Origin of the sequence: Streptomyces sp. NBC_00984, assembly GCF_045162475.1 — a bacterium.
Taxonomy (GTDB): Bacteria; Actinomycetota; Actinomycetes; order Streptomycetales; family Streptomycetaceae; genus Streptomyces.
Genome location: NZ_CP108736.1, coordinates 56,647 through 112,370 on the forward strand (window position 1 = coordinate 56,647; position 55,724 = coordinate 112,370).

55 protein-coding genes and 7 pseudogenes (1 of these 62 running past the window's edge) are annotated in these 55,724 nt (G+C 68.5%); 28 read left to right on the plus strand and 34 right to left on the minus strand.

What is annotated here, in order from left to right; translation table 11 throughout:
• Positions 1-15: 15 nt before the first annotated feature.
• The gene (locus OG520_RS44355; protein WP_266773653.1) at positions 16-258 is read right to left on the minus strand and encodes a hypothetical protein; all 243 of its coding nucleotides are present in this window, start codon (positions 256-258) and stop codon (positions 16-18) included.
• A gap of 303 nt (positions 259-561) precedes the next feature.
• Between OG520_RS44355 and OG520_RS44360 the strand changes: the two genes are divergently transcribed.
• Both OG520_RS44360 and OG520_RS44365 read left to right on the plus strand, forming a co-directional pair.
• Positions 562-1,989: an NAD(P)/FAD-dependent oxidoreductase gene (locus OG520_RS44360; RefSeq protein ID WP_331737188.1), complete on the plus strand. Its 1,428-nt coding sequence runs from the start codon at positions 562-564 to the stop codon at positions 1,987-1,989.
• 140 nt (positions 1,990-2,129) lie between these two features.
• Complete coding sequence (locus OG520_RS44365) at positions 2,130-2,432, plus strand: hypothetical protein (RefSeq protein WP_406016794.1); 303 nt, start codon at positions 2,130-2,132, stop codon at positions 2,430-2,432.
• Positions 2,433-2,465: 33 nt separating this feature from the next.
• Here OG520_RS44365 and OG520_RS44370 read toward each other — a convergent pair whose 3' ends face one another.
• Together OG520_RS44370 and OG520_RS44375 are read right to left on the minus strand one after the other, a co-directional pair.
• Complete coding sequence (locus OG520_RS44370) at positions 2,466-3,455, minus strand: Ku protein (protein WP_331737192.1); 990 nt, start codon at positions 3,453-3,455, stop codon at positions 2,466-2,468.
• Positions 3,456-3,653: 198 nt separating this feature from the next.
• Positions 3,654-3,803: a hypothetical protein gene (locus tag OG520_RS44375; protein ID WP_331737194.1), complete on the minus strand. Its 150-nt coding sequence runs from the start codon at positions 3,801-3,803 to the stop codon at positions 3,654-3,656.
• A gap of 195 nt (positions 3,804-3,998) precedes the next feature.
• Between OG520_RS44375 and OG520_RS44380 the strand changes: the two genes are divergently transcribed.
• Entirely contained in the window at positions 3,999-4,394 is a 396-nt protein-coding gene (locus OG520_RS44380; RefSeq protein ID WP_266773511.1) for a nuclear transport factor 2 family protein, read from the plus strand.
• Positions 4,395-4,617: 223 nt separating this feature from the next.
• On the opposite strand, the gene OG520_RS44385 is transcribed toward OG520_RS44380, so the two are convergent.
• Together OG520_RS44385 and OG520_RS44390 are read right to left on the minus strand one after the other, a co-directional pair.
• Complete coding sequence (locus tag OG520_RS44385) at positions 4,618-4,893, minus strand: hypothetical protein (RefSeq protein ID WP_406016795.1); 276 nt, start codon at positions 4,891-4,893, stop codon at positions 4,618-4,620.
• A gap of 103 nt (positions 4,894-4,996) precedes the next feature.
• Positions 4,997-5,454 (minus strand): annotated as a pseudogene (locus OG520_RS44390) (IS6 family transposase); the annotation flags it as partial.
• 288 nt (positions 5,455-5,742) lie between these two features.
• Between OG520_RS44390 and OG520_RS44395 the strand changes: the two are divergent.
• From OG520_RS44395 to OG520_RS44405, 3 genes are all read left to right on the plus strand, one after another.
• On the plus strand, positions 5,743-6,858 hold the full coding sequence (locus OG520_RS44395; protein WP_331737200.1) for a DUF6923 family protein: 1,116 nt from the start codon (positions 5,743-5,745) through the stop codon (positions 6,856-6,858).
• A gap of 416 nt (positions 6,859-7,274) precedes the next feature.
• Positions 7,275-7,913 (plus strand): class I SAM-dependent methyltransferase, encoded by a 639-nt coding sequence (locus tag OG520_RS44400; protein WP_331737202.1) that lies wholly within the window; start codon positions 7,275-7,277, stop codon positions 7,911-7,913.
• 72 nt (positions 7,914-7,985) lie between these two features.
• Entirely contained in the window at positions 7,986-8,498 is a 513-nt protein-coding gene (locus OG520_RS44405) for an NUDIX hydrolase (RefSeq protein WP_331737204.1), read from the plus strand.
• A 237-nt stretch (positions 8,499-8,735) separates the two neighbouring features.
• Here OG520_RS44405 and OG520_RS44410 read toward each other — a convergent pair whose 3' ends face one another.
• Positions 8,736-9,398 (minus strand): hypothetical protein, encoded by a 663-nt coding sequence (locus OG520_RS44410; protein ID WP_331737206.1) that lies wholly within the window; start codon positions 9,396-9,398, stop codon positions 8,736-8,738.
• A 95-nt stretch (positions 9,399-9,493) separates the two neighbouring features.
• Complete coding sequence (locus tag OG520_RS44415; protein WP_406016796.1) at positions 9,494-10,381, minus strand: NucA/NucB deoxyribonuclease domain-containing protein; 888 nt, start codon at positions 10,379-10,381, stop codon at positions 9,494-9,496.
• Between the two features lie 573 nt (positions 10,382-10,954).
• On the opposite strand from OG520_RS44415, the gene OG520_RS44420 reads away from it, so the two are divergent.
• The 4 genes from OG520_RS44420 to OG520_RS44435 all read left to right on the plus strand — a co-directional run bounded on the left by OG520_RS44420 (position 10,955) and on the right by OG520_RS44435 (position 14,476).
• The gene (locus OG520_RS44420; protein ID WP_266733989.1) at positions 10,955-12,034 is read left to right on the plus strand and encodes a site-specific integrase; all 1,080 of its coding nucleotides are present in this window, start codon (positions 10,955-10,957) and stop codon (positions 12,032-12,034) included.
• Entirely contained in the window at positions 12,031-12,363 is a 333-nt protein-coding gene (locus OG520_RS44425; RefSeq protein WP_266733991.1) for a helix-turn-helix transcriptional regulator, read from the plus strand. Before OG520_RS44420 ends, OG520_RS44425 begins: the two co-directional genes overlap by 4 nt.
• Positions 12,364-12,738: 375 nt before the next feature.
• Entirely contained in the window at positions 12,739-13,995 is a 1,257-nt protein-coding gene (locus tag OG520_RS44430) for a hypothetical protein (RefSeq protein WP_331737210.1), read from the plus strand.
• On the plus strand, positions 13,970-14,476 hold the full coding sequence (locus tag OG520_RS44435; RefSeq protein WP_266733995.1) for a GNAT family N-acetyltransferase: 507 nt from the start codon (positions 13,970-13,972) through the stop codon (positions 14,474-14,476). The genes OG520_RS44430 and OG520_RS44435 overlap by 26 nt, the downstream gene beginning before the upstream one ends.
• 217 nt (positions 14,477-14,693) lie before the next feature.
• On the opposite strand, the gene OG520_RS44440 is transcribed toward OG520_RS44435, so the two are convergent.
• Complete coding sequence (locus OG520_RS44440; RefSeq protein WP_331737212.1) at positions 14,694-15,728, minus strand: site-specific integrase; 1,035 nt, start codon at positions 15,726-15,728, stop codon at positions 14,694-14,696.
• Positions 15,729-15,783: 55 nt separating this feature from the next.
• Here OG520_RS44440 and OG520_RS44445 point away from each other — a divergent pair, with 55 nt between their 5' ends.
• On the plus strand, positions 15,784-16,785 hold the full coding sequence (locus tag OG520_RS44445) for a transposase (RefSeq protein WP_331737214.1): 1,002 nt from the start codon (positions 15,784-15,786) through the stop codon (positions 16,783-16,785).
• Positions 16,692-17,498 (plus strand): transposase, encoded by an 807-nt coding sequence (locus OG520_RS44450; protein ID WP_331737218.1) that lies wholly within the window; start codon positions 16,692-16,694, stop codon positions 17,496-17,498. The genes OG520_RS44445 and OG520_RS44450 overlap by 94 nt, the downstream gene beginning before the upstream one ends.
• Before the next feature lie 164 nt (positions 17,499-17,662).
• Here OG520_RS44450 and OG520_RS44455 read toward each other — a convergent pair whose 3' ends face one another.
• Positions 17,663-18,556 carry a LysR family transcriptional regulator gene (locus tag OG520_RS44455; protein WP_093538946.1) on the minus strand — a complete coding sequence of 298 codons (894 nt, stop codon included), beginning with the start codon at positions 18,554-18,556 and terminating at the stop codon, positions 17,663-17,665.
• A 171-nt stretch (positions 18,557-18,727) separates the two neighbouring features.
• Here OG520_RS44455 and OG520_RS44460 point away from each other — a divergent pair, with 171 nt between their 5' ends.
• The 4 genes and pseudogenes from OG520_RS44460 to OG520_RS44475 all read left to right on the plus strand — a co-directional run bounded on the left by OG520_RS44460 (position 18,728) and on the right by OG520_RS44475 (position 22,848).
• Positions 18,728-19,621 carry an oxidoreductase gene (locus tag OG520_RS44460; RefSeq protein WP_331737220.1) on the plus strand — a complete coding sequence of 298 codons (894 nt, stop codon included), beginning with the start codon at positions 18,728-18,730 and terminating at the stop codon, positions 19,619-19,621.
• Between the two features lie 391 nt (positions 19,622-20,012).
• Positions 20,013-20,369 carry a hypothetical protein gene (locus tag OG520_RS44465; protein WP_406016797.1) on the plus strand — a complete coding sequence of 119 codons (357 nt, stop codon included), beginning with the start codon at positions 20,013-20,015 and terminating at the stop codon, positions 20,367-20,369.
• Positions 20,370-20,913: 544 nt separating this feature from the next.
• A complete protein-coding gene (locus OG520_RS44470; RefSeq protein WP_331737222.1) occupies positions 20,914-21,873 on the plus strand; it encodes a Ku protein in 960 nt (319 codons plus the stop codon).
• A 23-nt stretch (positions 21,874-21,896) separates the two neighbouring features.
• Positions 21,897-22,848 (plus strand): annotated as a pseudogene (locus OG520_RS44475) (ATP-dependent DNA ligase).
• Between the two features lie 12 nt (positions 22,849-22,860).
• Here OG520_RS44475 and OG520_RS44480 read toward each other — a convergent pair.
• From OG520_RS44480 to OG520_RS44515, 8 genes are all read right to left on the minus strand, one after another.
• The gene (locus OG520_RS44480) at positions 22,861-23,229 is read right to left on the minus strand and encodes a DUF6233 domain-containing protein (RefSeq protein WP_331737223.1); all 369 of its coding nucleotides are present in this window, start codon (positions 23,227-23,229) and stop codon (positions 22,861-22,863) included.
• 237 nt (positions 23,230-23,466) lie between these two features.
• Entirely contained in the window at positions 23,467-23,649 is a 183-nt protein-coding gene (locus tag OG520_RS44485; protein WP_331737224.1) for a hypothetical protein, read from the minus strand.
• A gap of 369 nt (positions 23,650-24,018) precedes the next feature.
• Positions 24,019-25,038: a Gfo/Idh/MocA family oxidoreductase gene (locus tag OG520_RS44490; RefSeq protein ID WP_331737225.1), complete on the minus strand. Its 1,020-nt coding sequence runs from the start codon at positions 25,036-25,038 to the stop codon at positions 24,019-24,021.
• Positions 25,035-26,153, minus strand: a complete 1,119-nt coding sequence (locus tag OG520_RS44495; RefSeq protein WP_331737226.1) for a DegT/DnrJ/EryC1/StrS family aminotransferase — start codon at positions 26,151-26,153, stop codon at positions 25,035-25,037. The genes OG520_RS44490 and OG520_RS44495 overlap by 4 nt, the downstream gene beginning before the upstream one ends.
• A gap of 59 nt (positions 26,154-26,212) precedes the next feature.
• The gene (locus OG520_RS44500; protein WP_406016798.1) at positions 26,213-26,722 is read right to left on the minus strand and encodes an NUDIX domain-containing protein; all 510 of its coding nucleotides are present in this window, start codon (positions 26,720-26,722) and stop codon (positions 26,213-26,215) included.
• Between the two features lie 84 nt (positions 26,723-26,806).
• On the minus strand, positions 26,807-27,658 hold the full coding sequence (locus OG520_RS44505) for a phosphopantetheine-binding protein (RefSeq protein ID WP_331737229.1): 852 nt from the start codon (positions 27,656-27,658) through the stop codon (positions 26,807-26,809).
• On the minus strand, positions 27,655-29,055 hold the full coding sequence (locus OG520_RS44510) for an FAD-binding oxidoreductase (protein WP_331737231.1): 1,401 nt from the start codon (positions 29,053-29,055) through the stop codon (positions 27,655-27,657). Before OG520_RS44510 ends, OG520_RS44505 begins: the two co-directional genes overlap by 4 nt.
• Entirely contained in the window at positions 29,048-30,013 is a 966-nt protein-coding gene (locus tag OG520_RS44515; RefSeq protein ID WP_331737233.1) for a TauD/TfdA family dioxygenase, read from the minus strand. Before OG520_RS44515 ends, OG520_RS44510 begins: the two co-directional genes overlap by 8 nt.
• 282 nt (positions 30,014-30,295) lie before the next feature.
• Between OG520_RS44515 and OG520_RS44520 the strand changes: the two genes are divergently transcribed.
• Positions 30,296-31,714, plus strand: coding sequence for a transcriptional regulator (locus OG520_RS44520; protein ID WP_331737234.1), 1,419 nt, complete (start codon positions 30,296-30,298; stop codon positions 31,712-31,714).
• Between the two features lie 70 nt (positions 31,715-31,784).
• Here OG520_RS44520 and OG520_RS44525 read toward each other — a convergent pair whose 3' ends face one another.
• The 3 genes from OG520_RS44525 to OG520_RS44535 form a co-directional block, all read right to left on the minus strand.
• Complete coding sequence (locus OG520_RS44525) at positions 31,785-32,048, minus strand: hypothetical protein (protein WP_331737235.1); 264 nt, start codon at positions 32,046-32,048, stop codon at positions 31,785-31,787.
• The gene (locus OG520_RS44530; protein WP_331737236.1) at positions 32,045-32,350 is read right to left on the minus strand and encodes a DUF6247 family protein; all 306 of its coding nucleotides are present in this window, start codon (positions 32,348-32,350) and stop codon (positions 32,045-32,047) included. The genes OG520_RS44525 and OG520_RS44530 overlap by 4 nt, the downstream gene beginning before the upstream one ends.
• A 191-nt stretch (positions 32,351-32,541) precedes the next feature.
• A complete protein-coding gene (locus OG520_RS44535) occupies positions 32,542-33,114 on the minus strand; it encodes a transcriptional regulator (RefSeq protein ID WP_331737237.1) in 573 nt (190 codons plus the stop codon).
• 502 nt (positions 33,115-33,616) lie between these two features.
• Here OG520_RS44535 and OG520_RS44540 point away from each other — a divergent pair.
• A pseudogene (locus OG520_RS44540) lies at positions 33,617-34,207 on the plus strand (transposase); the annotation flags it as partial.
• A 37-nt stretch (positions 34,208-34,244) separates the two neighbouring features.
• On the opposite strand, the gene OG520_RS44545 reads toward OG520_RS44540, so the two are convergent.
• Complete coding sequence (locus OG520_RS44545) at positions 34,245-35,822, minus strand: ISL3 family transposase (RefSeq protein ID WP_331737238.1); 1,578 nt, start codon at positions 35,820-35,822, stop codon at positions 34,245-34,247.
• Positions 35,823-35,905: 83 nt separating this feature from the next.
• Between OG520_RS44545 and OG520_RS44550 the strand changes: the two are divergent.
• Together OG520_RS44550 and OG520_RS44555 are read left to right on the plus strand one after the other, a co-directional pair.
• Positions 35,906-36,616 (plus strand): annotated as a pseudogene (locus tag OG520_RS44550) (IS256 family transposase); the annotation flags it as partial.
• Positions 36,617-37,061: 445 nt separating this feature from the next.
• Positions 37,062-37,271: a DUF5958 family protein gene (locus OG520_RS44555; RefSeq protein ID WP_331737241.1), complete on the plus strand. Its 210-nt coding sequence runs from the start codon at positions 37,062-37,064 to the stop codon at positions 37,269-37,271.
• Here the strand turns inward: OG520_RS44555 and OG520_RS44560 are convergent.
• Both OG520_RS44560 and OG520_RS44565 read right to left on the minus strand, forming a co-directional pair.
• Positions 37,266-38,273 (minus strand): IS3 family transposase, encoded by a 1,008-nt coding sequence (locus tag OG520_RS44560; RefSeq protein ID WP_331737242.1) that lies wholly within the window; start codon positions 38,271-38,273, stop codon positions 37,266-37,268. The two genes, OG520_RS44555 and OG520_RS44560, sit on opposite strands and share 6 nt — an antisense overlap.
• A 17-nt stretch (positions 38,274-38,290) precedes the next feature.
• Entirely contained in the window at positions 38,291-38,683 is a 393-nt protein-coding gene (locus OG520_RS44565; RefSeq protein WP_331737243.1) for a transposase, read from the minus strand.
• Here OG520_RS44565 and OG520_RS44570 point away from each other — a divergent pair.
• Positions 38,682-38,993, plus strand: coding sequence for a DUF5958 family protein (locus OG520_RS44570; RefSeq protein WP_331737521.1), 312 nt, complete (start codon positions 38,682-38,684; stop codon positions 38,991-38,993). The two genes, OG520_RS44565 and OG520_RS44570, sit on opposite strands and share 2 nt — an antisense overlap.
• A 104-nt stretch (positions 38,994-39,097) precedes the next feature.
• Here OG520_RS44570 and OG520_RS44575 read toward each other — a convergent pair whose 3' ends face one another.
• Entirely contained in the window at positions 39,098-40,192 is a 1,095-nt protein-coding gene (locus OG520_RS44575) for a barstar family protein (protein ID WP_331737244.1), read from the minus strand.
• Between the two features lie 126 nt (positions 40,193-40,318).
• On the opposite strand from OG520_RS44575, the pseudogene OG520_RS44580 reads away from it, so the two are divergent.
• Both OG520_RS44580 and OG520_RS44585 read left to right on the plus strand, forming a co-directional pair.
• Positions 40,319-41,059: pseudogene (locus tag OG520_RS44580) on the plus strand (class I SAM-dependent methyltransferase).
• Between the two features lie 87 nt (positions 41,060-41,146).
• Positions 41,147-41,443, plus strand: a complete 297-nt coding sequence (locus OG520_RS44585) for a hypothetical protein (protein ID WP_406016799.1) — start codon at positions 41,147-41,149, stop codon at positions 41,441-41,443.
• 700 nt (positions 41,444-42,143) lie between these two features.
• On the opposite strand, the gene OG520_RS44590 is transcribed toward OG520_RS44585, so the two are convergent.
• Both OG520_RS44590 and OG520_RS44595 read right to left on the minus strand, forming a co-directional pair.
• The gene (locus OG520_RS44590; RefSeq protein WP_331737246.1) at positions 42,144-43,235 is read right to left on the minus strand and encodes a ParB/RepB/Spo0J family partition protein; all 1,092 of its coding nucleotides are present in this window, start codon (positions 43,233-43,235) and stop codon (positions 42,144-42,146) included.
• The gene (locus OG520_RS44595; RefSeq protein WP_326770378.1) at positions 43,235-43,897 is read right to left on the minus strand and encodes a ParA family protein; all 663 of its coding nucleotides are present in this window, start codon (positions 43,895-43,897) and stop codon (positions 43,235-43,237) included. The genes OG520_RS44590 and OG520_RS44595 overlap by 1 nt, the downstream gene beginning before the upstream one ends.
• 373 nt (positions 43,898-44,270) lie before the next feature.
• On the opposite strand from OG520_RS44595, the gene OG520_RS44600 reads away from it, so the two are divergent.
• A complete protein-coding gene (locus OG520_RS44600; RefSeq protein ID WP_406016800.1) occupies positions 44,271-44,684 on the plus strand; it encodes a hypothetical protein in 414 nt (137 codons plus the stop codon).
• Positions 44,685-44,809: 125 nt separating this feature from the next.
• A pseudogene (locus tag OG520_RS44605) lies at positions 44,810-44,998 on the plus strand (transposase); the annotation flags it as partial.
• 121 nt (positions 44,999-45,119) lie between these two features.
• On the opposite strand, the gene OG520_RS44610 reads toward OG520_RS44605, so the two are convergent.
• Positions 45,120-45,692: an SMI1/KNR4 family protein gene (locus tag OG520_RS44610; RefSeq protein WP_331737254.1), complete on the minus strand. Its 573-nt coding sequence runs from the start codon at positions 45,690-45,692 to the stop codon at positions 45,120-45,122.
• A 210-nt stretch (positions 45,693-45,902) separates the two neighbouring features.
• On the opposite strand from OG520_RS44610, the gene OG520_RS44615 reads away from it, so the two are divergent.
• Both OG520_RS44615 and OG520_RS44620 read left to right on the plus strand, forming a co-directional pair.
• Positions 45,903-46,358, plus strand: a complete 456-nt coding sequence (locus OG520_RS44615) for a hypothetical protein (RefSeq protein WP_331737256.1) — start codon at positions 45,903-45,905, stop codon at positions 46,356-46,358.
• A gap of 453 nt (positions 46,359-46,811) precedes the next feature.
• Positions 46,812-48,026 carry an IS110 family transposase gene (locus tag OG520_RS44620; RefSeq protein ID WP_331737258.1) on the plus strand — a complete coding sequence of 405 codons (1,215 nt, stop codon included), beginning with the start codon at positions 46,812-46,814 and terminating at the stop codon, positions 48,024-48,026.
• Between the two features lie 132 nt (positions 48,027-48,158).
• Here the strand turns inward: OG520_RS44620 and OG520_RS44625 are convergent.
• The 7 genes and pseudogenes from OG520_RS44625 to OG520_RS44655 form a co-directional block, all read right to left on the minus strand.
• Positions 48,159-48,374, minus strand: a pseudogene (locus OG520_RS44625) (transposase); the annotation flags it as partial.
• 387 nt (positions 48,375-48,761) lie between these two features.
• Positions 48,762-49,253, minus strand: a complete 492-nt coding sequence (locus OG520_RS44630) for a hypothetical protein (RefSeq protein ID WP_331737260.1) — start codon at positions 49,251-49,253, stop codon at positions 48,762-48,764.
• Between the two features lie 90 nt (positions 49,254-49,343).
• Positions 49,344-49,856: a hypothetical protein gene (locus OG520_RS44635; protein ID WP_331737263.1), complete on the minus strand. Its 513-nt coding sequence runs from the start codon at positions 49,854-49,856 to the stop codon at positions 49,344-49,346.
• 490 nt (positions 49,857-50,346) lie between these two features.
• Positions 50,347-51,045, minus strand: a complete 699-nt coding sequence (locus OG520_RS44640) for a DUF4328 domain-containing protein (RefSeq protein ID WP_331737266.1) — start codon at positions 51,043-51,045, stop codon at positions 50,347-50,349.
• Between the two features lie 125 nt (positions 51,046-51,170).
• Complete coding sequence (locus OG520_RS44645; protein ID WP_331737268.1) at positions 51,171-52,688, minus strand: transferase; 1,518 nt, start codon at positions 52,686-52,688, stop codon at positions 51,171-51,173.
• A gap of 618 nt (positions 52,689-53,306) precedes the next feature.
• Positions 53,307-53,843: a hypothetical protein gene (locus tag OG520_RS44650; protein WP_331737271.1), complete on the minus strand. Its 537-nt coding sequence runs from the start codon at positions 53,841-53,843 to the stop codon at positions 53,307-53,309.
• A gap of 354 nt (positions 53,844-54,197) precedes the next feature.
• Positions 54,198-54,377, minus strand: a complete 180-nt coding sequence (locus tag OG520_RS44655; RefSeq protein ID WP_331737274.1) for a hypothetical protein — start codon at positions 54,375-54,377, stop codon at positions 54,198-54,200.
• A gap of 380 nt (positions 54,378-54,757) precedes the next feature.
• Here OG520_RS44655 and OG520_RS44660 point away from each other — a divergent pair, with 380 nt between their 5' ends.
• Positions 54,758-55,724: the start of a hypothetical protein gene (locus OG520_RS44660; protein ID WP_331737276.1), read on the plus strand. The gene runs 3,323 nt beyond the window's last position; only the first 967 of its 4,290 coding nucleotides appear in the window; it begins with the start codon at positions 54,758-54,760; the stop codon falls past the right edge of the window.

Consider the following 55,724-nt stretch of genomic DNA (forward strand, 5'->3'; position numbering starts at 1 on the left):
CCGGGCCCGGAGAAGTCAGCCAGCGCCGTCGGTACGACGCCCCACAAGCTCGGTGAGCAGCTCAATGATCTGGGCCTGGTTCCGGTCGATCTTCTTGTCGAGAGCCTCGACCTTCTGGTCCAGGTTCCCGATCTGAAGGCGCACCGCGGTCAGGTCGGACTTGATGATCCCGAACTCGCGGTCGTGCTTGCCCGCGACCTCTTCGAAACGCCGGGTCAGGGCAGCAAGCTCGCTCTGGGCGATGGGGTCCTCGGGCACTCGGAACGCTCCTGCCGGATCATGAAAAGCAACAGACATCAGGGGCTTCACGATATCGTGCCCGCCCGATACGGAGGCCACGGCGGGATGACCTGCGGGGTGGGGAGGCGGCAGCAGCCGTCGGCGCGGTGTCGACTCCGTGCTCCTGGTCGTGTTCGTCATCGGTCCGGTGCGGCGGCGACCCTGATTCGGGCCCGGTGTGAGCGCTTTAGGCGGCGGCTTAGCTGGCGGGCTGAGCGTTGTAGTTGGCGGAGTCCCTGGTAGCGGAGATTGTTGCGGGCTCTGGCCGTTAGGGTCGCTCGCATGAGTACCGCGATCGTTGTCGGCAGCGGGCCCAACGGGCTCGCCGCTGCTGTCGTCCTTGCCCGGTCGGGGGCTCAGGTCACTGTGCTGGAGGCGGCCAGCGAGATCGGCGGCGGCACCCGCTCGGGCGAGGCCATCATGCCGGGGCTGCTGCACGATCACTGCTCGGCCATCCACCCGATGGCCGTCGGGTCGGCATTCCTACAGAGCCTCGGCCTTGAGCGGCACGGGCTGACCTGGCGCTGGCCGGAGATCGACTGTGTCCACCCGCTCGATGGCGGCGAGGCCGGCGTGCTGCACCGCTCGGTTGAGGCGACTGCCGCCGGGCTCGGCCGGGACGGTTCCCGCTGGCGGCTGGCGTTCGCCGGGCCGGCGGCCCGCTTCGACATGCTGGCCGAGGACATCATGGGGCCGCTGTTGCGCCTGCCCAGGCACCCGCTTGCCCTTGCCCGGTTCGGCCTGCCGACGCTGCTGCCGGGCTCGGCCATCGCGCGGCTGTTTACCACCGAGCGGGGCCGAGCGTTGTTCGGCGGGGTGGCCGCGCACGCGTTCCGGCCGCTGCACTACCCGCTCTCCTCCGCCATCGCCCTGGGCATCATCGCCGCCGGGCATCGGCACGGCTGGCCCGTCGCCGCCGGCGGATCGCGGTCGATCTCGGCGGCGCTGGCCGCAGTCCTCGCCGAACACGGCGGCAGGATCGAGACCGGCATCGAGGTGCGGCACGCACGTGACCTGCCACCTGCGGACATCACGATGTTCGACCTCGCTCCGCGGGCCGTCGCCGACATCATCGGCGACCGGCTGCCGTCTCGTGTCACCCGCGCATACCGGCGCTTCCGGCATGCCCCGGGAGCCTTCAAGGTCGACTTCGCGGTCGACGGCGGCGTCCCGTGGACGAACCCGGACGCCCACCGAGCCGGCACGCTCCACCTCGGCGGCCCGTACGCCGAGATCGCCGCCACCGAACGGGACATCCACGCCGGCCGCATGCCCGAGCGCCCATTCGTCCTCATCGGCCAGCAGTACCTCGCCGACCCCCAGCGCTCCGTCGGCGACATCCACCCCCTCTACAGCTACGCGCACGTGCCCCACGGCTACACCGGCGACGCGACCCAGGCGGTAATCAGCCAGATCGAGCGGTTCGCCCCCGGATTCCGGGAACGCATCGTCGGACACGTATCGCGATCCACCACGGACATGCACGCCCACAACCCCAACTACGTGGGCGGCGACATCGTCACCGGCGCCAAGGACGTACGCCAGCTCGTCTTCGGCCCACAGCCCACACTCTCCCCCTATGACACCGGTATCCCCGGCATGTACATCTGCTCGGCCGCCACACCGCCAGGACCGGGCGCGCACGGCATGTGCGGTGCCAACGCGGCCGAGACGGCGCTGCGCCACTTCCGCCGCTCGCGCCTGGCGTAGCTCCCCCACTCGACCAGAGACTCCGCCAACTACAACGCTCAGCCGGCCAACTACGCCGCTCATCCGCCCGCCCACACCCGGCGCCGCGGGGCCCGTGCGGGAGCCCGCACGGAAATTCGAACACCTGATTGAATATGTGGATGACGTCCTTCCGTTTCCCCGACGACTTGATCGCTCTCAGGCGCCGGCAGATCCGCATCTACAACGAGCTCGCCTTGCGGCCCGCCGTCGGGGCGGCCGAGCTGCGCCGGGAGCTGATCCGGCTGTCCTGCCTGATCAGTGCCCATCCGTACTGGGCGGAGCACGGCTGGAGCATGGCGGGCCGGGTCGAGCTGGTGCGGGCAGCCCGGAGCGGACCGGACGGGGTACGGGAACTGGTCATGCACTGGAATGGCGAGGAATTCGTCGTCCTCGGGCCCAAAGCACCCGCGGAAGGGCCGTGAGAGGGCGAGAGTCCCGCCCGTCGCCGAAGCTCTTCAGCTGCCCTTGGCGAGGGCGTCGGCGAGCTGATCGTGGGTCATGTTGGAACGCCCTTTGACACCGGCCTTGGTGGCCTTCTCGTACAGCTCGGCCTTGGTCAGCGACAGCAGCATCCCGGCGCCCGAGGCCCCGGTGCGCTTCTCCGAGGCAGGCTTCTTCCCGCGCCCCGTCTTCCCGGAGGCGCCGGCCTTCTCCCCGGCGTCCTTCGGGCTTCGGGCCCGCTCCACGCTGGCACGCAGGGCCTCCACCAGGTCGACCACACCGGTGGGCTGCGCGGCCGGCTCGGCCTTCTCCACGGCGTCACCGGCGGCCTTGGCCTCGATCAGCGCCTCGACCTTCTCCTGGAAGGTGTCGTGGAAGTCCTCCGGATCCCAGTCGGCGGTGAGGGCGTCGATGAGCTGGTGGGCCATCTTCACCTCGGCCGGGGTCGGCTCCGTCTTGCCCGGCAGGTCGGGGACCTCGTCGTGGGGGTCGCGGATCTCGTCCGCCCAGTGCAGGGTGTGCAGGGTCAGCAGGCCGTCCTCGGCCTTCAGGGCGACGAGGTACTCGCGCCCGCGCATCACGAAGGTCGCGATCCCTGCCTTGTCCGACTCCTCCAGGGCCCGCTGGAGCAGGGCATACACCTTGCCGTACTGCTCGCCCCGCGGCCCGAGGTAGTACGTCTTGTCGAAGAAGACCGGTTCCACCGTGTCGAGATCGACGAACTCGGACACCTCCAGGGCCCTGGACCGCCCCGGCGCGATGTCGTCGAGTTCCTCGGGCTCGACGACCACGTACTCGCTGCCGGTGTCGTAGCCCTTGACGATCTCGTCCAGCTCCACCTCATCACCGGTGCGCTCGTTGACGCGCCGGTTGCGGATCCGGTCCGCGGTGCCGCGCTGCAGCTGGTGGAAGCGGATCGTGTGGCTGTCGGTCGCGGTGTACAGCGCAACCGGCAGCGAGACGAGCCCGAAGGAGACGATCCCCGTCCATATGGGGCTGGCCATCTTGGGTCACCACCTCGACCTGCGATGTCGTACTCCTTGGCTCCTTCCCCGCCCAACACCTGATCACCCTTGTCGTGATGGCCGGGGACACGGCTGCCGACGTGGGTCCGGCCTGCGCCGGACGGTGCCCCCTCAGCCCGCAGCAAGACCTGCGCCGCCCGCGAGCCTCGGCCACCGGTGCACCCCATCAGTCGTCCGTCAGGCACTGGCGCTGGCGGTCGGGGACGTTTCGGGTCCGGCGGGAGCGACCGCGTCGTCCACGGTGGCCACTGGGACCTCGGCGGGCGGGACGTTCTTCTGGATCCGGTCGACCACGGGCGCGATGGCGTCGTACATCCGCCGCGACATCAGCTCGACGCGCGAGGAGCTGTTGGTGGACCGCCGGGGTGGTGCTGACGCGGAAGGTGTAGCCCTGGCCGCGTCCGCCGCCAACGGATGCGAGGCGTCGCCTACCGCATAACGGGCGGTAGTCCCAATCTCCAGCCACGATGAAAAAGGCTCTTCAAGAGAGTGCTCCGCGTACGGGAGAAGAGGAGATCTGTGGTGTCGAACGATCCCATGGCGGCGGTGGTCCAGTACGTCGATGGCTTCAATCACGGTGACGTGAAAGCGATGGCAGCAACGTGCGCTGACCCGATGCAGATCCTTGACGGAATGGCACCGCATGTGTGGCAGGGGCCAACAGCCAGCGAAGACTGGTGGAGGGACGTGCTTACCGAGGGCGAGCACGTAGGGGCGTCGGGGTACCACATCACCCTCGGTGAACCACGGCATGTCGATGTCACCAGTGATCACGCCTACATCGTTGTTCCCGCGACCATGTCATTCGACCTGCAGGGCAGACAGGTCACCCAGACCGGCTCGGTGTTCACGGTGGCGCTTCGGAAGGTGGACACAGAATGGCGGCTCACGGCCTGGGCGTGGGCAAAAGGCGCGTGACCGGCCCGGCGCGGACGTGCAATAACACGACTGCAGAGCGTGCACGGGAAGTCTCGGCGCGCCATCCGCGGTCGATCCCTGACGCGGGCGCGTTGCCTGGCCATCGGCCTTTCCCACCCCACTCGATCTGACGGCGACGCTACCGAGCCGCCACCCGCCCAGCCGTACGTCCGCGAGACGCTCCCAAGTGTCGCGGGGATTGTCGGTCATTGCCCCTCCTGGATCAGTAGTCCATGCACAGGTCTGCAAGGGTGTCCCGCAGAGCCGAGCGCTGAGCGGCTATCCGCTCAGTGATCCGGACGTGCGGGCCGCCGTCGGCCCGGTGATGTGCCAGGGCCTGGCGCACCATCTGCCGGATGTGCTCGAAGCCGTCTGTGCCGTAGCCGGCCAGGAGCTCGTCGACGACGTCGCCTCCCTCCGCGGCCGGGACCGTCCTGCATGCCTCCAGCGCGGAGACCGGGTACCGCTCCAGGACATCCGCGGCCTGCCCGAGCTGCACCTCGGCAACCGCCGCCCCGTCCAGGCCTGCGGCTGATGCCCGGTCATGGAGGCAGGCCGCCAGCAAAACGACGGTCCGGGTCCGTGCCGGCTCCTGCAGGACCTGCGGGGCCGTGCGTCCGTTGGGCCGCGCCGTAGGAGCGGAGCTTGTCCGTGACGATCACCCTCGGCACCGAGCGGGTCTTCTTGAGCAGTTTGCGGAAGAACCGCCTGGCCGCAGCGTGTCCCGCCGGTTCTGGACCAAAATGTCGAGCGCGTTGCCATCGGCGTCGACGGCCCGCCACAGGTACTTCAGCTCACCGTTGATCCTGAGGAAGACCTCGTCCAGGTGCCACTTGTCGCCAGGCTGCACACGCCGGCGGCGCAGGCCGTTGGCGTAGGCCTGCCCGAACTTCGTACACCAGCGGCGGACCGTCTCGTGGGAGACGAGCACGCCGCGCTCGAGCATCAGCTCCTCGACCTCGCGGAACGACAGCGGGAAACGGAAGTACAGCCACACGCAGTGCGCGATGATCTCCACCGGGTACCGGTGCCCCTTGTACGACGGCGGCGCGCTGTCCACGGACGACCCCTCCCAGCACGACCAACCAGAAGATCATCCCAGGCCGGTCAGTCCACGTGACAGTGCCAACCCGCAGGTTGAACAACGGGGTTTCGTCGCGCAGGTCCAGCAGGCGGATCAGCCCGGCCGACCGTCGGCTCCAAGGCGTCAACCAGGCGCGCCAGGAGGACGCACAGCAATCAGGGTTGACCTGTTGTCATCGGCCGCCCATTTCGTGGCCTTGCGGTGAAATGTGTGGCGGCCCGATTCTGAGGCGGCATCCGTTGCATCACCGAAAGGAACCGCACTGTGGCGCACCGTAAGGTCTACCTCGCGGTAGGCAGGACGAACACACGGATCTACCGCTTCGATCCGATCGACGGGGACACCCGTGTGGTTGAGAACGTACCGGCGTACGAGGCCGGTTACACCGCCATGGGCGCGCAGTACCGGGGCGACAGCAAGGAGCCACTGCTCTTCGCCGTCAGTGACAATCGGTTGGTCACCATCGACGTGGAGGCCGGCACGGTCTCGGACGCGGTCGTCGACGGGCTGCCGAGCGGCCTGAAATGGTACGACGGGGACATGGACGTCGACGGGAAGAAGCTGCTGGTCGCGAGTGACCCTGGCGCACCCAGCTACACGATCGATGTGGTGACCCGGACGGCGACCGCTGGCCACCGTCCGGGCTCCGGGCGGTGGGACGACTTCGCCCACCATCCGAAGGACGGCCGGCTGATCTCGGTCGAGGGCGACAACGGCGACCTGCTTCATGTGGATCCCCGGAAGGAACCCATGAAGACCGTGCTCAGGAAAAGGGTCTTCCTGCCCGCTGAGGCCAGCAGCTCCAGCGGTTCCCGGAAGTCGTACTCGGCCACGTTCTTCGACTCCGCCGGACACTTCTACGCCGTTGACTCGGCAGGCAACGTCAACCACCTCGACTTGACCGGCAGCACTGTCCCCGACCATGCCGAGCGGATCGGAAACGGGAAGATCCCCGTCGACGGCCTGGAGGTCGTGAACGGGGCCGGGCGCATCACACCGATGCCGATCCGGCCGAGCTACGACGAGATCGTCGTGACGAAGAAGCCCAACAGTTCGTGGCAGAGTTACGACCCGCAGGGCCGGGTGTACAGCATCGAGCTGACCATCAAGGCCGTCAGCAAGGCCGGTGGTGAGGGCAAGCAGACAAGCAGGTTCCGGATCTCGTTCGACCTGAGGATGGCACACGGGACGAAGGTCGAGGCGTCGGGTGTCGACGTCACGCATGAGGACGGCAAGGTGTACATCGACTCCCAGACCGACCAGCTGCTGGAAGCGGGAAACTCGCGGCCCATCGCCGTACAGATCACCTTGCCGGGCGACCCCGCCCAGCTCCCGTCCGAGTACCCACTTGACGGGTTGAAGGCCACACGTCTGGCCTGACACCCGCCCCGGGCCGTCGCAGAATGCGCCGTCACGTCACGTCGTCGCGGCGGCCCGGCGGCGGCGGCCCGGCGGCATCGGCGGGCCCGAGGTCCCGACTCTCCTGATGGCTTCGGCATACTGCGTCTTTTCGCTGTGCGTCTCCGGCGCCAGGGCCGCGCGCATAGCTGCTGCGTCGTCGGCACCTTGGCTCGCCCGCGGCGGCAGACGCGCCCGAACCGCGCTCGCCGGGGCTGCCGCACCCGCCGACGCCGACCGGAGCCTGCGCCGCTTTCTGACTTTTGCACAGGCCAGGGCTGCTCGATCTGGTGAAGGCGGCCTGCTGCGTGTTCCCCTGGCGCGCCGTGGCAGTTGGCCGTACGGCCATGGCCGGGCCGGGGGACTCGCTCCCGCCACCTATCCGAAGGGGATACGACATGACCGATGGGCTTCTGCCGGAGTTACTCGCGCGTCACACCGAGACGTACAACGCCGCAGCGCCCGAGTACGAGCGTCGGGTGCCGCAGAACTATGAGCATGCGGACCAGCGGGTCCGGCGGATCGCACAGTCCGTTGTCCCCGGCGGCAAGGTGCTTGAGGTCGGCTGCGGTGTGGGCCTGGGCCTGATGTGGCTGGCGCGGCATGGGTTCATCTGCACCGGTATCGACTGCTCTGAGGAAATGGTGGAGCTGGCGAGGAGGAGGAACCCTGGGGCCGACATCATCATCGGGGACTTCCTGTCCCACGGCTTGTCCTCGTTCTACGACGCGATCGTGGCCGAAGCGGTTGTCCATCTGTTTCCCGAAGCGGGAGTGCGGGCCTTCATGGCCAGATGCCGGGAGCTGTTACGGCCCTCCGGAGTGCTCTGTGTCTCGACCACCGTCGGCGAGAGCAGTAGCGAGGGCTGGAAGGTGAAGTCGGACTTCTCCGGAGACCTGATGCGATACCGGCGGGAGTGGACCCGACGGGAGTTCGAGACACTGCTGACGGACGACGGCTGGAAGATCCTTGACTACTGGGAGTTCGTTGATCCCCGGGGCAAGAACTGGATGTCCATTGTGGGCACACTGGCCTAGTCGGCCCGGCCCTGCTGGCGTGGCGGCCTCGCGGGCAACAGCAGATACCCCGAACCCGGAAGCGAGCTGAAAATGTCACACGCTCTGCAGCGGCCCGTCGTCTGTATTCTCGCCGTACGCCCCCGCGGCACCGGAGGGTCCGAAGTGCTGCTGCAGCGGCGGACGAAGGCGAACGACGACACGCCATACAACGGCTGCCTGGAGCTTCCGCAGGGCAAGGTCAACAGGAACGAGTCCCTGACACAGGCTGCGCGCCGCGAACTCGCGGAGGAAGCGGGCCTGAGGGTCCACCGGTTCCTGGTCGGCGGCGATACGCATGCCTCCGTCGCCGAGACCTCCGAACTGGCGGTGTCACAGCCGTTCGTATGCGTCACCGACACCATGCAGAACCATATCGGGCTCTGCGTGATCGCCGAGATCACCGGGGATGCCCAAGCCACCAGCGAAGCTTCCGGCCACCGCTGGTACGACCGAAACGAACTGGAAACGTTGATCGCCGCGAAGAGGCTCTTCCCGCTCAACGTGCCCATGCTGCGCAAGTTCCTCGACACCGCCCCTGATGAAATCGACGCATGGCGTCCCTGACCTGACCGTGTTCAGGCCTCCGCCCTGTCGTTGTCATCGTCGATGCCTGCGGTGTCCGGGTCGCGCATCGGCCGCAGGCCGCCCCCGTCCGGGGCGTGCGGCGCCGTCAACACCACCCCCGACGACTGACCGGGGCAGCGTGTGCGTCAGCGGGAGCACGAGGCGCACCGCCTTCGCCAGGTGGGCCAGCCCGACGACGTGGGTACGGTGCCATGGTGGCCCCTCCACTCGCCCGACTCAGTCGGGGGTGTCCGGGGTACGGGTATGTAGCTCGGCGCGCTTGGGGGCCATGGGCATTTCCTCGGGGGGCGTGGGGGGCATCTCTGCGTGGGCTGCCTCCGCGGCCTTCGCTGCCTCGTACTCCTCGGGGCTGGCCGTGCGCCTGCGCCGGCCGACCTCGTCGGTGAGCCGGTGCCGGGTCTCCGGTGCTTGGGGGGCGGCCCAGATCTGGACGAGGTGCTGTTCCAGAACGGTGTCGCCCTCCTCCGCGTGGATGTCACCGGTCTCGGACGCCGCATCTCGTCCACGTGCGTGGATCCGGAACCTCCACCACTGGTACTCCCCTTCCTCACCGAGGAGAGGGACTTCCACCAGGTCTTCGGAGAGGGGATCGCCCACCAGCGGTCCCTCGGACGGGAAGCACAGGCTCACCTCAACGACCTCGTCCCAGCCCTCACAGTTCAGCGGCGGTTCGCCGGCGATCACGTCGAAGACGACATCGACATCACCGTAGGACGTCCCGGTCAGGACGGTGGCGTAGGTGGACGCCTGGTTGGTGTAGACGAGTCCGTTGCCCGCGAGCCGGTCGTCGATGTCCTGATCCGGCTCCTCGGCGTCCGTGTCCAGCAGTACGTACTGATGGTGAGACACCTGCACACGGGCCGGGCCCTGGACCGTCATCGCTCTCCCCGTTCTCTCAACTCTCCGACACCGCACCGCGGCCCACGCACCCTTGGCAGGGGAGCGGGCCGCAGCACGAGCTGTGCGCTGTGAGGTCAGACCGCGACCCAGAAGCCATCCTTGTTCACAAGGCGCTCCTGCTTGTAGAAACCGATGAGCCGGCCGCCCTGCTGGTCCTGCTCCTTCTCCGGGACCATGGCGATGCCCCGGCTGGCCGCCGGGAGTGCCTTGCCCCCTTCGTGGGTCCGGGCGAACGGGTACTCGTCACACGACTTGCCGGTCGGCGGCTTCGCCTTACCGCACACGGCACGCCTGTTCGCGGACGCCTTCTTGTCATCGGTGAGGCGGTGCAGCGGGTGGCCGGAGCCGGGTTTGCCGTAGTGGCCGCCCTTGGCCTGGATCCGGCGGATGTTCTTCGCGATCTCCGGGAGCGTGCTCATGGTCGTCAGGGTGGGCTTGAACTTCGGGAACACGCAGCCGGGGCGCACCAGCCGGCGGGTATTGGCGGCGTTCCAGAAGGTGTCGTCGCAGCGGAAGCCCAGTGAGGCGTACGAGAAGCTGCCCAGCGTGTATCCGGGCTTGGTGAACGTGAACGTGTAGTTCGCCGCGCTGCTGTGGGTCTTGTTTTTCTTGACTCCGTCGCTGTAGTCGACCTTCCCCGAGAAGGCGGACCCCAGAGTGTGCCCCGGCACATGGCTGGATGCCTTGCACGGACTGCCGCAGGAAACCGACACCCCCATCCGGATGCCGCGGGCGTTGTTGACGATCGTCGCCTTGCTGACGCGCATGGTCTCCGACCACTTCAGCGACTTCTTGTTGAGGGTCATCTCGTGGCTGATCGTGAACGTCGCCGTACCGACCACAGCACGGTTATGGATCACCTCCACCGTCGCCCGGGCGGTCTCACACTCCGTAGTGCGGGTGTAGACGATGTTGCCGACCTTGCACCTGGCGGCGGCGACGCCGGTATCCGCGGCAGCCATCATCGCCGGCCCCCTATCGGCACTGGCCACCAGGTGATCCGGGCCGGGCTCGGCCGCCGCCCCCATGCACGTACCTGCAACGGCCACCGCCGCAGCAGCGCTCACGGCAGTACGCATCCATCGGAAGAACACAGTGCTTCCCCCACGCTGCCGTACTACCCAGGCGCCCTGTGCACCTGCCGCGACGACAGCGCGACGAAGCTACGGCCGAATACGACATCACACCCGGGCCTTCCTGCCCAAACGACGAAATAGCACGCGGGAATGACTTATTTCCGTCATCCGTAACAGAACGCACTCGCCACCCCCGAACGGAAGAGCGCCCAAATCACCTGCGGCAAGGGACACCGACCGACTGTCCGAACACCTTGAAGGCTGCGCGCTACGCCACGTCCCCCTGCTGTGCGACATCCCGTGAGTTCCCCTGAGCCCTGCTGAGTCCCCAGCCCCGTGGCCAGGGGGTTCGTCCTCCTTCGTATGCTCTCCCGCCAGGTGACGTAACTTCGGGATTCTTGAAGCGTTCTCATCTCGTCCGACCGATCTGCGGTCCGGGTGAAGGTGAGGGGGCTCGGGTTGGCGGCACTGGCAGTCGTGCGGGACCTCCGCGATGTGCGGGCTCCGGTCTCGGCGGAGGAACTGGAGCAGTTCGAGACCGACGCGCTGGCCGGGTTCGTGCTCGCACGGGCGTCGGCCGGGCTGACGGACGGCACCATCCGCGGGGACGTCGGTCACCTGGAACAGGTGCGGACGTGGTTCGGTCGGCCGCTGTGGGACATGGAGCCCGCCGACGCGGACGCGTACTTCGGGAAGGTGCTGCGGAACTCGCCCAGCGGCACCCGGCTTGCCCGGTCGCAGGCGCTCACCACGTACTTCACGTTCCTGGAGCTGAGGCACAAGGTCGAACTGCACCGGATGACCGGCCGGGTTGTCGAGTGTCCGATCGACGAGATGAATCGGCCGCGCGGGGCGAAGGACGCCCAGCTGCGGATCCCGCCACTGGAGCCGGAGGTCGGGCAGTTGTTCACCGGCTGGGCCGGTGAGCTGGCCACCTGCCGGAAGTTCGCCCCGATGGCCAGGAACTACACCGCCTCGAAGCTGATGTCCGAGGTGGGGCTGAGGGTGAACGAGGCCCGCAGGCTGGACCTGGATGACATCAAGTGGAACCTCGGGCGGTTCGGCAAGCTCCATGTCCGCTATGGCAAGGGGAAGCGCGGATCGGGCCCGCGCGAGCGGATGGTGCCGCTGATCAACGGTGCGGGCCGGACTCTGCGGTGGTTCATCGAGGATGTGTGGGGTCAGTTCGGCGACGACCACACCCGCCCTGGCGCCCCACTGCTGCCCTCCGAACGCAAGAACGCCGACGGCTCCTCACGGCGGGTCGGTGACGATGCCCTGCGCAACGGTCTCGCGGAGGCTACCAAGCTCCACCTGCCCAGCTGGACCGACAAGCTGACGCCGCACGTCCTGCGGCACTTCTGCGCGTCCCAGCTCTATCTGAACGGGCTCGACCTGATCTCGATCCAGGAGGTTTTGGGACATTCCTGGATTGCCACGACGATGCGGTACGTCCATGTGCAGCAGACCCGGGTCGAGGACGCCTGGGCGGCAGGGCAAGAGCGGGCCGCGAAGCGGCTGGAAGGGCTGATCCGATGAGGTGGAACCTGCGGCTGACCGCCGCGAACAAGGGCATCTGGAAGGCGTCCGAGCTCCAACGGAACCTGGCTGAGCATGGGTTGGTCATCTCGGCGGGGAAGATGTCCGGGCTGTGGTCCGGGCAGCCGGTCTCCCTCAAGCTGGAGGACCTGGACGTGATCTGCGTCGTCCTGGGCTGCGAGATCGGTGACCTGCTGATCCCCGAACCGCAGAAAGTCACCCGTCCCGGCCAGGACACCGATGTCCGGCAAGCGGCCGCTGGCTCCTCGGGACCGGCCCCGGCGGTGGTTCCTCGCCGCCGGGATGGTCGGTCCCTTCCTCCGATGTGACCTATGGACCCGAGTTCCTGCCCGGATTGCCTGTCCTGGGGGCGTTTCTTCGAGCCGCGGTGCTCGACGTGTTCCTCGTTCGCCAGCCGATGGAGGGGAGGTGCGTGCGCCGGCTGCACGCGCCAAGTACCCCTGCGGGAGGAGTACTGCCGTCTGTGCTGGGTCCAGGCGAGAACGGAGGCCGCCGCGACTGGCGGCAAACCGGAGTCCTTCCTGCCTCACCTCCGCCACCAGCAGCTGTTCTTCTACGGACTGACGGCACTCTGGGACCGGCGTCCCAAGCCATCGGCGGTCAAGAACGGTCGCCGGGGCCGACCCCGGCGACCCGATCCGGCCCCTGCAACCCCTCCGTCCGCGGTCTGGTGCCAGCTCGCGTTGTTCGAGGCCCGCCGAGACCTCACGGGGCGGGTCAGCGATGAGGACGCTCGCCGCGGCAATCCCTGGCCGGCCTGGGCCCGCCATAGCGCCCACCGCCTTGGCGAGGCCCGCGGCTGGCCGCGCAAGACGCGTCTGAACGTCGACCAGGCCCTGGTCATCGTCCTGACCGACCATGCCGAGGTCGACGTGATCCGGTACTCGGAGGTTTTCCCGGTGCTTCGGTCGCGCGGCCTGAGCGTCGAGCGGACCACGGAAGTGCTCGACCACATCGGCGTGTTCCTCGACGACCGGCCATCGTCGTTCGGACTGTGGCTGGAGTCCAAGCTCGACGGTCTCGCCACCGGGATCGCCCGCGATGTCGGAGACTGGGCCCGGCTGCTGCACGACGGCGGCCCTCGTTCCCGGGCCCGCCATGCGGCGACGGTCTGGAACTACTTCAACCGGATCCGGCCCGTGCTGCTGGAGTGGTCGGACCGTTACGACCACCTGCGGGAGGTTACCCGCGACGACGTGCTCGCCCACCTCGAAACCGTGCAGGGCTCGCAGCGGCAGACCACGATCATCGCTCTGCGGTCGCTGTTCGGCTGGGCCAAGAAGAACGGCACGATCTTCAAGAACCCGACCAGCCGCATCCGGGTCGGCCAGCGCGAGGAAGGCGTCATCCAGCCGCTGGAGCCCGGACACATCGACGGTTCTGTCGCCGCCGTCACCCATCCCGCCGACCGGCTGATCCTCGCCCTCGCCGCCGTCCACGCGGCACGACCTGCGGCGATCCGCCGCCTCCAGCTCGACGACGTCGACATCGGCAATCGGCGCCTGTCCATCGATGGCCGCACCCGCCCGATGGACGAACTCACCCTTCAAGTCGCCCGAAAATGGCTGGAGTTCCGGCGCCGCCGCTGGCCCGATACTGCCAACCCGCACCTGCTGATCAACAAGCACACCGCGCTGGGAACCGGCCCCATCGGCAAGAGCTCGGTCGCCGGGCCGGCTCTGCACCGCCAGACCGCGACCCTGGAACGACTCCGCATAGACCGCCAGCTCGAAGAAGCCCTCGTCCACGGTCCCGACCCGCTCCACCTCGCTGAGGTCTTCGGCCTCAGCGAGAAGACCGCGATCCGATACGCGAACTCGGCGCGGGCACTGCTGGAACAGGCAGCCGAGCACTCAACATCCCACTCGGGAAAAGAACTTGGCCCGGATTGTGGAGCCTTGAAGAATGACGGCCATGCAGATTCGACAGGCATGGCCTGATGACGCTTCAGCGGTCGCTGGCGTCTACGTGCGCTCCTGGCAGGCGGCCTTTGCCGGTCTTGTTCCGCAGCACTACCTCGATGCCATGGACCCAAGCCGTGAAGAGTCCGGCTGGAAGACACGCATCGCGGAGACACAGTGGCCAACTTCGGGAGTACTGGTAGCCGAGACCGAGGTGGGGATCGTCGGGTTCGCAGGTTACAGCCCGTCTCAGGAGACGCCCGCCGTCGCGGAGATCGGCACGCTCTACGCGATGCCCGAGGTATGGGGCACGGGGATCGGAAAGCAGTTGATGCTGGCCACGCTGACCACCCTCGGACAGGCCGACTACACGCAAGCCACCTTGTGGGTACTGGAAGGCAATGAACGCGCCCGGCGCTTCTACGAGGCCGCCGGTTGGCGCGCAGATGGCGCGGCCGTGGAAGACACCACTGGCGGAGCCGCTCTGAACAAGTTGCGATACCGCCGCCCTCTCGGCTAGCCCGCTCACCATCTTGCGCGTCCGGAGAGCCATGAAGCGGCGTGGTCGCGAGTTGGAGTCGAACTCGCGGATCCAGTGCCGTGGAGCACGACGACGGACCCCTGGGTTCCCACTCAGAGCCCTTCAGTTTCCCTGAACTCACGGAGGTCCGGGGGTGTGACCGAGATACGCGCCAAAGGGGCAACGAGATGATCTTGAAGCCCCGATCCGCTCGGATTTATGTGCGGCGACGTGCAGCGGGGTCGCGTTCGGCGACGTGCCGGGCGACCGAGTCGACGCCGGGGCGGGCGTACCGCTCCAGGGAGCGGACGGAGGCGTGGCGGGAGCGGGCCAGCAGCATCGGGGTGGAGGTGCCGTCCTCGGCGTCGTGTGTCAGGGCGCTGTGGCGGAGCCTGTGGAGTGTCCAGCCGTCCAGGTCCTCGATGTCGTCGGGTGAGGCGAGCGGGTTGGCCAGGAGCCGGGTGTTCTCCTCGAAGATCTCCTCAGCCCGGCGGTAGGAGAGCCGGGCCCGGCCGGTCTCCGGGCACACGTCGAGCGTCGGCGTTCCGGCCGGGGCCTTGCGGTCGGTGAGGAACAGCGGGCCGCGGGTACGGCGGGCGATCAGGCGGGGCAGCAGCTGGGCGGTGCCGGACTGCCAGTGAATCCACTCGGTCGCCCCGCCCTTGGCGGTGATCCTGCCGCGTTTGTCCTGCGGGTACAGGTCCTCCACGTTCAGGCACAGCACCTCATCGGCCCGTGCGGCGGACTCATAGAGCATCTTCCACTGCGTCTTCTCCCGGAGCCCGACATCCAGGCGCCACAGGGCGGCGATCTGGTTCTCCGCCAGGGCCTTGGTGCGGTCGGGCGGTGCCGGCCGCCGCTCGATGCCGATCGTCGGATCGCCTTCGATCCAGCCCTGGCGCTGCCACCAGCCGATCGCCTTGCGCGCGATGGACAGCTCCCGGTTGACGGTGTCAGCGTCCATCGCGTCCGCCCGCGCCGCCGCCAGTTCGGCCAACACCTCCGGCAGCACGGGATCGTCGATCGCCGCGACAGGGAAGAGGGGCGGCTTCGCGCCCCGGCGGGCGGGTCCGGTCGGCGCCGCTTCGCCGGTGAGCATCCACCCCCACGTCGTCAGCGAGATCCGGTAGATCCGCGCGGAGGACTTCGCGATGCCCGCACCGGTGAGGTACCGCTCGACCGCCGCGGTGTACGTGGCCGGAGGGCAGGGTGACTCTGCTGCGCAATTCCGTGCGGGGGTGAAGGTGGGCACGGGATGATCGTCTGTACGGTCGTTGTCCTGTCGTGCGGCCGTGGGGGTGGTGTGGATGTCGATGCGGCCGGAGGGGCTGCCGGAAGTCCCGGAGCAGACCGTGATGGTGGCGCGGGCGGCGTTCCCGCAGGGGAGCCTGGCGATACGGGTGCGAGACCGGCTCGCGGAGGTTTTCGCGGACGAGCCGTTCGCGTCGGCGTTCGGGGTGCGTGGGGCTCCGGGTTTGTCTCCGGGGGTGTTGTGCCTGGTCACGGTGTTGCAGTTCGCCGAGGATCTGACCGATCGGCAGGCCGCGGCGATGGCGGTGCGGGCGATCGACTGGAAGTACGCGCTCGGGGCGGAGCTGACGGACACCGGCTTCGATGCCAGTGTGCTGAGCCGGTTCCGTTCCCGCCTGTCCGACAACGGCATGGAACGGGTGGTCTTCGACCGTCTCCTTGAGTACTGCGTGGAGGAGGGGCTGGTCGCGGCCGGGGGCAGGCAGCGGACCGATTCCACCCATGTGATCAGTGCGGTGCGGGACTTGAACCGCCTCGAGCTGGCCGGGGAGAGTGTGCGGGCGGCGCTGGAGGCCCTGGCTGTCGCGGCGCCGTCGTGGCTGGCCGGGCAGGTCGATGTCGCCGAGTTCGCTCACCGGTACGGGCCGCGGGTGGACGGCTGGCGCATGCCCGCCTCGCAGACGAAACGCGACCGGCTCGCGCAGGTCTTCGGCCAGGACGCGCTGGCGTTGTGCCGGGCGGCCTGGTCACCCGGCACACCCCCATGGATCCGTGAGATCGAGTCCGTACAGATCCTGCGGCAGATCCTCGTCCAGACGTACTACCTGAGCACCGACACCAGGGGACGGGAGGTGATCAAGAAGCGGGCCGCCGACGACGAGGGTGTCCCGCCCGGTCATCGCCGCCTCGCCTCCCCTACGACGCGGACGCACGCTGGGCGGCCAAGGGCGAGGGCCTGTTCTGGATGGGCTACAAGGTCCATCTCACCGAGACCCGCGACACTCCCACCGAAGCCGAAGCCGAAGCCGAAGCCGGTGTCCGGGCGGCACCGAATCTGATCACGGACGTGTGCACCACCGATGCCACCGTGCCCGATGTGAAAGCGACCGCCCCGGTCCAACAGCGCCTGGCCGAGCACGGCATCAGGCCCGCCGAGCACTACCTCGACTCCGGCTATCCATCCGCCGACCTCATCGCCGCCGCGCTGAAACAGGGCACCCGTATGGTCACCCCGGTTCTGCTGGATCATTCCGCCCAGGCCAAGGCCCACGCCGGCTTCGACAAGAGCGCCTTCATCATCGACTGGAGGGCCCGCCAGGTCCGCTGCCCCGCCGGCAAGACCAGCGCGCACTGGAACCCCGTGAAACAGCACGGAACGGACACGATCGTCATCACCTTCGGCGTCCGCACCTGCCGCCCCTGCCCCTTCCGCGACCAATGCACCAGCTCCGCGAAAGGCCGCCGCATGCTCACCCTGCGCCCCAGAGAGCCAGAAGAAGCCCTCACCCAGGCCCGCGCCGAGCAGAAGACCGAGACGTGGAAGGCCAAGTACGCCCTGCGAGCGGGTGTGGAAGGCACTATCAATCAAGCCCTCGACATCACCGGCATACGCCGGGCCCGCTACCGCGGGCTACCGAAAGTCCGCCTCCAACACGCCTTCTCCGCCACCGCACTCAACGTGATCAGACTCGACGCCCACTGGACCGGACACGACCAGCATCACACCCGCAGCAGCCGGCTCGAACGCCTCGCCTACCGACTCACAGCCTGACCCAGGAATTGCGCAGCAGAGTCCCGGGTCGCTACGGTCGGAGAGTTGATCGGGCGCGGGGCCGGTGGCCGCCGGTGGGTGGCGACCACCGGAGCGAGGTCACCGGACACGTCACGGCAGCACAGAAGCCATTGCAGCCATATCCGTTGTTCCTGCGGCGATTACTACGGGCCCCCCAGAGCGGTGGCGAGTTCGCGTACTACCTCGGCGAAACCCCGTACGAGGGGGCTGCTCGCGTCCTTGTACCAGGCCAGGGCGACCCTCAGGGGTTCAACGTCGGTGAGGGGGACCCAGGACAGGTCGGGGCGGGCGTAGTACAGGGCCATGTTCGCCGGGGCGAAGCAGACCGCGGCGCCCTCGGCGACCTGCTCCAGCATTTCCTCGACGTTGTCGTTCTTCGGACCCCATTGCGGTGCGGAGCCGTCCGGTCTGGGGTTCACCGCCCACCAGTCGACCCAGTCGCGCGGCGCCTGCTCCGTCCACAGCAGCGGTTCGTCCTTGACGTCGAGGATGCCGATGCCCGTACGTCCCGCCAGCGGGTGCCCGACGGGTAGGCCGACGACCCGGGGTTCGGTGTGGACCACCTCGGTGTGCAGGTCGGTGAGGTCGGCGGGCAGCCAGACGAAGGCGACGTCCACCCGGCCGTCGCGCAGGGCGTCCGCCTCCTGGCCCCAGTCGAAGCGCTTCGGTTCCACCCGGACGTCCGGATTGCGGCGGGCGAACTCGGCCCGGGCCCGGGTGGTCAACTCGCCTGCGCCGCTTGCCTCGAAGCCGACCCGAAGCACCGCCTTCTTCTGGCACCGGTGGCGTTCCGCCACGGCGAGGACACGGTCCGCCTGGCGTACGGTTCGGCGTGCCTCGGTCACCACGTCGCGCCCGGCAGGGGTCTGGGTCACGCCGCCGGGGTGCCGCTCGAAGAGGGGGACGCCGAGTTCTGCCTCCAGCTTCCGCAGCGCGTACGACAGGGCTGGCTGGCTCACGTACAGCCGCGCCGCCGCCCGGCCAAGGTTCCCCTCCTCGGCGATCGCCACGAGATAGTTCAGCTGCCGTAGCTCCATGGGGGAGAGCATAACCAGCGGCGATAAACGCTGATTATGGATCGTGTTGATCTCTGTCTTGGACGGCGGGGCCGAGCGGTGGCCGTAATAGAGACGCACGCCGGGACACCACCTCGGCCGTGTTCGCCGGCCGGCGCCCGGTCGGCTTCCGGAACCACCCTGGAGATCCCGATGAGCGACAACGCCCGCACCGCTGCTGTCCCCGCCGCCACCCCCACCCGCTCCGCAACCGGCAAGGTCTGGCTGATCACCGGCGCCAACTCCGGTTTCGGGCAGGCGATCATGCGGGTGGCCCTCGCCGCCGGTGACACCGTGGTGGCCGCCGTCCGCCGCCCCGAATCCCTCGACGAACTCGCCGCCGCGCACCCCGGCCGCGTCGTCCGCGTCGCCCTCGACGTCACCGACCCGGCCCGCATCACCGCCGTCGTCGCCGAAGTGATCCTCTGGTACGGGCGGATCGACATACTGGTCAACAACGCCGGCCGCGGACAGATCGGCGCCGTCGAGGAGACCACCGACCGCGAACTCCGCGACCTGATGGCCCTGCACTTCTTCGGCCCCGCCGCGCTCACTCGCGCCGTACTCCCGCACATGCGCCGCCAGGGCTCGGGCGCCGTCGTGCAGATGAGCAGCATGGGCGGCCGGTTCTCCTTCCCCGGCGTCGGCGCCTACTCGGCCACCAAGTTCGCCCTGGAGGGGCTGTCCGAGGCGCTGGCCCTGGAAGTCGCCCCGCACGGGATCAAGGTGCTTATCGTGGAGCCGGGGGCGTTCCGGACCGGGTTCGCCGGCGGCAGTGCGCTGCAGCAGTCGGCGCCCCTGGACGCGTACGAGGAGACGGTCGGCCCGGTCCGTGCCGGGCTCCCGGACAGCGACGGCAAGCAGCCGGGGGACCCGGAGAAGGCCGCCGCGGCGATCCTGACCGCGTTGGCCGCCGAGCAGACCCCGCTGCGACTGGCCCTCGGTAACGACGCCGCCGACGCCATCGCCGCCCAGCTGAAGTCCGTCGGCGAGGAGGCGGCAGCCTGGGAGGCGGTCAGCCGGGGCACCGACTTCGACGGGGAGTGAGGGGGCGGCGGTCAGGTCCCGGCGGTCGGTCCCAGAGCGCTGAGGCGGGACCGGGACGAGCCCCCTGCCGGGAGACCGTCTCGCCGGGAGCTGTGGCAGCCCGGGCGGCTCGGCCTCCGTACCCGCACACCGCCGGTCCCGTCGACTGTCCTGCGTGGCAGATGAGTGGAAAGTGACTCAGTCGTCGGTTGTTCTGGCTGCGAGGGATTCGCAGCACACCGAGCACCGGCAAGACCTGGAAGGAATATCCATGGACCGCAACGGTGACGTGCGTGACGAGGGGGCGGCACTCCCCAGTGAAGGGACCGAAGCGACAGGTGACTTCCACCGACTTACGTCGCCGCCTGCGGACTTGGGAGGGACCGCTGCGAGCGGGCAATCTGCAGCCGACGTGAGGGGTACTGCCCCGTCCGGCCTTGAGGAAGCCGACAACCGGCCGGGGCTGGGTCTCAGGTCCACGGTGCTGGTTGCCTGTCTGGCCTTTTTCGTCATCACGCTGGACACCACCGTGGTCAACGTCGCTCTGCCGAGCCTCCTCCGGGAAGTGGGCGAGGACTGCCACCCGCCCCAGACCGCCGACATCACCGACCGGCTCAACCGCGTACTCGCCGTGCTGCTGCTCGACATCCCCGCCGTCCGCACACTCGCCACCGCCCTCGCCACCGCCCTCGACACACCGCAGGACACCGACATCCAGAACACCTACGAACAGATCCGCACGGCATGGGCCACAGCCGGGATCTGCTGACCATCGCTGCCCCCGCCCCGGTCAGTCGCTACGACATGTGAGGGCACCGTCGGGGACATCGGTTCTCGTGATCGAGTCAGCCGTCGCTGTCTCCTCGATGCCTCACACAGTGGTGTATCGGCCGGCTGCGGCGGGAGCTGATCCGGCTGCCCTGCCTGATCAGGACCCACCCGCACTGGGCGGAACACGGCTGGAGGATGGCGGGCCGGGTCGAATTGTCCCGGGCGGCCCAGAGCAGGCCGGACGGAGTACGGGAGCTGGTCGTGCGCTGGACCGGCGAGGAGTTCTCCGTCACCGAGCCCGGGACACGACCCTGAGCGCGCGGGAGGCCTGCCCAAAGAGCCGGCAATCGGCGCGACCGGGCCGGCCGCAGCTCCGGCCGACGTCTTTGTGATGCGATCACACCCGCCCCGCATAAGGATCGGATTACGGGCAGTGGCCCGGCTGCGCTGCTGCCCCTGCCTCCGTGCGGGGGACGGCACCCTTCTCCGGCGCTCCGGCCCGCTTCCCGGCCCATACCTGTCAGGGGGGCCTGGAGGTACGTATGCCGCGGCCCTTGTGGACCGGAGCCATTTCCTTTGGCCTGGTCACGATCCCGATCAAGGTCCTCAGCGCGACTGAGGACCATGCGATCCGCTTCCACCAGGTCCATCTGGAGGACATGGGCAGGGTCCGTACGCGCAAGGTCTGCTCGATCGATGACGAGGTCGTGCCGCAGGAGGAGATCGGCAAGGGCTACGAGGTCACGAAGGACGAGGTCGTCCCGGTCACCGATGAAGAGCTCGACGAGATGCCGCTGCCCACCGCAAAAGCGATCGAGATCGTGGCGTTCGTCGACGCCGACAGCATCGACCCGATCCGGATCAGCGACAGCTACTACCTCGCGATCGACGGACAAGTCGCGGCGAAGCCGTACACCCTGCTCCGCAAAGCACTGGAACGCTCCGACAAAGTCGCGATCGCCAAATTCGCGTGGCACAACCGCGAAAGGCTCGGGCTGCTCCGAGTGCGCGACGATGCGATCGTGCTGCACGCGATGCGGTGGCCCGACGAGATCCGCAGCCCCGAGTCCCTCAAGCCCAAGGACGTCGACCTGGACGAAGAGGAGATCGAGCGGGCCATCCAGCTCACCGACACCATGGCCCTCGACGACATCTCCGGTTTCCGGGACGAGTACCGCGACGCCCTGGAGGAACTGATCGAGGCGAAGGCCGAGGGCGCCGAGCTCCCGGAGCCGGCCGAGGGCGAGGAGCGGGAGTCCGGGAAGGTCGTCGACCTGATGGCCGCGTTGAACGCCTCCGTCAAGGCGGCCCGGGAGAGCCGCGGCGAGCACAGCGGCCAGGACGCGACCGTGCACACGATGCAGCCGCGCAAGAAGACCACGCCGAAGAAGAAGGCAGCCCCGGCCAGGAAGACCACCACGAAGACCACAGCCGGGAAGCGCACGGCGAAGAAGACCACGACGAAGAAGACTGCTGCCGGGAAGAAGCGCAGCGCGTCCTGAACGGGCGCCTGGGCGGGATGGTCATGGGGTTGCCGCGGATCGCTCCGATGCTGGCCACCGCGGGCAGTCTGCCGCCCGCGGATGTGGTGGACCGGTGGGCGTTCGAGGTGAAGCAGGACGGGCTGCGGGCCATGGTCTACCTGCCCGGTGACGGGAGCACGGTCCTGCGGTCCCGGTCCGGGGCGGACATCAGCGCCGTCTACCCGGAGCTCGCAGGGCTCGGGTCCCTGCTCGGCCGGCCTGCGGTCCTGGACGGCGAGATCGTCGCACTCGACAGCCAGGGCCGCAGTGACTTCGAGCGGCTGCAGTCCCGTATGGGACTGACCTCCGCAGCGAAGGCCGCCCGCATGGCGCGGCTGGTGCCAGCGCATCTGGTTCTGTTCGATGCCGTGTACCTGGACGGCGACAGCCTGACCGGGCTTCCGTACACCGAACGCCGCTCCCTCATGGAGGAGCTCGGGCTGGGCGGGAAGCACTGGTCGACGCCCGCAGCAGTCGTCGGACACGGCGAGCAGGCTCTGGAGATGACCCGGGTCGCAGGACTGGAGGGGGTGCTCGCGAAGCGGCTCACCTCTGTGTACGAGCCCGGGGTCCGGTCCCGCGCGTGGATCAAGATCCGTCACGTCAGGGCTGCCGATGTGATCGTGGGCGGATGGGTGCCCGGCCGCGGCCGGCTCGCTGGCCTGCCCGGCGCCCTGCTGGTAGGAGAGGCACACGAAGGCGGCCTGCGGTACGTGGGCAGCGTCGGCACCGGATGGAGCGACACCGAACGCACCACCCTCGCCGAACTGCTCCACGTCGCCGCAATCGACGCGTTCCCTTCGACAAGGCGCCGGGCGTGCCCGGAGCGCGGTGGGTACTGCCACGCCTGGTCGGCGAGGTCCGCTACGCAGCCAGGACCCGGGCGGGACTGCTGCGGCACCCCCCTCCTGGCACCGACTGCGCCCCGACCTCGCCCCGGACGACGTCACCTGACCCGGATGCCTCCTACTGCGGCTGCAGTCCCGTCTGCGGATTACAGATCTGGCACAGCTCGATGTCCGGCTCCTCCAGCGCGATCATCGCGTCCTCTCGGCTGATGAACCCGAACTGAGCGCTGTACAAGGTGCACCCTCCGCGGTGCAGCATTGCCGTGCTCCCACTGCGCTGGGGCTGGATCTTCCAGGACTGCTCAGCCCGTGCCCGCTCCTTACGCCGCCGCTCTTGTTCCTCCTGGACCTCAAGCTCACGAACCCGGTTCCGGGTCTGTCGCAGCTGCCACTCCAGCCACGCGGCAAGGGCACGGTTCTTGTTCAGGTCGGATATGTCACCACTGGGCATGGCTACGCTGGCGACCATGTCCTGACACCGGGTCATGTGTGCTGGTCGTAGCCCCGCAGTGACAGGTGAGCTCACCGCCGGCCCGGGGCGGCCCGGGGCCTCGGCCTCATCGCAGCTGCGCCCCGGGCCGGGCCGAGCACGGATGCAGCAGCTCACCGGGCGGTGAACCACCGCGGCTCGTACGGTCGGTCATGAGTGCCCTGACAGGACGGTGCTCCTGGGATGGCCCCGCGGTCACTTCGCACGTTCCGCAGGGCCACCCCATCCGTCAGGTCAGAGCATCCAGACGTGACCGCCGGCCACCCTGGCAGCGACGGCCCCTGCCAGTAGGGCGAGGCCCGTCCACGGGAACTTGTCCCCATTGATGCGGAACCCGCGGGCCCTGAACTCCACGTCGGGCCGCGGCTCTTCTCCCGTCTTCCCCGACTCGTGGCCGGCTGTCGTGCGCTTACTCATGGAGCTCCTCCTGCGTCCATGCCGCATGGGTGTCGTGCGGCGTGTGACGGCACTGCGGAACAGAGGAGGGTAAGCCGCGCAACTCAGCTCTGACCTGCAGCTTTCCCAGATCGCGCAGGCACCTGCCTCAGGGAGGGCTAGCGGCGCAATACCCGGATGACTGGCCGGGCAGGCACGGAGCGTGACACGTCCTCAGGTACGGGGACCTGTTCCTGGCCAACGGAACGGGGCGACGTCTTGTTGCGACGCGGCGTCGCACGCGCGACGCCGCCCCGGGCCATAGCGAATCGGGGTGCGGTCGGGGTGGTGTGAGGATCAGTGTCCCGGCCGGAGTTCCCGGCCGGCTCAGGGCGCGCAGGTACTCGAGGGCTACGGGTGATGAAACTGTCCTGGGGTGGGGACGGCTGTGGTGGTGCCGGTGCGTGAGGCTTGGAGGGCTGCGTTGGCCACGAGGACGGCGTGCAGTCCGTCGTGGAGGGTCGCGGTGCGCCGGCTGTGGCCGAGGACCAGGTCGCGGAAGGCTTCGTGTTCGGCGATCAGGGGTTCTTGTTTGGGGATTGCGTAGCGGGTGACGTCTCCTTCGGTGACGCCGCGGAATGCGGTGAGTGCTTCCCATTGGGTGCGGGTGGAGCCGTTGGCCCAGTAGGAGAGGTCGGCGGTGAGGGTGTCGGCGATGAGGATGCCGTGGTCGCCGGTGACGACGGTGGTTCGTTCTTTGAGTGGTGAGATCCAGTTGACCTGGTGGTGGGTGATGGTGCCGTCGGTCAGTTGTCCGAGGGCTGCGAGGAGGTCTTCGTGGGGGCGGCCGCTGCGGTGGGCGGTTCGGGCGGCGATCGAGGTGTAGCGGGTGTTGGTGATCCATGCGGTGAGGTCGAGGTCGTGGGTGGCGAGGTCGTGGATCACGCCGACGTCGGTGATCCGTATGGGGTAGGGGCCGGTTCGTCGGGTGGCGATGGAGAACACGTCTCCGAGCTGTCCGGCTTCCAGCCGTTGGCGCAGTGCGATCAGGGCGGGGTTGAAGCGTTCGATGTATCCGACGGCGGCGGGGACTGCGGCGGTGTGGAAGGCTTCTGCGAGGCGTCTGGCGGAGGCGGGGTCGCCCGCCAGCGGTTTTTCGATGAGGGTGGGGATGCCTGCTGCGGCGAGGGCGGTGCCCAGTGGTTCGTGCAGCAGTGTGGGGCAGGCCAGCACCGCGTAGTCGAGGCCGAGTTGCAGCAGCGCGTCCAGGTCTGCGACCACGGGGATCCCGTCGGCGGCCTGGTAGCGGTCGCCGTGCGGATCGAGTGTGCCGACGAGTTCGGCGCCGTTCAGGGACCGAAGGACCCGGGCGTGGTGGCGGCCCATCCGTCCCAGGCCTATCAGGCCGGCGCGCAGCGTCGGGTTGTTCATGCGGCACGCTCCCGGGCCGGGGCGAGGGCCAGTGTGGTGACGGCCTGGGCGACGTTTTCTATCTGGGTTGTGGTCAGCTCGGGGTGGACGGGCAGGGACAGTACCTGCTCGGCGGCGGTGTCGGTGTGCGGGAGGTCGGCTGCGGTGGCGTAGGCGGGTGAGCGGTGGAGGGGGACGGGGTAGTGGATGCTGGTGCCGGTTCCGGCCTGTTGCAGATGGTGGGCGAAGGTGTCGCGGTCGCCCAGGGCGGCGCCGATGCGGACGGTGTACTGGTGCCACACGTGGCCGGCTCCCGCTGCTGTGGTGGGCAGGGTCAGGTTCGGCAGGCCGGTGAGGAGTTCGCTGAGCCGGGTGGCGTTTGCGCGGCGGTGTCCGGTCAGGGCGGGGAGCCGGCGGAGCTGGCTGCGGGCGATCGCGGCGTTCACGTCGCTCATGCGGGCGTTGGTCCCGACGATCCGGTGGTCGTAGCGCCGTTCCATGCCCTGGTTGCGCAGCAGCCGCAGGGTGTGTGCCAGGGCCGGGTCGGCGGTGACGACCATGCCGCCCTCGATGGACTGCATGTTTTTCGTCGGGTAGAAGCTGAAGCAGCCTGCGGTCCCGAAGGTGCCGGCCGGCCGGTTGTTGAGGGTCGCGCCGTGGGCTTGGGCGGCGTCCTCGACCAGTGCGAGGTGGTGTGTGTGGGCGAGTGCGGTGAACTCGTTCATCGCGGCGGGGTGTCCGAAGAGGTGGACGGGGATCACTGCTGCGGTGCGGGGGGTGATCGCGGCGCGTACGGCGTCGGGGTCCAGGCAGAAGGTGTCCGGGGTGATGTCGGCGAAGACCGGGACGGCTCCGGTGAGGCGGACAGCGGCGGCCGTGGCGGCGAAGGTGAAGGAGGGCACGATCACTTCGTCGCCAGGGCCGATGCCCAGGGCGAGGAGGGTGAGCCACAGGGCGGAGGTTCCGGAATTGACCGCGATGCAGGAGTGGCCGTCGACCAGGTCCGCGAACTCGTCCTCGAAGGCGGCGACCTCGGGGCCCTGGACGAGGTGGCCGGATTCGAGGACGCGGACCGCGGCGGCGATGTCGGCCGCCTCCAGGCGTGGCGCGGCGACCGGGATGGGTGGTGTGTTCACGAAGGGGGTCCCTTCCGGTGGACGCCGGGCGGCGCCGACCGGAAGGGGCGGCGGGGGCGTCAGGTGCGGTGTCGGGTGGGGTCGAATCCATGGTGCAGGTAGAGGGTGGTGTCGTGGGTCAGGGCACGCGAGCAGGCGTGGAGGCGGCGGGCCATGTGGGGTGGGAGGAGGGTGTCCCACTCCTCGGGTGCCGCGAGCTTCCACTCGGTCAGTTCGCCGGTGTCGAGGCGCACCTGTTGCTGGGCCTCGTCTTGCGTGGTGAGTCCGCCGTCGAAGATGAAGTTGGCGAGCGGGGGGCGGCCGTCGGGCTGTTCGGGCACCCAGTCGACGACCAGGAGCCGGCCCGGGGTGAGGTCGAGGCCCAGCTCTTCCTTGATTTCGCGCTGGAACGCTTGTCTCGGGTCCTCGCCCAGGTCCAGCCCGCCGCCCGGAACCTCCCAGTAGTCGCGGTAGGTCGGTTTCACCAGGAGGAACCGGCCGGCGGTGTCGTGGATGGCCGCTCCTGACCCAGCGATGGTCTTAGGGAGGGTGGCGTAGTACTCGGCGGGAGGCAGATGCACGGTGCTCATGGAGCGGGACGCTATCCGTGCCGCTCGCACGACCCGGAGAGCATCATCTGCCTGGCACAGAACAGTGACAAACTGGTGTGATTCTCACTCCAGTGGTACGGGTTGGTGCTCGGCGGCCAGTTCGTCGCCGTCGCGCCGGTAGGTGCGCGGGCAGGTGGTGCAGCGCAGTGCCGCGTCCAGGGTGTGGCCGCACCGGCATACCCAGCCGACCTGCCGGGCGGGGTTTCCGATCACCAGGCCGTGGGCGGGGACGTCGCGCATGACGACTGCGCCGAGCGCGACCAGGGCGTGCGGGCCGACGGTGACGCCGGGCGCGATGACGGCCGCGGCCCCGATCGTGGCCCCGGTGCCGATGGTGACGGGGTGACGGGTCCAGTCCTCGGGGCCCTTGCGATGTCCGTCGGGGGTGGTGGCCCGCGGGGCCGGATCCTCCAGGAGGAGCGCGCCGGGGCAGATCATCGCTTCGTCGCCCACGTCCGCACCGAATACGTTGGCGTAGTTCCCGATCTTCACGCGGTCGCCGATGGTGCTGCCGGCGCCGATGAAGGATCCCTTGCCCAAGGTGCAGTCGGTGCCGACCACCGCGCCGTCGGTGACCTGGGACTGATGCCACAGACGTGTGCCTTCTCCGACGCTCGCTCCCGGATCGGACCAGCCCGGTTCCGGAGTGTCGCCGCGGTGTTGCTGATGCACGGGAGCGCTCCTGTCGGTGGTGGGCAGGCGGCCGGCCAGGTCGGCGGGGGTGGCGGCGTCGGAGAGGGCCGGGCCGGGGACGGCCAGACCGGTGGCCCGTTCGACGGCCACCGCCAGGGTGAGCCGGTCCAGGGAATCCAGCCCGAGGTCGCGGAAGTCGGTGTCCGGCCCCGGGGCGGTGCCGGGGCGGATGTGCCGGACCGCGTCAAGCACCTGCTCCACAAGACGGTCGGCGGCGGTCACCGCAGCGCCTCCATGCGGCGGGCAAGCGCGAACAACGACGGGACGGCCTCGATGACCGGGGCTCGGTCCCACAGCCGCCGCAGCGCGGCCCCGGCCTTCGAGTCCTCTCCCAGCAGGGCGCGCAGCGCGAGGCTGGTGAAGGCGGCGAACTCGGCCTGCTGGGAGAGCGAGAGATGCCGGCCTCCCTGCAACAGGTGTTCCAGCATTCCCTGGGCGGCTCCTTGGGCGAGGACGTCGTCGATGTTCGGGGTCGGCATCGGCCGCTGTGCCCGGTAGGGGTGGGTGTCGAGACTGCCCGGTGTGGTGATCTCGTCGGCGACCAGTTGGGCCAGGCGCGGGGCCAGCAGCACCCCGCACCGGTAGGTGGCCGTGGCCAGCAGGATGGACGGTTCGCCGGTACGGCCGATGAGCGGCAGGTGGTCCAGGGTGTAGGGGCGCAGCCCCGTTCGTGTGTCCTTAAGGGTGGCCGCTTTGAGGCGGGGGTCCAGGAGCGCGGCGGAGTCGGTGGCGAGCACGGCGACTTCGTCCAGGCCGGGGGGCTGGTCGGGGTCGGCGTCCAGGGTCAGCCGGTTCGTGCCGCCGAGATACAGGGAGCTGTCCGTACGCGGGACGAGGTGGGTTCCGCATGCGAACGCCGCATTCGGCGTCCGCACCACGTGTTCCAGTTCCATCGCCGGGGCGTTCAGACGGGCGCTGACGCCGCGGCCGGCCAGGATCGGGGGCACGCCCAGCGGGTGGCCCCGGTCCGGCAGCAGCGCCGGGATGCCGTACCCCGCGGCCAGGACCACCTCCCGGGCCCGGACCGTTTCCCCGCCCCTGCAGGACACGGTGCCTGCACCGACGGCCGTGGCCGGCTGGGAGATCCAGGTGGCACGGGGGTGCTGCTCGACAGCCAGGGACAGGGCTTCCATCAGGGCGGCTGTGTCGACGCGGGCCTCCGTGGGCAGCCACAGGGCACCCGCCGAGGAAGCGGGCGCGGACAGGCCGGGGATGGCCGACGCCTGATACTCCTCGGCCTGGTGCCCGGCCGCCCGCGCCGCTTCGGCGATCGACTCCAGGCAGAAACCGCGTCCGGCCGGGGCGAGCACCCACGTTCCGGCCGGTGTCTGGACCTTCCGGCCGCTCATGGCCCCGATCCGCTCCAGCCACGCCGGGTAGGCATTGTGGGCGGCCAGCCGCTCAGCCGTTTCCAGTCCCGCCCGCTGCGTGTCGTGGTGCGGCTCCAGTTCGGAGAATGTGGAGAGCATCGCACCGGCTGCCCGTGTGCCCTGCCCCTGGTGTGGACCGGTCCGCGGTCCCACCACGGTCACGTGCACGCCGCGGTGCAGCAGCTCAACGGCCACCGCGAGACCGACGACACCGGTCCCGACCACGGCTACGTCCGTCGGCTCAGGCATCGTTGCGCCTCCCCGCCGCGGCGCCGGCCAGGACCTGGTGGGCAGGCGCGGCCGGGTCGAAGGTGGCCTTGGTCTGCATGATCCAGCGCCGCGTTCCCTCCGCGAGACCCTGCTGGGGCCCGAGCGCCGTACGACCGTGAGCGATACGCCGCTGGTCGACGACCAGCAGCTGCCCGCGCCCCAGCGTGACCGCGACGGTTGTCTCCGCCAAAGCGGCCGCGAAGCGTTCCAGTACCGCGGTGCGGCCGGTGTTGCGCGGGTCGCGGAGCATCTTCCCCGCCCAGCGGACCCAGACCATCTGTCCGTCCTGGTCGTCCTCCAGGACGGGGAACGGCATCCGGGGCGCCCCGACACCGCGCAGGTTCTCGGCCCTGCCCTCGAAGAACACCGGTTCCCGCAGCGCCTGCCGGTCGGCCTCCCCCAGCCTGGCCACCGCCGCCCGGAGGTCACCGAGCAGGGACGCGCCACCACCGGCCGGATCGCCCCGCAACACCAGCAAGCTCGTGTACTCGGGCACTTGTTCCACGTTCGGGGCGTCAATGTGGAGCACCTGCCCGCCCGTGCCACCGAACGACGCCGCGCCCTTCACCGCAGTGGTCTCCTCCCCGATCCACATCCGACCGCCCCCTTGCCGGATCGAGTTGAACGGGCTGCCGAGCGCGGCCAGCACACCGGCAGCGACCACCTGCAGTTCCTCGTTCGCCAGAGTGGCGGGCAGCGCCAGCAGCGCCCACCCCGCCGAGGACGGATCGCCGCGGTCCAGCCGCCCGGCCAGCGCCGACAGCAGCATCTGCGCGCCGCCACCGGTGAGCACGGTGCGGGCGGCAGCCACGTTCTGCGCACTCCACCGGTGGCCCTCCATCTGCATCGTGCAGGCCGCGGCCAGCGCGACCGAGAGCGTCCTCGGCAGCACCACCCGGACCGGATCCGCAGCTATGGGCTCGATGATCTGGGACATGGAACGACCTCCCGCGAACGACGGATCCTGCACGGATTCCCCCGGCGCAGGACGCCAGGGAACTGCCCTCAGGACAGCAGCGCGAACAGGGGATCCGGGACCCGGTGAAAACCGGCACATGTCGGCAGTGACCGGCGCTGTTCCCGGCGTGCCGCGGCGAAAGGAGCGGCGGAGGTCCGGTGCACGGCCCGGCGGATCCCGGTGGAGAGCCCCGTCCCGTTCCGCCCTGCGTCCCGCGCACCTACTCTGAGAGGTTCGGACATCGAATGCGCGGAGGCACCTATGGGCCGGCCCCGGCTCGATCAGCGAGAGCCCAACGAGCAACTGGCCCAGTGGCAGGCCCAGACGGGCATGTCGAACGCGGCACTCGCCCGAGCCGTCACCAAACGGGCCAGGGCCCAGGGACACCGCGGCATCAGTCCCGACGAGTCGAGCGTGCGACGGTGGCGTGCCGGTGAGACCCCCAGGCACCCCGTGCCCCAGCTCATCGTTGAAACGATCAGCGAACGGGCCGGTATAGCCCTGTCCCCGGCCGACCTCGGCTTCCCCGACCTCTTACCCACGGTCCAGGGGACGGAATTGTCCTGGTTACCCGGCACGTCCGTTCAGGCTCTTCTCCACCTCACCCGGAGCGAAGTGATGCTCACGCACACACGCAACAGCACCAGCGCCTCGCGCGTCCAGAAGGGAAGCACCCTCCTGGCCCCGCTCCAGCAGTGGGCCACCACCGGGCCGTCCTCGCTGACCGTGCCTGCCGGCCGGACCGGCGGGCAGGTCGGCGCGGCCGAGGTCGAAGGCATCCGTGCTGTCACCGCGATGTACCGCGACCTGGACAACCGGCACGGAGGGACCCTCTCCCGCAAGGCCGTCGTCGCACAGCTCAACGAAGCCGCCTCCCTCTTGCACACCTGCACCTACACCGAACGAACCGGCCGCGACCTCCTCGCGGCCGTCGCCGATCTCGGCTCGGTGGCCGGATGGATGAGCTTCGACGCCGGCCATCACACCAGCGCCCAGAAGCTCTTCATCACCTCGCTGCACGCCGCCGCCGAAGCCGGCGACAAGGCACTGGGCGCCCACATCCTCCAGTGCATGGCACGCCAGATGTCCCACCTCGAACGGTACGAAGACGCCCTCGCCCTGGTCGACCTGGCCCAGTACGGTGCGCGCCGCCGCCTGTCACCGGCCACCTCCTCCATGCTGGCCAGCCTCGAAGCCCGGTTCCAGGCCATCCTGGGCAACCTCGCCGACAGCGAGACGGCTGCCGGCCGGGCCGAGGACACCTTCACCGGCATCGTGCCTGGCAACGAACCGGCCCACATGATGTTCTTCGACACCGCTGAGCTGTCCGCCACCATCGGCGTGGCCCACCAGATCGCGGCACGCAACAGCGAAGGCACCGACCGGGCCCGTCACGCGGAATCAGGAATCCGCCTCATCCAGCAGGCCCTTGATTCCCGCCCGGCACACCGGGTACGGAGCAAAGCCTTCGATCACCTCGCACTGGCCCGGACACACCTGGCAGCCGGCGAACCCGAAGGCGCCCGCCAGGAAACGATCCACGCCCTGGACCTGTTCGGCACCATCAGCTCACACAGAGTCGGCGACCGGCTCGCCGAACTGCACGACGAAGCACTTCCCTACGCCGGAAGCGCACCGGCCGTCGACCTCCGAGAACGCATCACACACGCCCTCGGATAGCCGATCAACCCCTGCAGGGGCCTGCACCATGGGCGCAGCAGTGGTGGAGGCGGGGCATTGTCGTGGATGGTTACCCGAGCCAGATGATGTCCAGCACGTAGAGGCGTCCGGCTGGGCGGTTGATCCAGTAGACGGCGGTGAGCTGTCCGACCGCGGCGGAGCGGACGTCCTCGCCCTCGGGGTCGCGGAGGTCGAACGGCGGGAAGGACCACGGGTCGCGGCCGGCGATGTCCAGGACGTCCCGGAGCATCTCGCGGGCGTGATCGGGAAGTTCGCCGACGGTGCCTGCCGCGGGGGGTGACAGGCGTGCGGGCCAGGACGGCCGGTCGCTCACGGGCGGGCCCCGAGGACCTGGTCCAGGTCGACGCCGTCGGAGTCGTCGCAGCCGCCCGCGAGGAACGCGTCGACAGCCGGGGCGGCGGCGAGCCGGGCCCGCCACGTATCCACGACCCCGTACAGCGGGGCGAGGCTGTAGCCGTGCCGGGCATCGTCCAAAGCCCGTGCCCAGTCCTGCTCGAACGCGGGCACCCACGCCCCGGCGCGGCGGTCCGCACGCAGCTGGGCGAGCAGCTGGGCGGCAGCGGCCGGGCCCGGCGGGGCAGCCGGGGCGGGGTGTTCCTCGGACTGCGCGCTCATCGGCACCTCCTGGCGGGGTCTACCACCACGGTAGCCGTTGCGGGGCGGTGGAAGAGGGGGCCGGAGCTCAATTGCCGCGGCTTCTCCGTCGTGGAAGCGGATCGCGGCGGCGGCCGGCTCCGGCTCTGTGCACCAGCCTGATCGCCTCACCGGAGGCTGCACCCCTTTTACTGCGACTCGGCCGAGTGAGGCTACGCGGCGAAGCCGATGTTGGTGACGTACTCGTACTGCCCCCACTGGGATCCCAGGTCGATGATGACGTCTTCCCAGGCGTCGTCCAGACCCTGGTGGTCACCGGTCGCCCAGGCGTCGACGATACGGTCCCAGCGGCGGACGTTCATCGTGCGGTACTCCACCAGCCGCTGGAGCGGTCGCGGCACCTGCGACTGGTTCAGCGGGTGGATCTCCACCCGCGTCCCGCGCCCCTCGCGGTCGAGACGGGCCAGGAGGTGCCGGGCAACGTTGCGGCGGCGTACCGTCCGGTAGGCGGCGTCGATGCGTTCCAGGTTGGCCTTCGACGGCCGGCGTTTGCCCTCCAACCACGCCTGCAGCGTCCGGTCGGTCACGGTCAGACCGGCGTCCTTGGCCGCAGCGAGGCTGTGGTCGGTCTTCGTCAGGTAGTGCAGGCGGGCCATAAGACCGCGCTTCACGGTGACCGGGGTGACGATGCCGCCCGCGAGGTCGTCGAGCTGCCGCATGACGGCATCGCTTCCCTTGATACCCCGGGCGCCGAACTTCCCGAAGTCGATATTCCTCTCCGGCACTTCGCACCCCCTCCGAACTTCGTTGATGCAAGCGGTAGTTGAGATTCTATCGTATGGAGATCTATCAGGGGGTATGTGGTGCTTTCGTTCAGTGGTCGAGGCCTTGAGCGGTCCGAACTGAAGGGAGTGGCTTGGAAGCGGCCACACATTCTCGGACGGCCTGGACTTCAGCCACACCGGCCCTCCGGCTCCGGGCCCTGAAGCACGCTCAGAACTCAGGCCGTTGTACGGACCCCTTCTCGATGGCACAGCCCTTCCCTGCTGTCCTGCCTCAGCCCGAGAACGGGGGCTGAGATATGCGGAGCTTTACGGGACGGGGTACGGAGGTACCGGAGCCGAACGGCCCCCAAGGGCCGGGCGGCGGAACCCGCCACCGTCACCAGCCACTCCTCCAGGCCTTTGAGCGTCATGGCTGGCACCACCCGAGATCAGTGCCGCTGATGCCCCCTACGGCGGGACTGTAAAACGATCGGTGTAACTCCTGATCAAGGAAGATGCATCGATGACCAGTGAGAACGTGACCGAGGCCGAGTCCGTCGAGCCGTCCGAGGCGGCTCCGTCGAAGTCTGTGGACGACCGGCTGATTGACGAGCTGGTGGGCCGGGCTCAGGCCGAGGGCTTGCAGCTGACCGGTGAGGGCGGGCTGCTGCAGCAGCTGACGAAGCGGCTGCTGGAGTCGGCTCTCGAGGGCGAGATCACCGACCATCTCGGCTATGACAAGCACGATCCAGCAGGAAAGAACGGCGGCAACTCGCGGAACGGCACCCGGGCCAAGACGGTGCTGACCGACGTCGGCCCGGTCGAGATAGTCGTGCCGCGCGACCGGGAAGGCAGTTTTGAGCCGCGGATTGTCAAGAAGCGGCAGAAGCGTCTGTCCGGCGTGGACGAGATGGTCATCTCGCTCGCGGCGAAGGGCCTGACGACCGGCGAGGTCCAGGCCCACCTCGCGGAGGTCTATGGCGCCGACGTGTCCCGCCAGACGATCTCCACGATCACCGACAAGGTCCTCGAGGGCATGGCCGAGTGGCAGAACCGGCCCCTCGACCCTGTCTATCCCGTGGTCTTCATTGACGCCATCCACGTGAAGATCCGGGTTCTGTCGACGATCTTGTGATCCGGACGGTCGAGGCTCACCGTGTGAGCAGGACGCGTTTGCGAAGGAGATCGAGGCTGGCCCTGCCGAACATCTGGCGTTTCAGCATCTTCAGCCGGTTGATGTTGCCCTCGACGGCACCGGAACTGTGCGGCAGGGACAGCCCGTTGCGGACCGCGTCGAAGTCGCGGCGGAGGTTGCGGGCGAAGCCCGCAAGCGGAGCCAGACTGTCCCGTTCGACGTCGGTGATCCACTCTTCGAGGCGGTCGCCGTGGCGACCGGTCATCATTGCGGCGAACCTCTTGATGTAAAGAGTGAGCCGGTCGAGTTCGGGATCGCGCTCACGCAGCCGGTGCAGCTTGCCGGCGTCCTCGTCCCGCAGGTGCTCGGGGTGGGTCATCATCCAGGAGGTGACCTCGCGGACCGATGGAGGCTTCGGTCCCGGGTCGGGTGCGTGTCCGCGCCCGGTCCGGTAGCGCCGCAGATGCCGCTGAACAGCCAACTCTCCGCCGGGATAGCCGAGTTGCTGGATTTCGCGGTAGAGCTGGGCGGCGTTCCTGACGCCCTCATTCCAGCGCCGGTGCAAGTAGCCGACGTACGGGTCGACAACATGCGCTCGTTGGAGGTTCTTGGCCACGACATCATCGGCGGAGCGGGCGTTGACCAGTTTACGGACCGTGGCCTGGTGCAGCCCGAGCTTCCGGCCGATCGCCGCCTTCGACATCCCCTGCTGCCACAGCTCATGGGCGGCAGCATGCTGCTCACGCAGCCGGATCACGATCTTCAGGTCTTTCGGTGGCTGGACCACTTCGGGCTCCACCTCCGCGTGGTCGGGGCCGGAGGCCGAGCCGGGAGGCGGTTCGGCCAGGCGGAAGCGATGGGCGTTGACCGTCTTCTCGACCGCCTGGCCGAGGTTGGCCCACAGGTGGTAGCGATCCGCGACCTGTTCGGCCTGCGGTGCCCCGACCCGAGCGCCCTCCGCGTAACCGCTGGAACGGTCCCGGCAAATGACCTTCACCTCTGGGTGATCGCGGAGCCAGGCAGCCAGGTCCTCGCCTTCGCGGCCGTCGTAGAGGTGCAGCGGCCGGTGGGTGGCCATGTCGATCAATACCGTGCCGTAGTGGCGGCCCTTGCGGAAGGCGAAGTCGTCGACGCCGAGGATCTCCACCTTGCCGATCTCCGGCTCGGGCAGAGCCCTGACCAGCCGCAGCAGCGTGTCCTTTCCTACGGTGAGGCCGACCGCGGACGCCAGTCGGGCTCCTGCCCGGCCGGCCAGGGCCAGCCCGATCTGCGTCAACACCTCGCGCAGCAGCGGGGTATGCCGACTGTGCGGGGTGGTCAGTCCTGAGATCTGTTCGGCGAACGTCACCGCCGTGCAGGCAGGGTTCTCGCAGCGGAAGCGGCGCACGCACAACTCGATCACGACACCGAGCCCGCCCACGGCGACATCACGCAGCCTGCGTACGTACCGACCGTGCACCCGGGCCGAGCTCTGACCGCACCGACAGGAGCCAGTCGTCGCCCGCACCCGCGCTCTCAGCACTACCTGGTCCGGCCGCCGCTCGACCTCCTCGATCAGCAACGCGGACAGGTACGGAAACAGCTCGAGGAGCACATCACCAGAGCACGCGATGCATGATCGCGAACTGGCGGAGCAACGTGCTCAGCCGTCCGGATCACAAGATCGTCGACAGAACCAAGATCCGCGACGGCGCGGTGGCCAACAGGCCCATATATGTGGCCTTGGCGGTCACGACCGAGGGGCGGCGGGACATCCTCGGGCTGTGGGCCGGCGACGGTGGCGAGGGTGCCAAGCACTGGATGCACATCCTCACCGAGATCAAGAACCGCGGTGTCAACGACGTCCTCATGCTCGTCTGCGACGGGCTCAAGGGTCTGCCCGACGCGGTCGAGGCCGTCTGGCCACGCACCACCGTCCAGACCTGCGTGGTCCACCTGCTGCGGAACTCCTTCCGCTACGCCGCCCGCCAGGACTGGGACAAGATCGCACGTGTCCTCAAGCCCGTCTACACCGCGGCGACCGAGGATGCCGCACTTGAGCGGTTCGCCGAGTTCGCCGACGCCTGGGGCAAGAAATACCCGGCGGTCGTGCGGCTCTGGGAGAACGCCTGGGAGGAGTTCACCCCGTTCCTCCGATTCGACACCGAGATCCGCCGCATCGTCTGCACCACCAACGCGATCGAGTCCGTCAACGCCAGGATCCGGCGGGCAGTCAAGGCCCGCGGCCACTTCCCCAACGAGCAGGCCGCACTGAAGTGCGTCTACATGGCCATCATGTCGCTCGACCCCACCGGCAAGGGCCAAGCCCGCTGGACCATGCGCTGGAAGACCGCACTCAACGCCTTCGACATCACCTTCGACGGCCGCCTCTCCGCAGCCCGTCAGTAACTCCAACAACCTGAGTTACACCGTTCCTTTGACAGACCCCGCCATGGCACGGCCAGCAACGACGAAGCTTGAGATATATCCCTCGCTCCAGAGCCAGCTCTGAGCATGGGATCGCCGAACACCGTGCGGCCGCCCGGCTCCTTGTGGGCCCGCCTGGCCGCGGCGAGACAGGACAGTGGTCGGGCGAAACGGGTGAAAATTTTATTCTCGTGCTAAATGCGACCGACAGAATGGCGGCGCTGACGGCCTGCTGGCAAGGGGCCGGTATGACGAGACATCCGAACCGCTGACAGGCCGCCAGGAAGCCACACAGTCGTTTTTGCCTGTCCTGAACGGGCATTGACTGCTCCGTATGAGTAGGGAGGGTGCGGTCGTGCGACCCGCTGCCTGGTTCCACTGAACTCAACTCTGCGGCGAAGCGCCGCTTGTCTACTGGGAGGCAGCCGTGACCGAACGCGACGTCATGCTCAACGAACTTGCCCAGGGGCTCCGCCCGACGTCAGAGGGCATCGCATGGTTCGACACGCTCGACCCGGAAGAGCAGTCCAATGCCCTGCTGTTTCTGCGCCACCACTGTGTCCAGGCGCGCGCCGTCGCAGAGGACGGACCGGAGGCGGTAGCTGTCAAGTCAAATGAGACGTTCGTGGTGCTATGAACCTTGTGGTTCGGGTTCCATGCGTTTGGCGGGGTCGTTGATCCAGACCTGGCCGGGTATCTCGGGTGGCCTCGGTCGTCGGGCGAAGCGTTCGGGGTGGCGTTCGTATGCCTCGGCGAGAGCGGCGGCCCGCTGGTCACGGACCTCCTTGGCGGTGCCGAAGTGGACGGAGGCGGGGGTGTGCAGGCCGATCCCGGAGTGCCTGTGGTCGTGGTTGTAGTAGGTGATGAATGCGTCCATCCACTCCCGGGCATGGGCCAGCGAATCGAACCGTTCCGGGTAGTCGGCGGCGTACTTCGTGGTCCTGAACTGGCTTTCCGAGTACGGATTGTCGTTGCTGGCCCTGGGGCGCGAGTGACTCCTGGTGATGCCGAGGTCGATCAGCAGTTGGGAGACCTTCTTGCTGGTCATCGAGGTGCCGCGGTCCGCGTGCACCGTCTCGGGGACAACGCCGTTGCGCTCGATCGTCTCGCGGATCAACTCCTCGGCCCGCTCGGCCGTTTCGGCCCGTTCGACGGTGTGGCCGACGATATAGCGGCTGAAGATGTCGATGATGACGTAGGCGTGGTACCAGATGCCTTTGTCCGGGCCCGGCAGCTTGGTGATGTCCCAGGTGAAAACCTGCGACGGGCCGGTCGCCACCAGCTCGGGGATGGTCCTGGCGGGATGGGTGGCCTGGCGGCGGCGTTCGCCGTTCTGCCCGGCGGCGGACAGGATCCGGTACATCGTCCGCTCCGAGCACCAGTAGTTTCCGGCGTCGAGTTCGCGCGCCCAGACCTGCGCGGGCGGCAGGTCGGCGTACTCCGGCCGGTTCAACAGCCCCAGGATTTCGGCCCGCTCGGCCCGCGAGAGGGCCGAGGCGGGCGCGGGTCTCGGGGACGGCGCGGGCTTCGGCTTGGGGTTGATGCGGCGGTAGTGGGTGGCGCGCGAGCGTCCGGTCAGCCGACAGGCCGCCGTGGTCCCCAACTGCCCCTGGACGCCGGCGAACGCCTCATCCACCACCGGTGCGACGGCATGCTTCAGTCCGCGCTCTCGGAGAGCAGTTCCAAGAGCGCGTTGGCTTTTCCCATGACCTCCAGCGCGGCGTCCCGGCGGGCCACGTCCTTCTCCAGCCGTGCGACCTTCTTGCGCAGCCTTTCCAGTTCGGCCTGCTCAGCGGCCTTCTTTGGTCGCACCGCCGAGGTCCGCCGGTCAGCCAGGGCGTCCAGCGCGCCGGCTTCCCGAGCCTGGCGCCACTCGACTACGTGCGAGTGGTACAGCCGCTCACGCCGCAAGATGGCGCCCTTCTCGCCGGAAGGGGCGGCGTCGTACTCGGCAACGATCCGCAGTTTGTACTCCGCGGAAAACGTCCGCCGCTTCGGCTTCGGCGCCGGATCGTCACCGGAGGCGGGTATCGGGGTAGTGCTGGCCATGCTGAGGGGTCTCCTGTCTCGCCCATCCAGACTAACCCGATATACCGGGCGTCTCAGTCGAGACTGTCAGAGAGGGGAGGGCATCCGCCGTGCCGGTCTGCGCCCGACGCACACGTCGGCGGTGCTGATCACGCGCGGCCGGATCAACGATCAACTTGGGAAGATCGCCTCTCTCACTCCCCGCGACGAACGCCGGAAGGCGTTCCGACTGCTGGTCGCGGTGCTCGCGATCGCCGACGGAAGACGTCGCGAACACTACTGCTCGGACGGGTGTGGTCACTGGTGGCACAGGCTGTCCGCCGCTGGCTGATCCCTCCGTCGGCACTGTATACAGCTTGGCTTCTGCATCAGGCGCGTACGTAGCCCGGCGGATCGACAGGTGCGTTGAGTCACGACCGCGGCAGCGCGGCCAATTCACGTGAAGGTCACGTGCATCCCGCCCTCGGTCAGGACTTCGAGCACCAGGGCGACCAGGTCATACTGCTCGCCCTCCGGCGCCAGGACGCGGGACAGGTGCTCGCGCGCAGCCGCGGCGTCCCGCCAGAGCAGGGTTGCGGGGGCGGTGTAGCCGAAGTTGCCGCGCAGACAGTCCACGAGGGCGTCCAGGCAGCCGCCGAAGTAGCCGCCCGGCCCGTTGACGGCCTCGCCGAGTGCCAGGTAGAGGCCCGGTTCGTCGGTGATGTGCCGGCCGTCCAGCTCGTACGTGTGTCCGGTCTGCCGGTCCTGGTGCTTAAGCCGGCAGCCCCGCTCCCGGACGAGCTCGAGCCAAGCCCCACGCTGGCGGGTCTCGAGCGCGACCCAAGCGCCAGGCGTGTCCGGGGGGCCGGTGAACCAGCGCTCCCAGACGGGCTGGGCGTATCCCGGTACGGGTGCGACGTATCCGTCGAGTTCCAGATCAATCAGGTCCGTCCCGCGGGAGGACGGCTGCCACGTGCGGACTTTGGGCCGCAGCAGCCGGTCGGTGAGCGGTTCGCCCCGGTCGTCCCGTATCTCCAGCCAGGCCTCCTCCAGGTCAAGCGTGCGCCGGGTACCCGTAGCCAGTGCCCGCCGTAGCCGATCACTCGGGGCAAGCCCCCGCAGGACGAGCGGAGGTTCTACTTGCTCGGGCGGCAGGACGCGGGCGAACTCCCGACAGGAGCCCAGCCACCGGTACTCGTCATGCAGTCGGACAGGAGCCCGGTGTCCCTCGGGCGGGCCCTCGTAGTCGTCCAGACCGGTGAGCACGAGGCCGTCCGCTCCCCCGTGCTGTCCGAGGCTCTCCGCGTCCTCCAGCAGCCAGGCATCGAGCGCCCTGTCCTCCGGCACCAGCCACACCCGGCTGCCGGCCCAGCCGCGTACCTCGGCTCCGTCCGGAACCCAGCCGAACAGTTCGTACGTCCCGCGCAGGGGTTCCCTGAACAATCCCTCCGCCTCGGCGCAGACGCCCCAGACTTGGCCGCTTCCTGTGTCCGTCAGCGTGTACCGTCCCTGCCCGCGATGGTCCCTGTCCACATGCACGGTGGGAATCATGCCCAGATCTCGCGTAGTCCGTGAAGCTCCTCTCGTGGTCGGTCATCGTGACTCGAGGCCGAGCGCTCGATCTGGCGCACAGCAGGGCAGCTGAAACGCTCACCGGTGTTGACGGACACTGCCGCGGTGTTCTCTGACGCTGACGCTGCCGCGCTGTATGACCTGCTGAACCCGTGGGCTCCCGATCGCCACCCGGGAGATCGCTTCTATGACGACCTGGTCATGGCTGCGGACGCTGTCTTGGATGTCGGTTGTGGCACGGGCGCGATGCTGCACCTTGCACGCGAGCAGGGTCATCGCGGCCGGCTTGTCGGTCTGGACCCAGACAGAGCCGCGCTGGACCGGGCTCGGCGTCGGGCTGACATTGAGTGGTCCGAAGGCACCGCGGCGGAGGCGAGCAGCGGGAAAGATTTCGATCTTGCGACGATGACCGGCCACGCTTTCCAGTTCCTCGTCACTGACGAGGAAGTGCGTGCTTCGCTCGCTGCGATCCGTGAGGCATTGCGTCGGGGCGGTCGTTTTGTGTTCGAGACACGGCATCCCCAGGCGCGGGCCTGAGAGGGGTGGAATGCGTCGACCACGGACGATGTTGTCGATCTCGTCGACACTGATGGGCGAGCCTTGCGCGTGTGGCACGAGGTCGACTCCGTCGTCGGCGATGTCGTCACCTTTCACGGGACGACGGCTGCGCGGGATGGCACGGTACTCCGCATCGATCACGCGAGCTTGCGCTTCCTCGACGTTGCGGTGCTCAACGGCTTCCTCGCCAGCGTGGGCTTCGAGATCGAGGCGCAGTACGGCGACTGGCACGGAGGGGCCATCGACGCCAGCAGCCGGGAGATCATCACCGTTGCCTGCCGCAGGTAGCCCATGTCGTACTGCGCCTCTTCTCTGCACTGCATCTGATGGGGCTCCGGGGTGGCTCACTGGGTCTCCTCGGGGCGAGGGCGTGGGATGCCCAGGTTGGTGGCGGGCCTCTTGACGAGGCGGGCGGTCTCGGCCTGTTTGGCTCGGAGCAAGGTCAAGGTCGATGCCGTCGACCTCGCCGAGCCAGTGCTCCTCCTGAGCCCGCTTGCGGCGCAGGAGGAGGTCCTTCTCGATCTCCGCGAGGCGGGGCAGTATCAATGTGCTGAGGCACGAATCTTCAAGAAGCCGATCGAGGACAGCCTCGGACGGTTCGCCTCCGACGCCCAGCCCAAACGCCTGCGCGAGGACGGCAACGAAGGGACTCTCCCCTGGAGGACCTCATGAACGGCACACGGCGTGGCGTCGACCAGGCCCTCGCCTACCCGAACCGCCCGCATCACGGCTCTGGCACAGAAACAGCCCGAAGGCCCGGCCGCTCACGCCAGACGGGTACATCAACGCGATCCCGGCCCCCGGCACCGCCTGGAGAACCGCCCGCTTCGACCTGATCCACTCCCCCACCGATACGGACCGGTTCGCGGGGCGGTGCCCCGGACACTGTGTTCACCTGCAGCACCGGTGACCCGCGCATCGCCGACGTACTGCTACGCGAGATTCAGCCTGGCGACTTCCCTCGCGTCACTGGCCTCGTCGTCCAGCCCAAGGATCTCGAGCCCCGGCCTGGCTCACCGTTGACGCTCTGGAGGTCTTGCTGCGGGCCTCTGGGCATAGGCCCTGAGCGGTGGTCTTCAGGCTTGGCGGGTCGGTGTACAGCGGTTCCGGGCGGTGGCCTAGCGGGTCTTGTCTGTGCACGTGACGAGCATCTGTATGGCCACAGCGTCTCCCTGGAGTCAGGGGGCCATCGTTCGCATGGCTCGGGAGGCCGGCTTCTGGCACTCGGAACGGGCGGGACCAGAAAGCACCCATTTGTGCCCGAAGAACCTCGGCAGGCGCGGGTGCTCACTGAATCCGACCCGGCCACGACAAAACGGCCCCACTCCCCCACCACCAGGTGAAAGAACGGGGCCGCCGATGACGCTTGACGCTATGCCTGGGAGTCTTCGACCCGGCTCGTCTCGCTAAGCATCACGCGCTGGAGCTTCTTCGTCAGCATGTGCCGGTCCAGCTCGGACAGTTCCTCCATCAGCCGGTCAAACCACCTTTCCCAGTTGGCGGCCAGGGCCTGCTTCTGCTTTGCGGCAGGGGGCAGCTCGACTTCCGGCGATTCAGGAGCAGCGTCGCGTGGCACGGGGACGGGCAATGCTTCGCGCGGGACAGTGCCCGGTGATTCGGCTGGCAGGGGCTCTTCTGCGCGCGGCTCGGGCTGCTCTGATCCTGCTTCCGAACTGGAGGATGTGTATACCGCGGTATACGTCGGCTCAGGTTTGGGTGCCGGTGCGGCGGTCTCTCTCGCAGGCGCGGGGCTGGGGGCAGGCGTGGGGGATCCTTTCCTGTCCGCCTTCTGTTTCGCAGCCATCCGATCGGCTTTCCACGCGGCGAGCTGATCGCTGGGCGGCATGGCCGAGTACATCCGCATGTCGCGGAAGGCATTGAGCTCGCCGGAGATGACGAGCTGTTGCATCTCCTCGGAGAGGCGCAATAGACCGATGCGCTGGCTGAACCACTGCTTCGACTTCTGTAGCTTCTCTGCAGCCTGTGTCTGGTTGCCGTTGGTCATCTCCAGCATCTGCTGAAGGCCACGGGCTTCTTCGATGTAGTTGAAGTTCGACCGCTCGACGTTCTCTGTGAGAACGGCCGCAAGAAACCTGACGCGGGACTCGGCGATGTCCTCGCGGACGTGTACGTCGAGCGTAGGAAGTCCGACGTGGACGGCAGCCTTCCATCGCCGCTCCCCTGCGGCCATGACGATCCGGCAGTCCGGCAGAAGTTCCTCGTGTTCGGGGAACAGCTTGACGTAGCGGGCCCGGGTGATCCCGACGCACGGCTGGAGCTGCCCGGTGCGCATGCTGTTGCCGAGCTCTTCGAGCTTGACTGGGTCGAAGTCCTGGCGGGGGTTGAGGGGAGTGGGCGCCACCTGGTCGGGCGCCACGTGAACCAGGGTGGGCTTGCTACTGCCGGGGGTGCTCTCCACTGCTGCTCCGGCCAGGGTGGCCAGGTTGAGTCGTCGGCCGGCCATCAGCGGCGGCCTCCGTATCCGAGCTCCAGCGCCAGCCGGAAGTAGTCTTCGCGTGCTCGGAGCGTGGTGCCGTTGTCGGCGTACTGGGTAACGACCTTGCCTTCGGCCGCTGCACGGGTATGAATCTTGTACCGGCGGATCACGGTGTTGGCGCGTGGCCAGCCCATGGCGTCGATGTACTCAAGAGTCTCGTCGCGGTCGGCCTTGCCGTCGCGCGGATCCCAGGCATTGACGACGACCTTGTACGGCAGCCCCCGGGGTGCGATCACCTGGGTGATAGTGCGCGCGGTCGGGTCGAACGCAAGAGGTTCCGGGGGGAGCGGGACCAGGACATCATCGGCGATGTCGAGTGCTGCCGCGAGGATGTGCTCGTTCTCAAGGCTGCCGGGGGTGTCGATGAAGATGTGCTGCCGCTGGTCGCTGCTTCCGAGAACATCGTGCGTAACTGCTGCCAGGTTGACCGTGGTGGTCGTCTTGCCGACTCCACCCTTCTGGTTCGCGATGACGTGGATCTCAGCGCCCAGGTTCTTGAGCTCCGCGAGGCTGTCGGGGTCCTCGTGGGCAGTCGCGAAATCGAAGGGGAGGTTGTCGCCGATCCGGTCGGCCCACCAGATGGTGGATCCCTGTGGGTCGGTGGATACGACGAGGATGGAGGAGGCCATGATGCTCCGTTTCCGTGTGCTTCCCGAGGTGTTCTCGGTACTCGGACTGGAACAGCATTGCAGATGATCGAGCCGGACATTTGCACCACCCTGGATGTTCCGCGTGGCGGATGTATACCGCGGTATACGCGGACGCAGTATCAGCGCGGCTGCCCGAACCGTCGGGTGACGGAGACTCCGAACGGACCGAGGCGTATACCGCGGTATACGCCTCGCCGCAGTCCCGCCTCTCCAGGGTGCATCTCTCAGGTGCTGCGCTGTCGCATCGACCTTGCCCGGTCCTACCGGAGTTCGACGACCGTGCTGTTCGTTTCACCGAAGCTTGCTCACCAATCGGGGTGTCCTACGGATCGGGCCGCGTACCCTCGGCTCTGTGCCTCGCCGTTCGAAGAAGCCCCGCCGACTGGTCGCCGACGGGCGCGTATACATGTGGACGATGCGCCACAGCCACGGCAAGGACGGCGACGGCCGGTCCGTGGACTGCCGCCAGATCCTCACCCTCTCCCTGCAGCCGGTCGGCAGCGGAGGCCCGCTGCGCATCGTCTTCGCCGACGGGCCGGGATGGTACATCCCGGGCGGGGCCCCCATGGGCTCCGGCGACGTGGGCCTCACCCGGGGCGAGTCCCTGAACCTGCACGAGCCGGGCGCCGTCCGAGCTCTGCTCGACGTAGCCCTGGCCCGCGGGTGGCAGCCGGGGGAGCAGCGAGCGGTGGAGGTCGACGGCTGGACCCTGCTCGAGGTGGCGGCCGCCGTGCGAGCCGGGAAGGCTGGCCCCGCGAGCCCATAGGGGCCTATGGCGATCCGTACCTGGGCTCGCGCCGCGATTGCCTGGTGCAGGACGGACCAGTCGCTCACAGACCCCGCTAGGCCGTGTATCGAAAGTGGATCTTGGGCTGTGAATGATCACGGTTCATGGGTCGGGGAGATCTCACGGACGAGCAGTGGGCGGTGCTGGAGCCGTTGTTGCCGAAGGGTGCAAGGGCGGGGCGGCCGCCCGTGTGGCCTCGGCGGCAGTTGATCGACGGCATACGGTTCCGGATCCGTACCGGTGTTCCGTGGCGGGATGTACCTGTCGAGTACGGGCCGTGGAGCCGGGTCTACAGCGACAACAGGGGCGCGCGGAGCTGCGCGAGTCCGGAAGGCGCCGGCCCGTGGCCTCCCGCATAGCGCAGCCTCCGCGCCCCCTGGGTTACCCGGGTACTTACCTGGGCGGGCCTCGTCCTCAGTCCTTCAGCATCACCAGCGGCAGGCCGCTGTCGCTCCACGCGCCACCCGTCTCGTCGACCTGGTAGCGGTCGGCCTCCAGGTCTGTGGCGAAGTCCTCCAGGAACTCCCGCAGACCGGCGGTCTCGTACCGGGCCCGCCAGCCCTCGTGCGACCAGTCGATGACCTGACCACGGCGCTCCGGGGTGGGCGGATCCAGATCGATGCAGATCACGTCACCATTGCTGATCCCGATGAAGGGGATCCACCCGGCGGACCAGGAGATGTCCCGGCGGATCACGCCGTCCTCCTCCCGCTCGTCCCAAGGCGGGTCTCCGGCGTCAACGGCCCGCTGGCGCCAGTCGTCCACCATCTCGCCGAGCGAGTAGAGCGCGGCGTGCCAACCGATCAGGACCCCCGGCAGACCGTCGTGGTAGCGGTAGGAGTCCCTGACATCCTCCGGAAGCTCCACTCCCATCACGGCCTCCACTGCCTCGATCTCCTCCTCGGTGGCACCGGGCGGCATCGCGGCCAGCACCCTCGGGGCGATCCGCCCGAGCACGGTCTCGATCCGCGCCCATATCTGCTGCATCGGGAATCCCCTCCGTCGTGACGAGGACCGGAACTTAGCACCGGCCACTGACGATCGTCCGGGCAACCGTCTCCTCCGCGTCGGTCATGTCCGGCGGATACCGGCGCACCCGTTCGGGTGATCGGCCGTGTTCTCGTACAGGTGAGGTGTCCGGTCGCATTGTGCTGTACTAGTGCCCACCCGACCCGACACGCCCTTGGAGGTTCCCCTGTGGGCCGGCTTTACGTTCGCCCCGGCGTCAACCCTGACGAAGCGGACGTGCCCGTCGCCGTCCTCGTAGTCGATCCCGAAGGCACGCCCGGGGAGCGCGCCGTGGTCCGGCTCGGCGACTACTGCCACGAGGTGAACGGGTGGGCCTGCCTGTTGCAGACCGACGGTTGGGCCGAGCACGCACGCGACGGCGGCCGGCTGGTGGTCGATGTCGCCGTCTATCCGGCCGCGTTGCGCGCGGTCGGCGTGGACCCCGCCGACTTCCCTGGTCGGTCGGCCGTTGACCCGGAGGCCGTGGTGGTCCTGCGCGCGCAGACAGCGGCCAGCCCGGAGCCGTCCGTAGGACTGTCCGAGGGGACCGCCGTCTTTACCGCGGGCCCGGACGTTCCACTGGACGAGCTGCTCGCGACCTATGACGACTGGCCGATGGTGCTCGCGCCCCCGCCCGAGGTATAGCCCGACCACGTGATCCCTTCGATAGGTCCCCGGTCTCTCCCTGTTCGCGCCAGGCCCAGTTCAAGATGACAAAGCCAGACGGCGCTCGGAGGTGGTCAGCACGACTTGCACGGCGGGGGTGACGAGCACGGGATGGAACGGCCGGTCCTCTGGAGACATTGGGCAACGGGCGGTCAACGCCGAAGTACCCCCCCGTTATGTTTTTCGCGGTCCTGCAAGAGGGCCGCTGGCCTCCGGGCCCGGCATGACTGTGTCCCCCTGTCGAACGGATGACCTGGGGGGTGGTGTCACCGGGCCCGGGAGGTGCCGTCGGAGACGCTGATGAGAGGTCCGGCCGCTGCCCGGTCCGGCGCAATGCCGGACAGCTCGCGGGCAGCAGGTCTGCATAACGTGGATGCGCGCGTACGACACCACTGCCGAGGCCGGCGCCGTCAACTCGTATGGAGAGGTGCGATGTTCGACACCGAAGACGTGGGCGTGTTCCTCGGCCTGGACGTCGGTAAGAGTGCTCACCACGGCCATGGACTCACCCCGGCCGGGAAGAAGGTCTTCGACAAGCAGCTGCCCAACAGCGAGCCGAAGCTGCGGGCCGTGTTCGAGAAACTGACCGCGAAGTTCGGCACCGTTCTGGTGATCGTGGACCAGCCCGCCTCCATCGGCGCTCTCCCGCTGGCCGTGGCCCGGGACGCGGGCTGCCAGGTCGCCTACCTGCCCGGCCTGGCGATGCGCCGGATCGCCGACCTGTATCCGGGCGAGGCGAAGACCGACGCGCGTGACGCGGCGGTGATCGCGGACGCGGCCCGCACCCTGCCGCACACCCTGCGCTCTCTGGAACTGACCGACGAGATCACCGCCGAACTGACCGTCCTGGTGGGCTTCGATCAGGACCTCGCCGCCGAGGCCACCCGCACGTCCAACCGGATACGCGGCCTGCTCACCCAGTTCCACCCCAGCCTCGAACGCGTCCTGGGACCACGCCTGGACCACCAGGCCGTCACCTGGCTGCTCGAACGCCACGGATCCCCGGCCGCACTGCGAAAGGCCGGACGCCGCCGCCTCGTCGAACTCATCCGGCCCAAGGCCCCACGCATGGCTGCCCGGCTGATCGACGACGTCTTCGACGCACTCGACGAGCAGACCGTCGTCGTGCCGGGGACCGGCACCCTCGACATCGTTGTGCCCTCCCTGGCCCGCTCGCTCGCGGCCGTCCAGGAACAGCGCCGGGCCCTGGAAGCCCAGATCAACACCCTTTTGGAGGCTCACCCTCTTTCCCCGGTCCTGACGTCGATGCCCGGCGTCGGAGTCAGGACCGCCGCAGTCCTGCTGGTCACCGTCGGCGACGGCACCAACTTCCCCACCGCCGCCCACCTCGCTTCCTACGCCGGCCTCGCCCCCACCACGAAATCCTCCGGCACATCGATCCACGGCGAGCACGCACCCCGAGGCGGAAACCGGCAGCTCAAACGCGCCATGTTCCTCTCCGCCTTCGCCTGCATGAACGCCGATCCCGCCTCCCGCGCCTACTACGACAAGCAACGCGCCCGCGGCAAAACCCACACCCAGGCCCTCCTCCGCCTCGCCCGCCAACGCACCAGCGTCCTGTTCGCCATGCTCCGAGACGGCACCTTCTACGAATCCCGAACCCCCACCATCACCCTCGCCGCATAACCAAGTCACACAGCACAAATGCGGCAGCACCGCCTTGACGAAGAACATAGAGGCCCCCCCCGGTGCCTTTCTCCTCACCGCCGAAGGAGGCGAGCGATCCCGCCCGCTCGTCTCCTTACTGACTTCGGCTCGTCAGGGTGAGGTCAGGGTGTCGAGGGTCAGGCCGGTGCCGGCTATGAAGCCGTCGTGGGTGTCGGGGCGGTACTGCGGGCGCTTGAGCCGGTTGCGGACGAGGGCCTCGAGTCGGTCGAGGGCCATGACGGCGAGGTTGGCCAGGCTGCGTTTGACGTGCGCCCATACCCACTCGACGGGGTTGAGGTCGGGCGAGTAGGCGGGCAGCAGGAACACCGCTCTTTGAGCTCAGCGACGCGGTGCTGTGCTGCGCGTGATGTTGGGGAGAACCGAGGCTCTGTCGCGAGTTCCGTACCGAGTGGCCGTTGACATGCGCGGACGACCCAGTGACATCGCTGGCCAAGTTGAGGCGCACAGCCGAGCAATGGCGCGTTCGCGGAGAGATGTACGACACGGTCAACCATGGCTCGTGCCGCGCCGTCCGTGTCGACTGCTTGCTTCATGCCGCTGCGGCGTGCCACTGGCGGGCAGAAAAGTACTCGCGACGAATATCAGCAGCATGCTGCGTCCCGACGCCCCCGACCATCCCTGGCCTGCTGTTCTGCCACGTCTACAGGTGGGGCCGCAGCGCGGATCCCGGCGGCCCGGGATTGAGCATGGGTGTCAGGTGCCGGACCGGAGCGCACCAGGAGGCCACACGACGTCGATGGCCACCCCGGCCAAGCGGGCCGCAGCCACGGTGTCCGCCGTACCGCCGCCGCGGCCTGTGGGTGCTCTGCCATCCCAGACCGCGACGAGGCGGTCCGCGCCCTGGAGCAGACACCGATTGGCCGCTTCGTAGGCGGCGCGCCCCGCGTGCTCGTATGGCATGACCGTCACTTCGGCAGCGGCGTCGCGCAAGGCGTCGAACTCGGTGAGGTCTGCGGGGCGGACCACCGCTTCCCGGTAGTCCCGGGACGGGATGATCGCTGACAGGCTGCCGCCGAGCGAGAGGATCTCCTCGGCGAAGAGAGTGTCGGCTCCGCGGGCCAAGCACGAGCGCCCCACCAGTGCGTCGTCACGCAGTTCAGCCAGTAGGTCACGGAGGCCTGCGCGGATGGGACCGACTGCCTCGTCGGCCAGGTCAATGTGTCCGGTGACGGCGATGGTGACCACGTGACAACCCTCTTCTGGCCAAGGTGATCTGCCCCTCACTCTATCCCGTTCCGGTGGCGTGATGAGCGGGCTGGGGAGTATCCGCGGCCGTCACAGCACGACGGCGGCGAATCCCAGGGCGTAGGCCAAGGCGAAGAGGAGAGGGATCCAGCGCTCGACACGGTTGAGCGGGACATAGACGCGCCAGTCCCGACCCTCGCTGAGGGCATGCCATTCAGCGGCCACGAAGGCGCGGGCCGGCAAACGCTCTTCGAACGCTCCGATCACCTCGAACTTGCCTTTGTTCAACTGCTGGTAGGAACGAATGGTGAACCACCATGTGGCACACATGCCCAGGAGGACCAGCAGTGCCGCGACGACCAGTACGACCGGAACCCGGCGGTGGTGTTCCTGCGACAGCCAGGCGCCGAGGAAGACGAGCAGACCGCTGTGGAGAGTCAGGAAGAAAGTGTTGGCGAGATTGCGCCGGGCGCTCACCCGGTCGGCCATTTCCACGCACAGCTTGTACTGCTCAAAGACCGCGGTGCGATACGTCGCAGCAGGGTCACGGTAACCGTTCGTGTCGATGTCTTCGTTCCACAACGAGTCACTGATTCCGGCCATGGAGGCCTCTCTCCGTAGTCGTTAACCTCGCCAAATCTGTCGCGGCCGTAGGCGGGCAGGCTGGCGGGCGTCGGTGTGGGTGCTGACCGCGAGGCCGGTGATCCCTCACCCAGTGCCCCGCGCGCGGCTCGTCATCGTGCGCTCGTACCGCCTGCTGAATTCCGCGAAGTCCGCTGTGATCGGGGCATTTGAGGAGTGGCTGCCAGCCTTCGCCTACTCCCGCGCGCGCAGTGGGGGGCGCTGAGCGATGGCTGCGACTGGCGGCGTTACCTGCCGCTCACTCACATCGGGCAGTGGGTGCCTGCCATCTTCACGGCGGCGTGTGTCACTGAGTTCGCCGCACTGGTCAGCTGAACGGGGCCCGAGCAGGCCCGGCCAGACCTCGGTGACGGGGTACTGAACTATCGGGAGCAGGCCACACGCGAGTCCAGGGCCATGCGCACCGACGAGCGACGACGACGGTGCGTTGGTGCGTTCAGCGCCCCATTCCTCACGCCGTATTCTTGGCATGTCCGTGGGTCTGCCATGCGGTGATTCGCCTGACAATGAGGATGATCAGCATTCCGGCCGCCAGGTAGAGCACTGTGAGCAGGGTGGACACATTCGCGTTGGACAGCAGGTCCTGCTCGCTGTCGGCCTCCGCGAAGGCCATGCGCCACTGTATCGGCCTTACGACGATGTTGGCGGCCACGAACAGCGCCCACCATGTGGTCACCAGGGTGACGGGCACGGCCCGCTGGCGTGCGCTGGCCCGCCAGACGTCCGACACGACCTGGTACGGGATCCACATGTTGACCACTGGGGCAAACCAGCTGCCCACCACCCAGCCCCGAGACCGACGGTGCGCGGTGGCACCGCTCATCACCTCGGCGTTGATCCGGACCCGCCAAAGCCAGACGACGAACGCCACGCCGGCCGCGGCCGATACCAGCAACCACGGCCACATCCCGCCCACCGTCGCGAGGGCACCGGAATCGACGGCCTCAAGGTCTGCAGTCGTCGCCCTCCCGGCCAGGTAGTCGTGAACGACGACGTACAGGCGCCAGTTACCCACCGAGACCAATACCTCACGTACGAGGGCTAACGAGATCAGTACCGTCGCAACGTTGGCCGCGCCGGTCACCGTCCTGCGCTGTTCCGCACCGGCCGGGCTCGCACCCGCAGGAATGCTCTGCTGTGAACCGTCCATGATCCCCCCCGAGAGACCGTTCGACCCGCTTCGCAATGCTTCTACGCACTACCTTGGGGTCGGGATGTTAGTGGGCGCTGCCCTGTGGTGTCCCCGGTTTCGCGAGACATCATGCGGGAGTGGCGCTACCAGGGGCCGAATAGTTGCAGCGCCCGGAACACGAGCCAGGACAGCAGGGCCAGGGCCGTGACCAGAGTGAGGCCTTTCATCAACGATGCCTGCGCGGCGAGGGTGGCCCTCCAAGCCATCGTCCGTTTACGGACCCCCACGGACGCCAGAGCGGCCGTCATAGCGCGAGCCAGGTGGTGCGCGGGTGTGTACACGGTCATCGGCGCCAGGGTGGCCTTCATGGCGCGGACCCTGCGCCGCACGAGCGAGCCCCGTGGGATCTTGGCACGTGGTACGGGCCCCACTGGGTGCACCTGGGGCGCCCAAACGCGGTCGAAGGCAATGACGGCGGAGGCCCAGGGACTGCCCCCGGCCACCTCGTTCAGTCGGGACGGGGTCGGCAGGTGCTCGTCCAACCGTTCGGCCACCCCCGGCAGCCCGCCTTGCGCCAGCAGGACGAGCTTCTGCGCGGGCTGGGTGGTGCGAGCCTGCTGGACCTCCCACCACAGCCCATCGCCCAATCCAAGGCGCAGCACTATGAGTTGGGACAGCTCCATCAGCCGCAGCACCGTCGGCTGCCAGTCGTCGAGCGGCAAGTAGAACCGTGCCGCCCCCAGCCGCGGCAGCGGCTCCCCCGGTCTGCCCACCGTGATCACGGGGCCGACGGCGCCCAACGCCGCCGTGAGCTGCTCCTCCCGCGAGTGGATACTGACGTACGCCCCCGAGTCGTCGACCTGGGCTGCGGCGTCGTCGTCGGCGAAGCTTCGCAAGTAGAGCACGGGGTCACGGCCGTCGGCCAGCAAGGCCTGGGCCGCGCCGCGCGCCGATCGCGGGCGGGTGTAGCGCAGAATCAGAACCCCGGCCCCCAGCGCGGCCAGGCCGCCGGCCAGCAACAGCACGAACGCCAGCGGTGGCATCTTGTAGCCCTGCCGTTGCCCCATGCCGGCTGCGATGAGGCCTGCCGTGAACAGCCCGTATCCGATGCCGCTGGCCACCAGGAACAGTGGCCGCCGCCACCACGGCTGACGCGGGGTGAACTGGCTGACCAGGTCGACGATCTCCGCAGCACCCGATCGGCGGCGACGACGCAGCCACAGTGCTGGCACGAGTAGCACCACGGCCGGAGCCGCCCAGTACAGCGCGGTGGCGGTCGAAGAGCTGAGTTCCCGGTCGAGCCGCGCCTGATCCTGCTCAACATCCGCCGCCAGTCGGGCGACACGCTCGCGGGCGAGCGAGCCCCGGCCCTCCTCGGCATCGCGAGCGGCAGAGGAGACCACGGTCCGGCTTCTTCCCGACGGGGCGTTCTCCTCGAACCACGCATCGCCCTCACGGATCTCAGCGCGTGCGGACACGGTCCCATCGGCGTAGCGGTCCAGCGCGGCAGTGAACGCGGCAACCCGCACCGGGGCGCCGCGGAAGCGGTCGCAGGCCCGCAGGTCCATGCCCGCGGTGATCGCCAAGTGCAGCGCGACGTAGGCAGTGACAATCGCGGCCACCGTGACCAGCCGGGCGAACGCCCGTAAACCCGAGGACATCTCAGCCCACCCCCCTCACCTCGCCCAGCCCAGCCCAGCCGTCCAACACAGGCTGTGTCCGTCTTACCACCTCGGCGCAACCGGCCGTGGCCGATTCAGGCCACAACCGCCAACCACGCGGAACCGGGAGCACTCGCCAGCACACGACTGCGTACTCGACCAGTACGTACCCGAGTAGTGCTTCTGCCCCATGTACCAGCGGAACGTTCGCCACGGCTCAGCCGCGTACAGCATCTCCGACGGCATCGACTCCCAGGCGTGGCCCTCGCACACCTCGTCCTCAGCAAGCCGAACACATACCTCTACATCCACCCTCCGCCCCCAGTGCCCGTGTAACTGACCTTGATCGCAGGACAGTTACACGAGCACTGGAGTACGAGCGATCACACCCACTTTCGATCACTCGAAGGGATGATCATTCCGAGCTAGGTATCTCAGCATCACGTCATAAGTGCTATTCAGAAGTCATTGCTAGCGAGAACATGACGCGGATTCTGAGTACCTACACGTTGTGTAGGTTCGCTCCGCCAGTGTCATTGCAGACCGCAGTGACCTGCTGCTTGTGCTGGTGTCTCATTGAATGTCCCGCGGTTTCCGTCTCAGTTCGGTGGCATTTCTTCATGCCGCATCGTCCTGCTGGTCCTCGTCGGCCTTCCAGGTTTGGTCGAACCAGGTGATGAAGTCCATCACGGTGCCAACGCGGGCGATGCGCTCGTGGATGGCCCGCTGGTCGTGTCCGGGGAGGAAGTCGCCGCGTTCGATCTGTTTGCCGCAGCCGCAGTTGCACTTTCGGTTGTCCAGTGGGGACTTGAAGTAGGTGATGGGGTTCTGCTGAGCGCCGTTCGGCGCGGGTTTGCCCACGTACTGGTCGTACACCGGATGCCCGGGACCGAGGATGCGTCCTTCGAAGGCCCGCCGGCCGTCGGGGGTGTCGACGACCCGGTCGATCTCCATGGCCTGCCTGATGATGACGTCTCCACTGACGACGGCGAACCGCTCTCGTTCGACGCGTTCGCCGGGCATCACCCAGGTTCCCCGGGCGATGTCGTGAAGCTGCTGGTCGGAGAGTCCTTCGGTCCATCCGATCTGTGACCGCGCGAAGGCGTCTTCGCACGGGTCGTTCAACCTGCGTCTGCCCAGCGTGACCTGGATCATCGCGCCTCCTTGAGACCATCCCTTAACGGGGTCGATGTGTCTAAGGTAGCGGAGAGACACCAGACCATCAATCTCCCTTGAAGTGGGGTCCTATGGCCTATGTTCAGCGAATGCAAGGCGCCCAGGCCGCCCTCCGACCGGGAGAGCTACGGGGACATCCTCTGACTTCTCCTCCACCTTGCGAGACCCCGGGCCCGCCGGCAGGGCCCGGGGTCTCGTACGTCACCACTCATGTGATCCGAAGACCTCGCTGAGCCGCCTCGGAGGCCGTCGGCCAGGTCCTCGTGGCGCGAGTTCTGCCGTGGTCCAGGCCTTCGTCGTAGATGCCGTCCACGGCGCGCTCGCTCCGGGTGCTCAGGCGGGCAGGCCGGGCAGGACCTGGCCGTCGGTGATCTGGGCACGGACAGTCAGGGCGTGGCCGTCGCAGACAACGAAGCGGTCGCCGGTACCGGCCTGGACGGTGTGGGTGGACGCCTCGGTACAGGCAGTGTCCAGCCGGTCGCACGGCCATACGTTGAAGCACGTGAAGTCCATGCACCAGGACCCGAACCCGCCCGAGCCGGACGCACGGGCCTTGAGGGTGGCTCCGTGCTCGGCCCGCTGTCCTGGTGGTCTGGGTGCGGGGATCAGGTGAGGTGCCCCAGGAGCCAGGCGGTGAGGGAGCGAAGGGTGCCGGAGACGGCACCGCGCAGGGCTGCTCCGGCCAGGGCCAGGCGTTCGGGACGGGTCAAACGCGTGCGGGACATGAGGTCCTCCACAGGAAGTGCGGTGGGTGAACGGGGCAGCCGGCCGGCTTGCTGTCCACATTCAGACCCCGCAAGAGATCGACTCCACGTTGCGATACGCCGTCAACAGGTCTGGCCATTAATGCTGTTCACGCTAGGGCGGGGTACGGGACCGGGGACGATGGTGCGATGAGTGGCGACAACGTGGATGGCCGGCCCGGCCCGAAGGAGAACCCGAAGCGGCCGCGGCCGCTGAATCAGCTGACGCGGGAGCCCGTGGGGTGGCCGCCGGCGCTGAGAGAGCTTAAGGAGTTGCTGTACGAGGTGTACCTGGCGGCTGGTGCCCCCAGCCTGGATGACATCGCCGGGGCCGTCGCCGCCGACGACCGTCTGGCCGGGGCGCCGAGCCGGGACACGGTCCACCGCATCCTCACCAAAGCGTCCATGCCGCCCAGCCAGGCCGATGTGGCCGCCATCGCCACGGTTCTTGCCCGCCGGGCCGTCTGGGATGCGCCGGAACTGACCGGGCGGGTGTGTGATCTGTGGAGGCGAGCGCGGAGGGCGCAGGGCGTGGGGCGCCCGGTCAGCGACTTTCGGGGCGCTGAACGGCTCCTCCTGGACGGCGGCCTGGGGATCCATCCGGCATTGGACACCGATGACGCTCACGATTCGCCCAGTGTTCTGCCCGCCTACATCCGGCGGGAGCACGACGCCCGCCTTGGGACGGTGGCGAGGGACGGGCGCAGCGGAATCGCGGTTCTGGTCGGGGAATCGTCCACGGGCAAGACCCGTGCTCTGTGGGAGGCGGTGAGGGGGCTGCCGGACGGCTGGCGGCTGTGGCATCCGCTCAGTCCTACGGCTCCGGAGGCGGTTCTGGCCGCGCTGCCGGACGTTGCCCCGTATACGGTGGTGTGGCTCAACGAGGCTCAGCACTACCTGGGCCCGGATCCGCTGGGTGAACAGGTCGCGGCGGGGCTGTGGGAGTTGCTGCACGATCCGTTACGGGCCCCGGTGCTTGTCCTGGGCACCTTGTGGCCCGACCACTGGGACACCCTGACGCGCCGCACCGACCCTGACCGGCACGCCGTTGCCCGGGGTCTGCTGGGCGGGCACAAGATTGACGTGCCGACCGCTTTCACCCCGGCGGATATGGCCG

Bases quoted from the DNA above. Each gene is read 5' to 3' on its own strand.
- OG520_RS44360 (WP_331737188.1), top strand. From the start codon at position 562: ATGAGTACCGCGATCGTTGTCGGCAGCGGGCCCAACGGGCTCGCCGCT.
- OG520_RS44365 (WP_406016794.1), top strand. From the start codon at position 2,130: ATGACGTCCTTCCGTTTCCCCGACGACTTGATCGCTCTCAGGCGCCGG.
- OG520_RS44370 (WP_331737192.1), bottom strand. From the start codon at position 3,455: ATGGCCAGCCCCATATGGACGGGGATCGTCTCCTTCGGGCTCGTCTCG.
- OG520_RS44375 (WP_331737194.1), bottom strand. From the start codon at position 3,803: ATGTCGCGGCGGATGTACGACGCCATCGCGCCCGTGGTCGACCGGATC.
- OG520_RS44400 (WP_331737202.1), top strand. From the start codon at position 7,275: ATGACCGATGGGCTTCTGCCGGAGTTACTCGCGCGTCACACCGAGACG.
- OG520_RS44405 (WP_331737204.1), top strand. From the start codon at position 7,986: ATGTCACACGCTCTGCAGCGGCCCGTCGTCTGTATTCTCGCCGTACGC.
- OG520_RS44410 (WP_331737206.1), bottom strand. From the start codon at position 9,398: ATGACGGTCCAGGGCCCGGCCCGTGTGCAGGTGTCTCACCATCAGTAC.
- OG520_RS44415 (WP_406016796.1), bottom strand. From the start codon at position 10,381: ATGGCTGCCGCGGATACCGGCGTCGCCGCCGCCAGGTGCAAGGTCGGC.
- OG520_RS44425 (WP_266733991.1), top strand. From the start codon at position 12,031: ATGAGGTGGAACCTGCGGCTGACCGCCGCGAACAAGGGCATCTGGAAG.
- OG520_RS44435 (WP_266733995.1), top strand. From the start codon at position 13,970: ATGCAGATTCGACAGGCATGGCCTGATGACGCTTCAGCGGTCGCTGGC.
- OG520_RS44445 (WP_331737214.1), top strand. From the start codon at position 15,784: ATGTCGATGCGGCCGGAGGGGCTGCCGGAAGTCCCGGAGCAGACCGTG.
- OG520_RS44450 (WP_331737218.1), top strand. From the start codon at position 16,692: ATGGGCTACAAGGTCCATCTCACCGAGACCCGCGACACTCCCACCGAA.
- OG520_RS44455 (WP_093538946.1), bottom strand. From the start codon at position 18,556: ATGGAGCTACGGCAGCTGAACTATCTCGTGGCGATCGCCGAGGAGGGG.
- OG520_RS44460 (WP_331737220.1), top strand. From the start codon at position 18,728: ATGAGCGACAACGCCCGCACCGCTGCTGTCCCCGCCGCCACCCCCACC.
- OG520_RS44470 (WP_331737222.1), top strand. From the start codon at position 20,914: ATGCCGCGGCCCTTGTGGACCGGAGCCATTTCCTTTGGCCTGGTCACG.
- OG520_RS44480 (WP_331737223.1), bottom strand. From the start codon at position 23,229: ATGACCCGGTGTCAGGACATGGTCGCCAGCGTAGCCATGCCCAGTGGT.
- OG520_RS44485 (WP_331737224.1), bottom strand. From the start codon at position 23,649: ATGAGTAAGCGCACGACAGCCGGCCACGAGTCGGGGAAGACGGGAGAA.
- OG520_RS44490 (WP_331737225.1), bottom strand. From the start codon at position 25,038: ATGAACAACCCGACGCTGCGCGCCGGCCTGATAGGCCTGGGACGGATG.
- OG520_RS44500 (WP_406016798.1), bottom strand. From the start codon at position 26,722: ATGAGCACCGTGCATCTGCCTCCCGCCGAGTACTACGCCACCCTCCCT.
- OG520_RS44510 (WP_331737231.1), bottom strand. From the start codon at position 29,055: ATGCCTGAGCCGACGGACGTAGCCGTGGTCGGGACCGGTGTCGTCGGT.
- OG520_RS44515 (WP_331737233.1), bottom strand. From the start codon at position 30,013: ATGTCCCAGATCATCGAGCCCATAGCTGCGGATCCGGTCCGGGTGGTG.
- OG520_RS44520 (WP_331737234.1), top strand. From the start codon at position 30,296: ATGGGCCGGCCCCGGCTCGATCAGCGAGAGCCCAACGAGCAACTGGCC.
- OG520_RS44530 (WP_331737236.1), bottom strand. From the start codon at position 32,350: ATGAGCGCGCAGTCCGAGGAACACCCCGCCCCGGCTGCCCCGCCGGGC.
- OG520_RS44570 (WP_331737521.1), top strand. From the start codon at position 38,682: ATGCTGAGGGGTCTCCTGTCTCGCCCATCCAGACTAACCCGATATACC.
- OG520_RS44565 (WP_331737243.1), bottom strand. From the start codon at position 38,683: ATGGCCAGCACTACCCCGATACCCGCCTCCGGTGACGATCCGGCGCCG.
- OG520_RS44575 (WP_331737244.1), bottom strand. From the start codon at position 40,192: ATGATTCCCACCGTGCATGTGGACAGGGACCATCGCGGGCAGGGACGG.
- OG520_RS44585 (WP_406016799.1), top strand. From the start codon at position 41,147: ATGCCCAGGTTGGTGGCGGGCCTCTTGACGAGGCGGGCGGTCTCGGCC.
- OG520_RS44590 (WP_331737246.1), bottom strand. From the start codon at position 43,235: ATGGCCGGCCGACGACTCAACCTGGCCACCCTGGCCGGAGCAGCAGTG.
- OG520_RS44595 (WP_326770378.1), bottom strand. From the start codon at position 43,897: ATGGCCTCCTCCATCCTCGTCGTATCCACCGACCCACAGGGATCCACC.
- OG520_RS44610 (WP_331737254.1), bottom strand. From the start codon at position 45,692: ATGCAGCAGATATGGGCGCGGATCGAGACCGTGCTCGGGCGGATCGCC.
- OG520_RS44620 (WP_331737258.1), top strand. From the start codon at position 46,812: ATGTTCGACACCGAAGACGTGGGCGTGTTCCTCGGCCTGGACGTCGGT.
- OG520_RS44635 (WP_331737263.1), bottom strand. From the start codon at position 49,856: ATGGCCGGAATCAGTGACTCGTTGTGGAACGAAGACATCGACACGAAC.
- OG520_RS44640 (WP_331737266.1), bottom strand. From the start codon at position 51,045: ATGGACGGTTCACAGCAGAGCATTCCTGCGGGTGCGAGCCCGGCCGGT.
- OG520_RS44645 (WP_331737268.1), bottom strand. From the start codon at position 52,688: ATGTCCTCGGGTTTACGGGCGTTCGCCCGGCTGGTCACGGTGGCCGCG.
- OG520_RS44650 (WP_331737271.1), bottom strand. From the start codon at position 53,843: ATGATCCAGGTCACGCTGGGCAGACGCAGGTTGAACGACCCGTGCGAA.
- OG520_RS44655 (WP_331737274.1), bottom strand. From the start codon at position 54,377: ATGGACTTCACGTGCTTCAACGTATGGCCGTGCGACCGGCTGGACACT.